41 protein-coding genes, 1 other RNA gene and 4 pseudogenes (1 of these 46 running past the window's edge) are annotated in these 57,671 nt (G+C 66.0%); 27 read left to right on the forward strand and 19 right to left on the reverse strand.

What is annotated here, in order from left to right:
- Nucleotides 1-197 precede the first annotated feature (197 nt).
- The 4 genes and pseudogenes from F7R02_RS04505 to F7R02_RS04520 all read right to left on the reverse strand — a co-directional run bounded on the left by F7R02_RS04505 (nucleotide 198) and on the right by F7R02_RS04520 (nucleotide 4,606).
- Nucleotides 198-1,820: an NAD(P)/FAD-dependent oxidoreductase gene (locus F7R02_RS04505; RefSeq protein WP_078590400.1), complete on the reverse strand. Its 1,623-nt coding sequence runs from the start codon at nucleotides 1,818-1,820 to the stop codon at nucleotides 198-200.
- Nucleotides 1,817-2,638 carry a glycosyltransferase family 2 protein gene (locus tag F7R02_RS04510; RefSeq protein ID WP_003487328.1) on the reverse strand — a complete coding sequence of 274 codons (822 nt, stop codon included), beginning with the start codon at nucleotides 2,636-2,638 and terminating at the stop codon, nucleotides 1,817-1,819. The genes F7R02_RS04505 and F7R02_RS04510 overlap by 4 nt, the downstream gene beginning before the upstream one ends.
- Nucleotides 2,635-3,407 (reverse strand): annotated as a pseudogene (locus F7R02_RS04515) (beta-ketoacyl synthase chain length factor). The gene F7R02_RS04510 and the pseudogene F7R02_RS04515 overlap by 4 nt, the downstream one beginning before the upstream one ends.
- Entirely contained in the window at nucleotides 3,407-4,606 is a 1,200-nt protein-coding gene (locus F7R02_RS04520) for a beta-ketoacyl-[acyl-carrier-protein] synthase family protein (RefSeq protein WP_078590401.1), read from the reverse strand. Before F7R02_RS04520 ends, F7R02_RS04515 begins: the two are co-directional and overlap by 1 nt.
- A gap of 218 nt (nucleotides 4,607-4,824) precedes the next feature.
- Between F7R02_RS04520 and F7R02_RS04525 the strand changes: the two genes are divergently transcribed.
- The 5 genes from F7R02_RS04525 to zwf all read left to right on the forward strand — a co-directional run bounded on the left by F7R02_RS04525 (nucleotide 4,825) and on the right by zwf (nucleotide 12,428).
- Entirely contained in the window at nucleotides 4,825-5,085 is a 261-nt protein-coding gene (locus F7R02_RS04525) for a YcgL domain-containing protein (protein WP_005914803.1), read from the forward strand.
- Entirely contained in the window at nucleotides 5,078-8,398 is a 3,321-nt protein-coding gene (locus tag F7R02_RS04530; RefSeq protein ID WP_078590402.1) for an ankyrin repeat domain-containing protein, read from the forward strand. Before F7R02_RS04525 ends, F7R02_RS04530 begins: the two co-directional genes overlap by 8 nt.
- 26 nt (nucleotides 8,399-8,424) lie before the next feature.
- A complete protein-coding gene (locus F7R02_RS04535; protein WP_078590403.1) occupies nucleotides 8,425-8,754 on the forward strand; it encodes a low molecular weight protein tyrosine phosphatase family protein in 330 nt (109 codons plus the stop codon).
- A gap of 63 nt (nucleotides 8,755-8,817) precedes the next feature.
- Entirely contained in the window at nucleotides 8,818-10,617 is a 1,800-nt protein-coding gene (locus F7R02_RS04540) for a glycoside hydrolase family 15 protein (RefSeq protein WP_078590404.1), read from the forward strand.
- The gene (gene zwf, locus F7R02_RS04545) at nucleotides 10,614-12,428 is read left to right on the forward strand and encodes a glucose-6-phosphate dehydrogenase (protein WP_167520966.1); all 1,815 of its coding nucleotides are present in this window, start codon (nucleotides 10,614-10,616) and stop codon (nucleotides 12,426-12,428) included. The genes F7R02_RS04540 and zwf overlap by 4 nt, the downstream gene beginning before the upstream one ends.
- A 324-nt stretch (nucleotides 12,429-12,752) precedes the next feature.
- Here the strand turns inward: zwf and F7R02_RS04550 are convergent, their stop codons facing one another.
- Nucleotides 12,753-14,564 carry a monovalent cation:proton antiporter-2 (CPA2) family protein gene (locus tag F7R02_RS04550; RefSeq protein WP_078590406.1) on the reverse strand — a complete coding sequence of 604 codons (1,812 nt, stop codon included), beginning with the start codon at nucleotides 14,562-14,564 and terminating at the stop codon, nucleotides 12,753-12,755.
- A 218-nt stretch (nucleotides 14,565-14,782) separates the two neighbouring features.
- Nucleotides 14,783-15,610 (reverse strand): carbonic anhydrase, encoded by an 828-nt coding sequence (locus F7R02_RS04555; protein WP_078590407.1) that lies wholly within the window; start codon nucleotides 15,608-15,610, stop codon nucleotides 14,783-14,785.
- A 611-nt stretch (nucleotides 15,611-16,221) separates the two neighbouring features.
- Here F7R02_RS04555 and mgtE point away from each other — a divergent pair.
- The 10 genes from mgtE (at nucleotide 16,222) to F7R02_RS04615 (ending at nucleotide 28,268) form a co-directional block, all read left to right on the forward strand.
- Entirely contained in the window at nucleotides 16,222-17,589 is a 1,368-nt protein-coding gene (mgtE, locus tag F7R02_RS04560) for a magnesium transporter (RefSeq protein ID WP_008575115.1), read from the forward strand.
- Nucleotides 17,590-17,704: 115 nt separating this feature from the next.
- Nucleotides 17,705-20,413 (forward strand): bifunctional acetate--CoA ligase family protein/GNAT family N-acetyltransferase, encoded by a 2,709-nt coding sequence (locus F7R02_RS04565; protein WP_078590409.1) that lies wholly within the window; start codon nucleotides 17,705-17,707, stop codon nucleotides 20,411-20,413.
- A 106-nt stretch (nucleotides 20,414-20,519) separates the two neighbouring features.
- Nucleotides 20,520-21,563 (forward strand): DUF475 domain-containing protein, encoded by a 1,044-nt coding sequence (locus F7R02_RS04570; protein ID WP_005929236.1) that lies wholly within the window; start codon nucleotides 20,520-20,522, stop codon nucleotides 21,561-21,563.
- A gap of 1,049 nt (nucleotides 21,564-22,612) precedes the next feature.
- On the forward strand, nucleotides 22,613-25,111 hold the full coding sequence (locus F7R02_RS04580; protein WP_078590410.1) for a ribonucleoside-diphosphate reductase subunit alpha: 2,499 nt from the start codon (nucleotides 22,613-22,615) through the stop codon (nucleotides 25,109-25,111).
- A gap of 177 nt (nucleotides 25,112-25,288) precedes the next feature.
- On the forward strand, nucleotides 25,289-26,332 hold the full coding sequence (locus F7R02_RS04590; protein ID WP_003487313.1) for a ribonucleotide-diphosphate reductase subunit beta: 1,044 nt from the start codon (nucleotides 25,289-25,291) through the stop codon (nucleotides 26,330-26,332).
- A 95-nt stretch (nucleotides 26,333-26,427) separates the two neighbouring features.
- Nucleotides 26,428-26,910, forward strand: coding sequence for a flavodoxin (locus tag F7R02_RS04595; RefSeq protein ID WP_003487312.1), 483 nt, complete (start codon nucleotides 26,428-26,430; stop codon nucleotides 26,908-26,910).
- Nucleotides 26,882-27,208 carry a thioredoxin family protein gene (locus tag F7R02_RS04600; protein WP_078590411.1) on the forward strand — a complete coding sequence of 109 codons (327 nt, stop codon included), beginning with the start codon at nucleotides 26,882-26,884 and terminating at the stop codon, nucleotides 27,206-27,208. The genes F7R02_RS04595 and F7R02_RS04600 overlap by 29 nt, the downstream gene beginning before the upstream one ends.
- Before the next feature lie 37 nt (nucleotides 27,209-27,245).
- The gene (locus F7R02_RS04605; protein ID WP_078590412.1) at nucleotides 27,246-27,695 is read left to right on the forward strand and encodes a hypothetical protein; all 450 of its coding nucleotides are present in this window, start codon (nucleotides 27,246-27,248) and stop codon (nucleotides 27,693-27,695) included.
- Between the two features lie 37 nt (nucleotides 27,696-27,732).
- A complete protein-coding gene (locus F7R02_RS04610) occupies nucleotides 27,733-28,134 on the forward strand; it encodes an acyl-CoA thioesterase (RefSeq protein WP_003487309.1) in 402 nt (133 codons plus the stop codon).
- A gap of 57 nt (nucleotides 28,135-28,191) precedes the next feature.
- Nucleotides 28,192-28,268: non-coding RNA, sX9 sRNA (locus F7R02_RS04615), on the forward strand.
- Between the two features lie 12 nt (nucleotides 28,269-28,280).
- Here F7R02_RS04615 and F7R02_RS04620 read toward each other — a convergent pair.
- The 5 genes and pseudogenes from F7R02_RS04620 to F7R02_RS04640 form a co-directional block, all read right to left on the reverse strand.
- A complete protein-coding gene (locus F7R02_RS04620; RefSeq protein WP_003487308.1) occupies nucleotides 28,281-28,796 on the reverse strand; it encodes a hypothetical protein in 516 nt (171 codons plus the stop codon).
- 299 nt (nucleotides 28,797-29,095) lie between these two features.
- Nucleotides 29,096-30,034, reverse strand: coding sequence for a 2-dehydropantoate 2-reductase (gene panE / locus F7R02_RS04625; protein WP_078563626.1), 939 nt, complete (start codon nucleotides 30,032-30,034; stop codon nucleotides 29,096-29,098).
- 115 nt (nucleotides 30,035-30,149) lie between these two features.
- Nucleotides 30,150-30,476, reverse strand: a pseudogene (locus tag F7R02_RS04630) (DUF3800 domain-containing protein); the annotation flags it as partial.
- A 36-nt stretch (nucleotides 30,477-30,512) separates the two neighbouring features.
- On the reverse strand, nucleotides 30,513-31,325 hold the full coding sequence (locus F7R02_RS04635) for an ABC transporter permease (protein ID WP_170912782.1): 813 nt from the start codon (nucleotides 31,323-31,325) through the stop codon (nucleotides 30,513-30,515).
- Complete coding sequence (locus tag F7R02_RS04640) at nucleotides 31,322-32,317, reverse strand: ABC transporter ATP-binding protein (protein ID WP_005914818.1); 996 nt, start codon at nucleotides 32,315-32,317, stop codon at nucleotides 31,322-31,324. Before F7R02_RS04640 ends, F7R02_RS04635 begins: the two co-directional genes overlap by 4 nt.
- Before the next feature lie 36 nt (nucleotides 32,318-32,353).
- Here F7R02_RS04640 and F7R02_RS04645 point away from each other — a divergent pair, with 36 nt between their 5' ends.
- Nucleotides 32,354-33,181, forward strand: coding sequence for a ferredoxin--NADP reductase (locus F7R02_RS04645; protein ID WP_167520967.1), 828 nt, complete (start codon nucleotides 32,354-32,356; stop codon nucleotides 33,179-33,181).
- Nucleotides 33,182-33,260: 79 nt separating this feature from the next.
- Here the strand turns inward: F7R02_RS04645 and ftrA are convergent, their stop codons facing one another.
- Nucleotides 33,261-34,223, reverse strand: coding sequence for a transcriptional regulator FtrA (ftrA, locus tag F7R02_RS04650; RefSeq protein ID WP_078590432.1), 963 nt, complete (start codon nucleotides 34,221-34,223; stop codon nucleotides 33,261-33,263).
- A 174-nt stretch (nucleotides 34,224-34,397) separates the two neighbouring features.
- On the opposite strand from ftrA, the gene F7R02_RS04655 reads away from it, so the two are divergent.
- The 3 genes from F7R02_RS04655 to F7R02_RS04665 all read left to right on the forward strand — a co-directional run bounded on the left by F7R02_RS04655 (nucleotide 34,398) and on the right by F7R02_RS04665 (nucleotide 38,445).
- Nucleotides 34,398-34,748, forward strand: a complete 351-nt coding sequence (locus F7R02_RS04655; RefSeq protein WP_078586363.1) for a DUF3088 family protein — start codon at nucleotides 34,398-34,400, stop codon at nucleotides 34,746-34,748.
- Nucleotides 34,749-34,793: 45 nt separating this feature from the next.
- Nucleotides 34,794-36,974, forward strand: coding sequence for a TonB-dependent receptor (locus tag F7R02_RS04660; RefSeq protein WP_078568131.1), 2,181 nt, complete (start codon nucleotides 34,794-34,796; stop codon nucleotides 36,972-36,974).
- Between the two features lie 61 nt (nucleotides 36,975-37,035).
- A complete protein-coding gene (locus F7R02_RS04665) occupies nucleotides 37,036-38,445 on the forward strand; it encodes a hypothetical protein (protein WP_338066736.1) in 1,410 nt (469 codons plus the stop codon).
- Between the two features lie 72 nt (nucleotides 38,446-38,517).
- Here the strand turns inward: F7R02_RS04665 and dmeF are convergent, their stop codons facing one another.
- Nucleotides 38,518-39,555, reverse strand: coding sequence for a CDF family Co(II)/Ni(II) efflux transporter DmeF (gene dmeF / locus F7R02_RS04670; RefSeq protein WP_078590414.1), 1,038 nt, complete (start codon nucleotides 39,553-39,555; stop codon nucleotides 38,518-38,520).
- Between the two features lie 65 nt (nucleotides 39,556-39,620).
- Between dmeF and F7R02_RS04675 the strand changes: the two genes are divergently transcribed.
- Nucleotides 39,621-39,893, forward strand: a complete 273-nt coding sequence (locus F7R02_RS04675) for a metal/formaldehyde-sensitive transcriptional repressor (protein WP_003487297.1) — start codon at nucleotides 39,621-39,623, stop codon at nucleotides 39,891-39,893.
- A 118-nt stretch (nucleotides 39,894-40,011) separates the two neighbouring features.
- Here the strand turns inward: F7R02_RS04675 and F7R02_RS04680 are convergent.
- Nucleotides 40,012-41,576: pseudogene (locus F7R02_RS04680) on the reverse strand (GH39 family glycosyl hydrolase).
- Between the two features lie 330 nt (nucleotides 41,577-41,906).
- Between F7R02_RS04680 and F7R02_RS04685 the strand changes: the two are divergent.
- Genes F7R02_RS04685 through F7R02_RS04705 form a run of 5 tightly spaced genes read left to right on the forward strand, consistent with a single transcriptional unit; the run spans nucleotide 41,907 to nucleotide 46,297 of the window.
- On the forward strand, nucleotides 41,907-42,494 hold the full coding sequence (locus F7R02_RS04685) for a hypothetical protein (RefSeq protein ID WP_139371032.1): 588 nt from the start codon (nucleotides 41,907-41,909) through the stop codon (nucleotides 42,492-42,494).
- Complete coding sequence (locus F7R02_RS04690; RefSeq protein ID WP_016903655.1) at nucleotides 42,491-42,691, forward strand: helix-turn-helix transcriptional regulator; 201 nt, start codon at nucleotides 42,491-42,493, stop codon at nucleotides 42,689-42,691. Before F7R02_RS04685 ends, F7R02_RS04690 begins: the two co-directional genes overlap by 4 nt.
- Before the next feature lie 60 nt (nucleotides 42,692-42,751).
- A complete protein-coding gene (locus tag F7R02_RS04695; RefSeq protein WP_167520968.1) occupies nucleotides 42,752-44,329 on the forward strand; it encodes an alpha/beta hydrolase in 1,578 nt (525 codons plus the stop codon).
- 31 nt (nucleotides 44,330-44,360) lie between these two features.
- Nucleotides 44,361-45,107, forward strand: coding sequence for an ABC transporter ATP-binding protein (locus tag F7R02_RS04700; RefSeq protein ID WP_033484883.1), 747 nt, complete (start codon nucleotides 44,361-44,363; stop codon nucleotides 45,105-45,107).
- Complete coding sequence (locus F7R02_RS04705; RefSeq protein WP_078536922.1) at nucleotides 45,104-46,297, forward strand: ABC transporter permease; 1,194 nt, start codon at nucleotides 45,104-45,106, stop codon at nucleotides 46,295-46,297. The genes F7R02_RS04700 and F7R02_RS04705 overlap by 4 nt, the downstream gene beginning before the upstream one ends.
- A 153-nt stretch (nucleotides 46,298-46,450) precedes the next feature.
- Here the strand turns inward: F7R02_RS04705 and F7R02_RS04710 are convergent, their stop codons facing one another.
- The 5 genes from F7R02_RS04710 to F7R02_RS04730 form a co-directional block, all read right to left on the reverse strand.
- Nucleotides 46,451-47,461 (reverse strand): energy transducer TonB, encoded by a 1,011-nt coding sequence (locus F7R02_RS04710; RefSeq protein ID WP_039574372.1) that lies wholly within the window; start codon nucleotides 47,459-47,461, stop codon nucleotides 46,451-46,453.
- A gap of 139 nt (nucleotides 47,462-47,600) precedes the next feature.
- The gene (locus F7R02_RS04715) at nucleotides 47,601-49,166 is read right to left on the reverse strand and encodes a tryptophan halogenase family protein (RefSeq protein ID WP_078590416.1); all 1,566 of its coding nucleotides are present in this window, start codon (nucleotides 49,164-49,166) and stop codon (nucleotides 47,601-47,603) included.
- A gap of 10 nt (nucleotides 49,167-49,176) precedes the next feature.
- Entirely contained in the window at nucleotides 49,177-50,190 is a 1,014-nt protein-coding gene (locus tag F7R02_RS04720) for a cupin-like domain-containing protein (protein ID WP_033484881.1), read from the reverse strand.
- Nucleotides 50,180-50,881 carry a SapC family protein gene (locus F7R02_RS04725; RefSeq protein WP_005916527.1) on the reverse strand — a complete coding sequence of 234 codons (702 nt, stop codon included), beginning with the start codon at nucleotides 50,879-50,881 and terminating at the stop codon, nucleotides 50,180-50,182. The genes F7R02_RS04720 and F7R02_RS04725 overlap by 11 nt, the downstream gene beginning before the upstream one ends.
- A 179-nt stretch (nucleotides 50,882-51,060) precedes the next feature.
- Nucleotides 51,061-54,075: a TonB-dependent receptor gene (locus tag F7R02_RS04730; protein ID WP_078568139.1), complete on the reverse strand. Its 3,015-nt coding sequence runs from the start codon at nucleotides 54,073-54,075 to the stop codon at nucleotides 51,061-51,063.
- A 388-nt stretch (nucleotides 54,076-54,463) separates the two neighbouring features.
- Here F7R02_RS04730 and F7R02_RS04740 point away from each other — a divergent pair.
- Together F7R02_RS04740 and F7R02_RS04745 are read left to right on the forward strand one after the other, a co-directional pair.
- Nucleotides 54,464-55,153: pseudogene (locus F7R02_RS04740) on the forward strand (glutathione binding-like protein).
- A gap of 328 nt (nucleotides 55,154-55,481) precedes the next feature.
- A protein-coding gene (locus tag F7R02_RS04745; RefSeq protein WP_167520969.1) for a S9 family peptidase crosses the window boundary here: on the forward strand, nucleotides 55,482-57,671 show its 5' portion. Its footprint extends 57 nt past the window's final position; 2,190 of the gene's 2,247 nt are visible here — the first part of the coding sequence; its start codon is at nucleotides 55,482-55,484; its stop codon lies off the right edge, out of view.

Below are 57,671 nucleotides of genomic sequence, written 5' to 3' on the forward strand. Positions count from 1 at the left end.
CGCGCCGGGTCTGCTTGCGCTTGCCCAGGCCCTCAGCGTCACCGAACGTCAGCTGCATAGATGATCCTCTACATGATGAGGCGGGTAGTGTCGCGTATCTGTGGTGCGTTGTTCAGAGCTTCCTTAGTTCGTAAGCGACGGAGTTTACAAGCGCGCATCGAGCAACATTCGTTGCACATCGACGAGTTCGCGACACCTCACGCCGCGTCGGCGTACCAGGTCGCGGTAAGAATCGCCTCGCCGTTGGCGCCGGCAGTCAATGACTCCAGGCCGTAGTCGGGCAGGTCCGGGTAGCGTTGACGTGCCTGTTGCAAGATCTCGCGCGCCAGTACCGCCATCTGCGCGACATTGCCGTGGATGCGTGTGACAAACGCATCATCGTCGAGCGTGTCGTTCAAGGCGCCATTGAGTTCGTTGAACCAGCCGATCAGGTATTGGTCCAGCAGCCGTCCGCTGCCGGCCGCGATGCCCTGGGCGGCATTGCGCACGCCCCATGCATGCAGTACCTGCTGCATTGCCAGGTTCATGTCGCGCGCGTGCAGGAAGTCGTTCTTCATGCGCGAGAGCAGACTGAGATGGGCGATGCGCCCGCTGCAGAACAGCGGCGCCAGCAACGACCAATAATAGGTGTAATCCCAGATCACCTTGACCGGCATGACCTGCTCGTCGCCGAACAGCGCGTACTGATCCTGATACAGCGTCAGCGTGTTTTCGTAGAACGAGAAATACAGCTGCTGGTACAGCTCCACGTACGGGCTGAGCGACTTGCCGGCGCGGTCGCGGCCGATCAATTCGCAGATGTAGGTATTGGAGATGGCGATGAAGTCGCTGCCGGGCGAATAGAACGGGTCCAGGAATACGCCTGCCTCGCCGGTCAGTGCCCAGCGCTGCGACGAGAACACCTGCTTGCAGCCATAGGAGAAGTTGCGCAGGAACAGAAAGTCCTGCAGCCGGTAATCGGCTTGGTCGAGCGTGGCGGCCACCTGCGGCTGATGCGTGCGCAGCCAGGTCATCGCCTTCTCGTGGGTGTTCATGCTCTCCAGCGGATGCAGGTCCGCATCGCAGACGATGCCCAGCGAATGCGCACCAGAGGACAGCGGAATCAGCCAGAACCAGTAGCCCGGCCCGCACATGTGATTGGTCGAACGCCAGCGGTCCGGCGGCGTGCAGCGTTGCAGCCAGCTGCTGTCCTGCGACCAGCCGTTGGGGTCGATCAGGCCTTCCACACGCCACCACACGGCATTGGCGTTGTGCTCGTTGTCCTGCGCCAGGCCGAGCTTGCGCTTGAGCAGGCCGGCGCGTCCGCTGGCATCCACCACCCAGCGCGCACCCAGCGTGCCCGGCGTGCCATCGCGTTCGAAGCGCACGGCGTGGTCGGTGTCGTCTTCGGACAGGTCCACGCCCTTGACGCTGCAGCTGTCGAAGAAGGCGATGCCCTGTGCACGCGCACGCTCGCCCAGAAAGTTTTCGAAGCGGCCGCGGTCGATCTGCCAGGACGGCGTGGGCAGGATCTTGCTCACGCCCAGTTCGGTGCAGCGGTCGATGTCGTGGCGTTGGTCGGAGAAGAAGAAGCGAAACCCGAACTTGCGGATCTGCTCGGACTCCAGATGCTCGCGCAGGCCCAGTACGTCGGCAAAATAATGTGCGCCGATTTCCACCGTGGATTCGCCGACCTTGAACGCGGCTTCGCGGACCGGATGCGCGCGCCGTTCCAGCACGGTGATGGCAAGCTCCGGATCGCGCTGCTTCAGTTGCAAGGCCAGGCTCAGGCCGGCCGGGCCACCCCCGGTGATCACGACATCGGCGCGCTGTGCATTCATGAGGAGTGATTGCTCTTGGTGACCGCAGGGACAGTAGCAAATTCGCCATCGGGATCGTCAACGATCACCGGGTTGGCGCGCACGCGGCGATATTCGCGCCACACATGGCCGTATGCCCACACCTGTTTGACCACGTGCGAGGTGATATTCCACAGGTCGCGAACCAGCCGGAAATGGCTCTTGCGGAAGGTGCCAGGCGAGGTACCGGCGTAGCGGGTTTCGATCGGCACGGCGACTACGCGCGCGCCGGCCTGGCGCGCGGCCGAAATCAGCAGCTGCGCTTCGAACACGAAGCCCTCGCCGGGCACGTTGGGCAGGGTGAACACCGAGGCCGGATACAACCGTTGGCCGCTTTGGCTGTCGATCAAGCGGAAGCCGCACCCCCAGGCAATGCCCCAGTCGCCGAAATCGTTGCCGATGCGGCGGATGGTGGGCTGGGTGGCGCGCTTGCGCATGCGCGCACCGATGATCACGCAGCCCGGGTGGCGGTTGGCGGCGGCCAGCAGGCGCGGGAAATCGGCCGCCTTGTGCTGGCCGTCGCCGTCCATGGTCATCACCGCGCGCATGCCAAGACGCTGTGCTTGCGCAAAGCCACTGCGCAGTGCCGCGCCCTTGCCCATGCGCTGCGGGTGACGGATCAGCGTCACCGGCATGCCGGCGATGCACTCGGCGGTGCCGTCGTCGGAGCCGTCGTCGATCACGATGACGTGAGAGCAATAGGTCAGCGCGTCGGTGACCACTTCGCGGATGCGCAGCGCCTCGTTCAAGGCCGGCACCAGGATGGCGGTGTCCTCGCGGCTCAGCGGTTGCCGGCTCATAGCCGGACCTCCACGCGCAGCACCCGGCCCGGTGCGGCATACAGCGCCACGCTGCCGCCATTGCCGGCCAACAGGTCCAGCAGCGGCAGCATCGGCGCCATTGCATTGCCGGCGATGTGGCGCGACAGCGCGCCATCGCCGGGCGAGGGAGCGCCGTCGTCCAGATGTGCGTGCAGCTGCGGCTTGCCGGCCTGGCCGGGCGTGCCCAGCACCAATGCGCTACCCAGCAGCCCCAGGCTGGGGGCGACACGCCCTAGCGGCCCGACCGAACGGGCGTCGTAGCTGGCCAGCAGCACGGCCTGCGCGCCGGCAGCGCGCTGCACCAGCGCTTCCAGCAGGCCCTGCGCGAAGCTACCCAGGCTGGCGCTCATCGCCGTGGCCGGGGTCATCGCGCCGGCGCCGATGGTCCAGTAGCCGGCTGCGGCGTTGTGTACCGAGTTGTGGAACTTCGTTGGCGAAATCGCCAACGGGTCGCTGGCCAGCGTGGTGCACATATAGTCGGAGATGGCCAGATCGCCGTAAGTAGAGGTAAAGATCGACGGCAGGCTGGCCGGATCGCGGCCGGCGGCGCCACAGGCGGCCAGCGCAGCTTCCAGCGACACGGCCACCGTGTCCGGCGCGCGGCGGACACGGTGGCGGCCAGCAGCTGCGGCGCCGGGCGGGCGGGGGTTTCCTGCAGCGCGCCGCCGCGTGCGAAGGCGCTGGCAGCGTCCCAGTTGGGCAGCCCTTGGGTCCAGAAGCCGATCCCTTCGATGGTCGCGGCCAGCATCAGCGGGCCCGCCCGAACAGCAGCGAACAGTTGTTGCCGCCAAAACCGAAAGAGTTGTTCATGGCGTAGTCGATGCGGGCATGGGCGTTGTCGAAGCGGATTTGCGGGCCACAGGCCGGGTCGGGGATATCGCTGTTGAGCGTGCCGGGCAGCACGTCGTCGCGCAGCGCGAGCAGTGCGATCACCGATTCGACGATGCCCGCCGCACCCAGGGTGTGGCCGGTCCAGGCCTTGGTCGAACTGGCGTGCAAGGTGCCGGGGAAGATCGCTGCCACGGCGGCGGCTTCCACGCTGTCGTTGGCCGGCGTGGCGGTGCCGTGCAGATTCAGATAGCCCACTGCGGCCGGCTCCAGACCGGCGCGGTCGAGCGCACCGCGCATCGCCAGCTGCGCGCCCAGCCCTTGCGGATGCGGCGCCGACATATGGTGCGCGTCGCTGGATTCGCCGTAGCCGTACAGCCACAGCGCGGCATCCGGTGCGGCGGCCGGGCGTTCGAGCAGCGCAAAGCCGCCGGCCTCGCCCAGGCTCAGGCCGACCCGGCGTGCGTCGAACGGCTGGCACATCTCCGGCGCCACCACCTGCAGCGAGTTGAAGCCGAACAGCACGCTGCCGCACAGGGTGTCCACGCCGCCGACCAGCGCCGCGTCGATCACATCGGCCTCCATCAGCCGCGCCGCCTGGGCGAACACCTTGGCGCTGGACGAACAGGCCGTGGCCACGGTCACGCACGGGCCACGCAGGCCGGTGGCGTGCTGCACGAAGTCGCCCAGCGAATGCGGGGTGTGCACGATCGGGCGATTCAGATCCTCGGGGAAGCGCGCGCCGTCGGCGTCGTCGACCAGCCGCGTATACGCTTCTTCGCTGGCGCCGATGCTGGAGGTGGAGGTGCCGATGATCACCGCCACCCGCTCGGCGCCGTAGCGCTGCGCGGCGGCCTGCACGGCCTGCGCCATCCCGTCCTGCTGCAGGGCCAGCCAGGCCAGGCGGTTGTTGCGGCAATCCCACGCGTGCAGAGAATCGGGCAGCACAACCTCTTCAACGCCATCGACGCGCCCGACCCAGCAGGGCAGCAGCGGTTGCGGGCCGAAATCGTTGCGACGCAGGCCGCTGCGTCGGGCGGTCAACGCGGCGGCCTGGGCGGCAAGCCCGGCACCGAGTGCGGTGGTGGAAGTGAACGCGGTGACGGCAACCGGGGCCATCTGGGACGAATGCTGCGCTTGGCTCACGATGGTCTGGCTGGCAAAAAGTGCGGTCAGTATATCGATGGCGCGCGTGGGTCCCGTGGACGGCGCAACTGAACGTCACCGTCATGTCGCTGACGCGGCTGGGATTTTTCGCACAGGCCGCGCTTTCGCCGTCGCCGCAATTGCGACACAATCGACGCGACACATCTCTCTTCGAGCGCGACCACGCGCGCATGCACGCCTACGTCTATAAAAGCCAACGCAAGCAGGACACCTTCGTCTATCTCGCCACACGTGACGATTTCTCCGGTCTTCCTGCCGCCGTGCAGGCGCAGCTGGCGCCGTTGACGTTCGTGCTGGATGTGGCGTTGACGCCGGAGCGCCGGCTGGCGCAGGCCGATGCGGCCACGGTGCGCGAGGCGCTGGGCAAGCACGGCTTCTATCTGCAATTGCCCAAGACCATCGTGCTCGCAGGCGAGTGCGACCATGACTGAGCCTGTGCGTGGCGCACGGATGCGCGCCGCAACGCTGGCCGGTGCGGCTGGCGTGGTGCTCTGCCTGCTCGGTGGCATTGGCGGCGTGGTTGCTGCGCTGAGCTTGTGGCTGGCGCAGCCGGCGTTCGCGCTGGCGGTGTCGTGGGCACGTGGGACGCGCGCAGTGCCGGGCCAGCCGCGCGCGGTCGCGCAGGCGCTGCCGCCGTTGCTGGCCATCTGGGGCGTGGGCCTGCTGGCACTGGCTGCGCTGATCAGCTGGCCGCTGACCGCCCTGCGCGACAGCGGCAGCCTGGCTGCCGCGCTGGCGCTGAGCGTCGCAATCAGCGCTGCCTTGCTAGGGCTGTGGCGGACTTGGCCGTTGTGGGGCGAGGTGGAACGCGACGGTGGTGCGCTGGCGCCACGCTGGCAGGCATTGGCCGCGCAGGAACTGCATGCCTGGCGCGGCCTGCTGGCGGCTGCACTGGTGCTGGCGGTGTGCACCCTGGCCGTGGTGCTGGCCTGGCCGGGCTGGTTGTCCGGCGGCCTGCGCTGGGGCTTGGCGGTGGCTGCCGGTGTGCTGCTGCCGGTGGCCCATCTGCTGCTGCAACGCACCGCCGCACCCATGCGCAGCGATGCGCCGCATACGCGCCAGGCCGCCGATTTCTTCTCCGAAGCCGCCGCCGAACCGCGCCCGCTGGAACCGGTGGCCCGGCATCAGCTGGTGCCCGAACTCTTCGAGGCCGCGCGCAGTGGCCGGGTGGACCGCGCGCTGCAATTGCTCGAGGCCGGTGCCGACCCGCAGGCGTTGCCGCTGCCGGAATGGCGCGATCAACGCAGCCTGCCGGCGCTGGCGGCCGTACTGCCGGATCTGCGCCTGCTGCGTGAGTTGATCGTGCGCCGCGTCGACGTCAATCAACCGCATCGCGGCATGACCCCCTTGCTGGCCGCCACCCGCGACAGCTGGCACGGCCGCCCGGATGCGGTGATGACCTTGCTGGCCAATGGCGCCGACCCGCGCGCCAGCGACAACGACGGCAACACCCCCTTGCATCACGCCGTGCGCAGTTCCGACCCGGGCGTGGCCGCGCTGTTGCGCGATGCCGCCGCCGAGCTCGACGCGCTCAACAACGAAGGCCATTCGCCGTTGGCGATGGCCTGCCAAGTCGGCAACTGGCGGCTGGCCAAATTCTTGCTGGAGCGCGGCGCGCAGTCCGAACCGGAGGGCGGCGCCCCGGTGCTGCTGGCGGCAGCCGGTACCGAAGAAGACGACCCGGCCGGCGTGCAGTTGCTGCTCAAGCACAAGGCGCGTGTGGATGCGCGCGATCGCCAGCGTCGCCGCGCGCTGCACGAAGCCGCGCTGGCCGGCCACGGCGACATCGTCGAGGCGCTGTTGTCGGCCGGAGCGAATCTGGAAGCGCGTGATCTGCTGGGCCGCACGCCGTGGCTGGATGCCGCGCGCCAGGCACGCAGCGCCGTGCTCGAACGCCTGGTCGCGCGCAAGGCCGATGTGCTGGCCATCGATGGCGACGGCCGCAACGCGTTGATGCTGGCCTGCGCCGCCGACAATGTGTCGCCGGCGCTGATCCGCCGCCTGCTGGACCTGCAGGTACCTGCCGACAGCGTGGATGCGCACGGTCGCCGCGCGGTGGATGTGGCCGCCGAGGCCGGACGTTGGGCGATCGTGCAACTGCTCGATCCCGCTTACCCGTTGCCGGCCGCGGTCAGCGACGCGCAGGGCGACACGCCTGGCGTTGCCGTGCTGCCCGATCGCCCGCCGCTGGTGCTGCTGCGCGAAGGCCTGCAGCTCGGGCAGCGCGACGGTCTGGTCGCGCTGGCGCGGCTATGCGCCCCGGACGAACTGGGCGGCCTGCTGCACGACGCGCATCTGGCCTTGAACGCCGAGGCGGTCGACTGGCTGCTGCGCCATGGCGCCGACGCCGAAGTGCGCGACGCCTGCGGCGATGTCCCGATGTTTGCGCTGCTCTCGCGCGGCGTGGAGGCGGTACCGGCGCTGCAGGCGTTGCTGCGGCATGGCGTCTCGCCGGCAGGCGCCGGTGGCCTGACCCGGCTGCTGAGTGCCTGCGTGCAGCACGATGCGGCATCGCGCGGGCTGGAACAGTTCGCGCTGGAACTGCTCGAACGCGGCGCCGACCCCTTCGCTCCGTCGGCCGCCGGCGATCCGCCGTTGTCGCTGGCGGTGCGGCTGGGCTGGCTGCGTCTGCAGCACTGGTTGCTGGAACATGGCGTGGACCGCGAGGCGCGCGACAGCCACGGCATGACCGCCCTGCATCTGGCCACCGCACTGGGCCGCGACGCCTCGCTGAAACTGCTGGTCAAGCAGGGCGCCTCGCCGGAAGCGCGCGCTGCCGACGGGCAGACCCCACTGGGCGTGGCGCTGTCGATCGGCCGCCGCGATCTGGCCGACTGGCTGGATTGGCGCATCTGGTCGCTGCCGCGCCGCACGCTGCGCGAAGCGGATGTGCCGGCCGCTGCGATGACCGGCGATACCGATGCGGTGCGTCGCCTGATCGATCTCGGCCTCGCCGTCGACGCCATCGACGCCCAAGGCTGCACCGCGCTGCTGCGTGCGGCCGGTGGTGGCCATCTTGGCGTGGTGACGCACCTGCTCGGCCGCGGCGCCGATCCGCAGCGCGCGGCCAATAGCGGCGCCACGCCGTTGTCGGCGGCGGTGAGCATGCGGCAGACCGAGATCGTGGCCGCACTGCTGCACGCCGGTGCGCAGATCGAGCACCGCCTGCCGGGCGGGGTCACCGTGCTGATGCTGGCCTGCGCGCTGGGCCTGCCGGACATCGTGGCGCGCCTGCTCACTGCCGCGGCCGACGTGCACGCCACCGACAATCAGGGGCTGGCGCCGCTGCATTGCGCGGCGTTGTACGGCTTTACCGCGCGCGACAAGAACCGCCTGCTGGCTCTGCTGGACACCTTGCTGCTGGCCGGCGCCGACCCGGACTACCTGGCCGGTGGCCGGGTCAGCCCGTTGCTGCTGTTGCTGGGCGCGCGTGCCGAACCGGGTACCTCCTGCGACGAGCAGGTGGTGCTGGCCGGCGTCGAACGCCTGCTCGACGAAGATGTCTCGCTGGACGTGGCCGACCAGCGCGGCTTCGGCCCGCTGCATCTGGCTGCACTGCACGGCCTGCCGCTGCTGGTGCAGCGCCTGTTGCGGGCCGGCGCCGATGCCGACCGCCGCGATGCGCTCAACCGCACCCCACGCGAGATCGCCATCATGCGCGGCTTCATCGATGTGGCCGGCCAATTCGAACCGGCGTTGCCGGGCGTCTCTTCGATGGCGCGCTTCCTGCGCGAAGGCCGCTGAGCCAGCGCGGCGGGTAACCGCTGCGGGTGCTGTTCGTGTGCAGCCGTAACCGCCTTCGCAGCCCCACCGCCGAGCGCGTGCTCGCCGACTGGCCCGGCGTGCAGGCGCAATCGGCCGGGCTGGCTGCAGATGCCGGCGTGCAGGTCACCCCGGAGTTGTTGCAGGAAGCGCAGGTGGTGCTGGTGACGGAACGCCCCCATCTGCAGTTGCTGCGTCAACGCTTCGCCGCGCACCTGCGCCATTGCCGGGTGATCTGTCTGCACATTCCCGACGACGATGCATACATGGATCCGGCCCTGGTACGCCGCCTGGAACACACGGTGCCACCGCTGCTGGGTCTACCGGCGCAGTCGTAACCTGATCCCGACACGGCCCATGCAAGACTGCGCGTTCTTTCGCCGGAAGGAAGCGCCCACCCAATGAGCGTGCGTATCGAGGATCACGCCATGCTGGGCAACTGCCACAGCGCGGCCCTGGTCGACCACCGCGGCACCATCGGCTGGCTGTGCCTGCCACGCTTCGATTCCGATGCGGTGTTCGCTGCGTTGCTGGGCGATCAACAACACGGGCAATGGGCGTTGTCGCCGGCCGCCGACTTCCGTACCGAGCGCGCCTACCAGGACGATAGTCTGGTGCTGTGCACGCGCATGATCACCGACAGCGGCACGGTGGAACTGATCGACTTCATGGTCGCCAGCGAAAACGGCGAAGTCCATCAGCATCTGGTGCGTATCGTGGGCTGCGTGCAGGGCAGCGTGCCCATGCACATGCGCCTGACCTTCCGCTTCAACTACGGCCGCACCGTGCCATGGGTGACGCGTATCGTCGACGGTATCCGCGCCATCGCCGGCCCCGATCAACTGGCCTTGCGTTCGCCGCAGACGCTGCGCGGCCAGGACATGGGCACCGAAACCGACTTCACCCTGCGCGAAGGGCAAAGCACCTGGTTCCTGCTCAGCCACGGCGCATCCCATCAAGCCACACCGCCTTTGATCGACGCCGAACAGGCACTGCAACGCACCACCGCGTTCTGGCACGGCTGGGCGCGCCGCTGTACCGATGTCGGGCCATGGACCGAGCAGGTGCGCCGCTCGCTGGTGGTGCTGAAGGGGCTGAGTTATCTGCCCACCGGCGGCATCGTCGCCGCGCCCACTGCCTCGTTGCCGGAGCATCTGGGCGGCACCCGTAACTGGGACTATCGCTACTGCTGGCTGCGCGATTCGGTGTTCACGCTGATCGCGTTGTTGCAAGCCGGGTACCGCGACGAAGCGGCGGCATTTCGCGATTGGGTCCAACGCACCATTGCCGGTTCGCCGGATCAATTGCAGGCACTGTACGGCATTGCCGGCGAACGCCGCTTGCAGGAATGGGAAGCGCACTGGTTGCCCGGCTATGAACATTCCGGCCCGGTGCGCATCGGCAACGGCGCGGTGGATCAGTTCCAGCTCGATGTGTATGGCGAGTTGATCGGTGCGTTTCATTACGCACGCGAAAAGGGCGTGGGCCTGCCGTCGGACGATGACGGTTCGTCTGCATCGCTGCTGGAAAAGATTCTGGAAACGCTGGAAACCCTCTGGCGCGAACCTGACGAAGGCATCTGGGAAATCCGCGACGAGCGCCGCCACTTCGTGCATTCCAAGGTGATGGCCTGGCTGGCCTTCGACTGCGGCGCGCGCGACGGCATCACCAACGCAGATGCTGAAAAACGCGCGCACTGGGGCCGCATTGCCGAAGAAATCCGCGCGCAAGTGCTGGAAAAAGGCGTGCACCCGGACGGCCACTTCGTGCAGAGCTATGGCTCGGATCGGCTGGATGCCTCGCTGCTGCTGATTCCCATCGTGGGCTTTCTGCCGCCGGACGATCCGCGCATCGCCGCAACTGTCGATGCGATCGCGCGCGATCTGACCATCGACGGGTTGGTCGAGCGCTATCGCGCCGACGACAGCGCCGACGGCCTGCCGGCCGGCGAAGGCACCTTCCTGGCCTGCAGTTTCTGGCTGGTGGAAAATTATGCCTTGATCGGCCGCACCGACCAGGCGCGTGCGCTGCTCGAACGCCTGCTCGGGCTGTGCAACGACGTGGGCCTGCTCGCCGAAGAATACGATCCGCGCAGCAAACGCATGCTCGGCAACTTCCCGCAAGGGTATTCCCACGTGGCCCTGGTCAATGCGGCACTGCGCCTGCATGGACGCATGGGCGAAAAGGAAACGCATCCATGAGTGAGCAAGCAACCACACCGCCGTGCATCATCGTGGTGTTCGGCGCACGCGGCGATCTGACCAAGCGCCTGGTCATGCCGGCGCTGTACAACCTGCGCCGTTCCGGTGCGCTGGGCGATGATTTCGCCATTGTCGGCATGGACCATGGCGACATCAGCGAGCGTGCGTGGCGGACCAACATGGGGCAGTCGATGACGCAGCTGCTCAGCAGCCGCGATGCCGAATTCCAGACCGACGAATTCGACACCGCCACCTGGGACTGGCTGCGCGAACGCATGCATTACCTGCGCGGGGACTTCACCGATCAGGGAGCCTATCGATCGCTGGGTGGCGTGCTGGACAAGCTGCACAAGCGCTACGGCACGCAGGGCAATGTGCTGTTCTATCTGGCCACCGCCGCGCGCTTCTTCGAGCCGGTATTGCTCAACCTGGGCGAGGCTGGCCTGGTCAAGCAGCGCGAAGGCGAAGGCTGGCGCCGGGTCATCGTGGAAAAACCCTTCGGCCACGATCTGCCCAGCGCCCAGCACCTCAATGCCACGGTCGCCAAGGTGCTGCACGAGGATCAGGTGTTCCGCATCGATCATTTCCTGGGCAAGGAAACCGTGCAGAACATTCTCGCGTTCCGCTTCGCCAATGGCTTGTTCGAACCGGTGTGGAACCGCGACCGCATCGACCATGTGCAGATCACCGCGGCCGAAACCATCGGAGTGGAAGGGCGCGGACGGTTCTACGACCCCACCGGCTGCCTGCGCGACATGGTGCCGAACCATCTGTTCCAGCTGCTGGCGATGATTGCGATGGAGCCGCCAGCGGCCTTCACCACCGAGGCGATGCATCGCCGTCGCGCCGAAGTGATCGAAGCGGTGCGCCCGATCAAACCCGAAGACGTGGTGCGCGGGCAATACGCCTCCGGTGCGGTCAATCGCAATGCGGTGCCGGGTTATCGCGAAGAAGACACCGTGCCCGACGATTCGGACACCGAAACCTATGTGGCGATGAAGCTACAGGTGGACACCTGGCGCTGGGCCGGCGTGCCGTTCTACCTGCGCACCGGTAAGCGCCTGCGCGAACGCACGACCGAGATCGCCATTCGCTTCAAGCCGGCACCGCTGGCGCCGTTCCGCAGCACCGAGGTGGGCGGCTACGGCCCCGACTGGCTGGTGCTGCATATCCAGCCGGACGAGGGCATCTCGCTGCAGTTCGACGTCAAGCGCCCGGGCGCGCAGGTGGCACTGGCACCGGTGCGCATGGACTTCCGTTACCGCGACTGGTTCCCCAAGGAATACACGGTGGGCTACGAGCGCCTGCTGCAGGACTGCATGAACGGCGAAGCCGGCTTGTTCCAGGATGCGGCCATGGTGGAAGGCGCATGGCGCATCGTGCAACCGATCCTGGATGCATGGAAGCAACCCCCAAGCGACTTCCCCAATTACGCCGCCGGCAGCGCCGGCCCTTCGGCTGCCGATGCACTACTGGCAATGAATGGCGGACACGCCTGGCGCGCACTCACCCCAGGGCGCAAGCCGCCACCGCGCCGGCCGCCGGAAGCGCGTGCTGGCGCTGCCGCGCCGATTAAGAAAACCACCGGCAAATCTGCCAAGAAGGCCGTCAAGGCGCCAGCCAAACGCGCATCTGCGGCTTCAGCAAGACCATCGCAGGATGCGGCTACGTCGCCTAGCAGCGCGGCCAGGAAGGCCGTGAGCAAACGCGTAACCGGCAAGGTCGCAAAGGCCGCCGGCAAAACCGCGGCAGGCAAGGGCGCAGCGAAGAAGTCGGCCAGCAAGACCGTGGCGCGCACGCCACGCCGCTGACCGAGGCGAGCGGCCTACAGCCGCCGCAGCGCCACGTAGGAGCGTGCCTGCGCGCGACGTGCTTTGCCGGTAACGCCCGAGGCGCGCGCAGGCACGCTCCTACGAACAGCGCGCCGATTATGTGTGGTTGGTGGGGGCTCGCCATCCGCATCGGATTATGATTTTGAGCAATCGAACGATCGCGTGCAGGTCGTCGCCGAGGCAACGACTGCGTCGTTACCGCTGACGACCGGTGCACCACATCCGCGTAGGAGCGTGCCCGCGCGCGACGGGACTCTGCCGGTAAACACCTGGTCGCGCGCAGGCGCGCTCCTACGGAAGAGCTCAACGTTCCCGCAGGGTGGGTGCAGGTTCCCCATCCACATCCGCCCTGACGTCGGCTTCGAACAGGTTCATCAGGTCGGCACGTGCATCGCGCGAGGTCTGGATGACCTTGGCTTCGTCGTCGTAGACCAGGTGCTGGCGGCGCAGCAGGTCTTCGTCGTGCTGGCGGAAGCGTTTGACGTGATCGTGTGCGAGGGCTTCGCCCAGGCCGAGCGAGGTGAGTACGCGCTCGCTCAGCTCCAGGCTGGAGGCGAATACCTCGCGGAACGGTTCTGCGCCCAGGTCCATCAATTTCCAGGTGTGTTGGCGGTTGCGTGCACGCGCCAGCACGGTGGCTTGCGGGTACAGGCGACGGATCAGTCGCACCGTCTTGATGTTGGTTTCCGGGTCGTCCACCGCGATCACGAACACCTTGATGCGCTCGGCACCGGCAGCGCGCAGCAGCTCGGGGCGGGTGGGATCGCCGTAATAGAGTTGGCTGCCGAACCGACGCAGGTCTTCCACCGTGTCGGGGTTGTGTTCCAGCGCCACGAACGGCACATGCCGTGCGGTGAGCAGGCGCGCGACCACCTGGCCGAAGCGGCCCATGCCGGCGACCAGCACCTTGGGGGTCTGCGCATCGATGGTGTCGAACGGGCGATCGGTCTTGGGTGCGCGCGCACGCAGCGGTCCGTTGAGGATGCGTTGCATGCCGAGCAGTAACAGCGGGGTCAATGCCATCGACACGCCGACGATGGCCACCAGCCGATCGTGATTGGCCGGTTCCAGCAGGCCCACGCGGTCGGCTTCGTTGAACACCACGAAGGCGAATTCGCCGCCCAGCCACAGCACGCTGCCCAGCATCAGGCTGCTGCGCAGCGGCAGCTTGGCCACGCTGCCGATGCCGACCAGCAGCGAGAACTTCACCACCAGCAATATCGCCACGCCGGCTGCGATCAACCACGGCTCGGCCACCACGCGGTGGAGATCGATCCCCATGCCCACCGAGATGAAGAACAGGCCCAGCAGCAAGCCTTCGAACGGTTCGATCTGCGATTCCAGTTCGTGGCGGAACTCCGAATCGGCCAGCAACACGCCGGCGATGAAGGCGCCCAGGCTGGCGCTCAGTCCGGCCTCCTGCATGATCCAGGCGGTGCCCAGCACCACCAGCAAGGCGCTGGCGGTGAACACTTCCGGCATGCGCGTACGCGCCACCACGTTGAACAGGTGACGCAACACAAAGCGCCCGCACACGATCACCAGCGCCAGGGCCGCCATCGCCTTGGCCACGTCCTGCCATTGGAGCATTGCGTTCTTGCTGCCGCCGAGCAACGGGATGGCCGCCAGCAACGGGATCGCAATCAAATCCTGGAACAGCAAAATGGCAAACGCCAGCCGTCCGTAGTCGCTGCTCAGCGCCTTGCGTTCGGCCAGCAATTGCAGCCCCACCGCGGTGGATGAAAGCGCCAGCGCCACGCCGACGATCAACGCGCTCTTCCAGCCCAGCTGGGCTGCCATCAACAAGCCGCCCAGGATCACCGCCGTCACCAGCACCTGGGTGGCGCCAGCGCCGAACACCGAATGGCGCATCACCTTCAGACGCGCCGGCGACAGTTCAAGCCCGATCACGAACAGCAGCATCACCACGCCGATCTCGGCCGCGCCGCTGATGCGTTCGGCATCCTGCACGACACCCGCGCCATCGGGCCCGAGCACCACGCCGGCGACCAGGTAGGCCAACACCGCGCCCAGGCCGAAGCGCTTGAACACCGGCACTGCCACGATGGCGGCCAGCATCAGCACCAAGGCCAGTTCCAGACCACCGCTATGCATGCGTACTCTCCATTGAGGCATGCATTATGCCGCGCAGGTCCGTTGGCCTGCGCGCACGCGTGTGCCATCTGCACGGCGGCGATGCGCGGCTGCGCGATGCGGCCCGGCACCTATCTGCGGCTGTGCGCGCGGATCAGTCCGGCACCGCCCGCGCCCGCACGGTCGGTGCGCAGGCGGTGCGTGACACGCCGCGCACGGTCGACACACCGCGCGAGCAATCAGTGGCTTTTAAGCAGAGAACGCCGGTCCAGCGGCTGCAGTGGGCGTGCATTGAACGGGTACACGCGTTCGAATGCGTTGATCTGCGCCTCCGAGACCTGCACCGGCTGGCTGAGCACCACCCAGTCCACCGTTTCGCTGCACGGCGGCGTGGTCAGCGAGCCTTCGTAGCGATAGAAGCTGCGTTGATTGCTCGGCGGAAGAAACGCCTCGGCGCTCACCGTCGCGTTGGCGACCTGCCGGGTCTGATCCTTGTCCTTGGGCATGGCGTCGAGCACCCGCTGGAAGGCCGTGTTGGCCTTGCCGGTTTCGAAGAAGATCGCCAGCACACCCAGCGTTCCGTCCGGGCCCTGATGCACCAGGTGCGCTTCCATCGGGAAACGACGGCCGTTCAACAGATGCTCGCTGGGGTGATGGAAGTGCAGTTGCAAGGCTTGATACTGCTTGCCGCCGGTCGCCATGCTGCCGCCATCGTGCAGATCCAGCTGGATGGAATGGCCGGTGTTGCGCACGACCAGCGGCACGGCGCTGTAGCTCAGCAGCAGCGTGCCCAGGTTGGCGTCGATGGCGCCTTTCAGATCGATGGGGCTGTTTTGCTGGCCATTGCCGCACAGCGCATTTTCCTTGGCCAGCTCGGCCCAATGCTCGGCACCTTCCGGGCCGGTATAGCCCCATTCGTGTCCGGTATGCGGCGCGGTCTCGTGCGCCTCCACCGGCTTACTTTCGGGCAGTGCGGTTTGCGCCATGCCCACCGCGCCCCAGCCGGCGGCGATGCACAGGCACAGCGGGCTGATGCGACGTAACAGAAGCAACCTGGAAGCGGGCATGCACAAACTCCGGAAGAAAAAACGCACTGCGTGGATGCGATGGCCGATGCCATGGCGGAAAAGCAACGCGCCAGGCGTTGCGGGAAGCGGACTGTAGCAATGAAGTGTGACTCTCAGCACGGCGCGGCGACAGGCGGTTGCGCGGCGCTGTCGCGGCGGCCAGCGGCGCCACGGCAACGGTGCATCGGCATCCGCCAAAACGCTGGCCCGGCAGGCGCTGGGCTTCGCCACGCATGTATCCCGGGCCTGGCCGCAACGTTGCGCACCCCCGAGCGCCGGCACGCCCCACATCGCGCCGCGCGGCTTGCGTTGGCGTCAGCCAAGCCGGCGCCACGCGGCACCCGCTGCGCACCGCTGGCCACCAACGCATCTCATCTCAATGTGCATAACACGCTCTAAGCGGCCTGCGCGCAGGGCATTGACCAAGCCGACTCAGGCGCGCAGACTGCGCCGCGCCATCGCCCGGATCACCGGTCGGTACGCACCTTTGGAGCCCTTACCCATGTCCAGCGACAGTCACCCTAGACCCGGGTCGATGACCCAGCTGGCGCGCGCCTGAGGCCCAGGTTCGCCGGCTGTCATCGACGACGGTCGTCACCAGGCGAACCACCATGTACGATCAAACCCTGCGCCTTGCCGAAGGCGTCGATGCACTGACCGCACCCCTGGCCGAACTCAACACGGCCGACGCGGTGGAATATCTCAACACCCTCGACCGCGACGACGCGGCGCAGGTGCTGGCCGCATTGCCTTTGCTGCGCGCGGTGAAATTGCTCGAACAGCCGGAGTTGCGCGATGCCAGCATGCTGGTGGCGTCGCTGCCGGCCGAGCAGGCCGCCACGCTGCTTGGCCAGATGGCTGACGACCGCGCCACCGATATCTTCCATGGCCTGGATGCCGAGCAGCGCCAGCCGCTGCTGTGGCTGCTCAGTGCCGAGGCGCGGTTGTCGATTCAGGCGCTGATGCGCTACCCGCCCAACACCGCCGGCGCGCTGATGACCACCGAGTTCGTGGCCGTGCCGTCGGACTGGACGGTGGGCCGCACCCTGCAGCACATCCGCGAAGTGGAGCGCAGCCGCGAGACCGTCTACGCGATTTATCTGCTCGACCCGCACACCCGCGTGCTGCAGCAGGTGGTGACCATGCGCCGCCTGATCACCGGCGCGTCGGAGGCGCCGATCCTGGACGTGGCGCAGGTCAATCCCCCGGTCACCGTGGACCCCGCACTGGACCAGGAAGAAGTGGCACGGCTGATCCGTCGCCACGACCTGCTGGCGATCCCGGTGGTGGATGCGCGCGGCCACGTGCTCGGCATCGTCACCGTGGACGATGTGCTCGATGCGCTCATCGCCGAATCCACCGAAGACGTGCACAAGTTCGGCGGCATGGAAGCGCTGGACAAGCCGTACATGCAGATTGGCTTCGGCCAGATGATCAAGAAGCGCGCCGGCTGGCTGAGCGTGCTGTTTCTGGGCGAAATGCTCACCGCCAGCGCGATGCAGCACTTCGAGGACGAGCTGTCCAAGGCGGTGGTGCTGACCTTGTTCATCCCGCTGATCATGAGCTCGGGCGGCAATTCCGGCTCGCAGGCCACCTCGCTGCTGATCCGCTCGCTGGCGCTGCGCGAAATCCGCCTGCGCGACTGGTGGAAAGTGGCGCTGCGCGAACTGCCCACCGGCCTGACCCTGGGCGCGATCCTGGGCGTGCTGGCGATCGTGCGCATCACCATCTGGCAGACCGCCGGCCTGTACGACTACGGCCCGCACTGGCAGATGGTGGCGCTGACCATCGGCGCGGCGCTGATCGGCATCGTCACCTTCGGTTCGCTGTCCGGCTCGATGCTGCCGTTCGTGCTGCAACGCTTCGGCTTCGACCCGGCCAGCGCCTCGGCGCCCTTCGTCGCCACGCTGGTGGATGTCACAGGCCTGGTGATCTATTTCAGCATCGCCGCGCTGATCTTGAGCGGCACGCTGTTGTAGAGGCCTCGCGCTCGGGTAATCACGGATGCATGCACGTGCGCATGCATCCGTCACCCCATGCCCTGAAACGCCAGTGCGTGTACCGTAGCGCGATGGCATTCGCGTCCCCCGTCCGATGAGTACGTACCACCTGCAGCAGGTCTTTCGTCCCAGCACCGTCGCGGTGGTGGGCGGCAGCCCGCGCGAGCGCTCGGCCGGGCGAGCGGTGGTGCGCAACCTGCGCGCGGCCGGGTTTCCCGGCCGGATCGGTTGGGTGAGCCCGCGCTATAGCGAGATCGATGGCGTGCGCACGGTGGCGCGGTTGACCGATCTGCCGTGGGTACCGGACCTGGTGGTGATCACTGCGCCGGCGCGCATCGTGCCGCGCATCGTCTCCATCGCCGCGCGGCGTGGTGTGGCGGCCGCCATCATCCTCACCGCCGGCCTGGGCAGCGGCCCCGGCTCGCCGGCCGCGCGCATGGAGTCGGCCGCGCGCGCCAAGGGCATGCGCATCCTCGGCCCACACTGCCTGGGCGTGATCGCCCCGCATGCGCGGCTCAATGCCAGCATCGCCGCGCATTGCCCGCAGGCCGGCGACCTGGCGTTGATTTCCGAATCCAGCGCCATTGCCGCCGCGCTGGTGGAGTGGGGTGTGGCGCGTTCGGTCGGGTTTTCGGCGGTGGTGTCGCTGGGCGATACGCTGGATGTGGATTTCGGCGATCTGCTCGACTACTTCGCCACCGACTACCGTACTCGCGCGATCCTGCTGTACGTCGAACGCATCGGCGATGCGCGCAAGTTCATGTCGGCCGCACGTGCCGCCGCGCGCGCCAAGCCCGTCGTGGTGGTCAAATCCGGCCGCCAGTACCGCATCAATCCCAATGCCGACACCCACGCGCAGGCGCTGGCCGGTTCGGACGCGGTGTACGGCGCGGCGTTCGCACGCGCCGGGTTGTTGCGGGTGGGCGCGCTGGACGAGCTGTTCGCCGCCGCCGAAACGCTGGGCCGGCTCGGCAGTTTCCCGGGCCGGCGCCTGGCCATTTTGAGCAACGGCGGCGGGGTGGGGCAGCTGGCGGTGGACCAGCTGGTGCTGCGCGGCGGCACCCTGGCCGAGTTGTCGCCCAAGACGCTGGAAAAACTCGATCAATCGCTGCCGGAAGGCTGGTCGCGCAGCAACCCGGTCGACATCATTGTCGACGCCGACGGCGCGCGCTATGCCGCAGCGATCGAAGCGCTGCTGGACGATCCGGAAAACGACGCGCTGCTGGTGGTCAATGTGCCCACCGCGTTCACCTCCTCGGCCGATGCGGCCAAGGCGTTGACCCGCGCGCTGGACCAGCGCAACCGCTACCAGCGCGACAAACCGGTGTTTGCGGTGTGGCTGGGCCAGGACGATGCGGCGATCGCCGCGCTCAACGCCGCACGCGTGCCCACCTATGCCACCGAATCGGACGCAGTGCGTGGCTTCACCCACCTGGTGCGCTACCGCGAGGCGCAGGCGGCGCTGATGGAAACCCCGCCCAGCCTGCCGGAAGACTTCGTCGTGGATGCCGGCATCGCGCGCACGCTGGTGGAAGAGGCGCTGGCGGCCGGCCGGCGCTGGCTGGATCCGGTCGCCACCAACCGCCTGCTGGCCGCCTACGGCATCCCGGTCGTACCGCTGCAGGTGGCCGCCAGCGCCAACGAGGCCGCATTGCTGGCCGACCCGTTGCTGGCCGTCGGCCGCACCGTGACATTGAAAGTGTTGTCCAGCGAGATCGCGCATAAGTCCGACGTGGATGGCGTGCGCCTGAACCTGTCCAGTGTGGCGGCGGTGCGCGAAGCGGCCACCGGCATCCTGGCGCGTGCGCGCGCCGCGCATCCCCATGCAGTGATCGAAGGGGTGATCGTGCAGCCCACGGTGCTGCGGCCCAAGGCGCGCGAACTGATCGCCGGCATCGCCGACGACCCGGTGTTCGGCCCGGCGATCGTGTTCGGGCGCGGCGGCACCGCAGTGGAAGTCATCAACGACCGCGAGCTGGCCCTGCCGCCGCTGGATCTGCGCCTGGCCCACGAACTGATCGGCCGCACCCGCGTCTCGCGCATCCTCAAGGCCTACCGCGACGTGCCGGCCGCCGACGAGCGTGCGGTGGCGCTGGTGCTGGTCAAGCTGGCGCAGCTGGCCGCCGACATCCCCGAAATCACCGAGCTGGACATCAACCCGCTGCTGGCCGACCGCGATGGGGTGATTGCGCTGGACGCCCGCGTGGCGGTGGCGCCGGCGCGCAAGCTGCACAAGGGCCGCGGCCATCCGCGCTTTGCGATCTTCCCGTACCCCAAGGAATGGGAGCGCCAGATCGGCCTGGGCGATGGCACCCATGCGCTGGTGCGCCCGGTGCGCCCGGAAGACGACGCGCTGTTCCGCGCCTTCTTCGCCCGCGTCACCGACGAAGACCTGCGCCTGCGCTTCTTCCAGTCGGTCAAGCATTTCAGCCATGAATTCATTGCCCGGCTGACCCAGCTTGATTACGCCCGCTCCATCGCGCTGGTGGCCATCGACCCCAAGACCGGCGACATGCTCGGCGCGGTGCGCCTGCACGCCGATGCCGATTACCAGCGCGGCGAGTACGGCATCCTGATCCGCTCGGACCTCAAGGGCCACGGCATCGGCTGGCAGCTGATGCGCATCATGATCGAGTACGCGCGCTGGCTGGGCCTCAAACAGATCGAAGGCCAGGTGCTGCGCGAGAACCGCACCATGCTGGCGATGTGCCAGAGCCTGGGCTTTGGCGTGCGCCCGGATCCGGACGATGCGACCCTGATGGCGGTGACACTCCCTATAATGGGCGAGCCGCGCCCGGCCTGACGTTGCGTCACGCCGCGGTCCCCCATCCTCCACCGCACGCCGGATCTGCCGGGCCTCGCCCTGGCCTATTGCTCCGGCTGTCGTCTCGGCCCGCCTGGGAGTGTCAATGTTTCGCGATTTCAGAATGTCGTTGTTGGTCGCCGCCATCTGCCTGGGCCTGGCTGCGTGGTGGGGCCACACCTCATCGATGGGGATCTGGCAGGCGCTGTGGCTGTGCCTGGTGCTGAGCGTGCTGGAAGTGTCGTTGTCGTTCGACAACGCGGTGGTCAACGCCGGCGTGCTCAAGCACATGAACGCGTTCTGGCAAAAGTTGTTCCTGACCGTGGGCATCCTGATCGCCGTGTTCGGCATGCGCCTGGTGTTCCCGATCGTGATCGTGTCGGTGGCCACCGGCATGGGCCTGGTGCCGGTGATGCAGATGGCACTGAAGGAGCCGGACCGCTACAGCCAGGTGCTGACCGATAACTACCCCTCCATCGCCGCCTTCGGTGGCATGTTCCTGCTGCTGGTGTTCCTGAATTTCCTGTTCGACCAGGAGCGCAAGCTGCACTGGCTGGGCCCGGTGGAGCGGCTGGTCGGCAAGCTGGGCAAGGCCGATGCGATGTCGGTGATCGTGGCGGTGTCGGTGCTGCTGTGCACCAAGCTGTTCCTGCCGGACGGCATCTTCCAGAGCGTGCTGTTCGCAGGCCTGGGCGGCATCCTGCTGTATCTGCTGGTCGGCAGCGTGGATGCGTTGTTCGAGGCCGAAGAGAGCGAAGACGGCAGCATGGGCCCGGCCAAGCGTTCGGGCATCGCCGCCTTCCTGTACCTGGAAGTGCTGGACGCCTCGTTCTCGTTCGATGGTGTGATCGGCGCCTTCGCCATCACCCGCGACGTGGTGATCATCATGCTGGGCCTGGCGATCGGCGCGATGTTCGTGCGCTCGATGACGGTCTACCTGGTGCACAAGGGCACCCTGGACGAGTTCGTGTTCCTGGAGCACGGCGCGCATTACGCCATCGGCGTGCTGGCGATCATCATGCTGGTGGGCACGGTCTACCACGTGCCGGAGGTGCTGACCGGCCTGATCGGCGTGGCCTTCATCGCCGCCTCGGTGTGGTCGTCGATCCGCTACCGCAAGCGTCACCACATCGGGCCGACCGAGATCTGATCTTGCGCACGGGCAGCGCGCAGGGCGTCACGCCGTTCACTCGAGAGCGGCTGACAGCGCCTTGCTGGCCATCGGGCGGGCGTCGCTAGTTCTGTCGCTTGGCTGCAGGGCCCTTGCCCGCCCGCCATCGCAGGACACGCCGCAAGTACGTCCGGGTAGACTCTTACGCGGCATCCATGCCGCGTGATGTCCCGCGACGGTGGGCGGGCAAGGACCCGTCGAGCTGGTCGGTCTGTATGGTTTTCAACAAAGCGGCCAGCCATCTTTCTGGTGCGGTGTCCTCGCCGATTGCGGGACCGTGTGGCGGCATGGATGCCGCCACCGAGCCCCCAGGGACGGGTTCACGGCGTGTCCCGCGAGCGGTGAAGGCGCCGCGCACTCGACCTGGATTCGGCAGTGGCGAGTCCTCCCACTGCCGGGGTCGGAGCAGCGCCCCAGGCGTGCGGTGCCGCCTGAGGCAGTCAGGGTCAACCGTGACCAGCTTCCGCCTCGATGGGTGTCTCGGCACACCCAACCAGACCCAACTGTATCGACAGAATTGCCGGTTTGGGTCTTGACTGCGCAACCAATTTGGCGGGTTCCAGGGAGCCGCATCGACCGTTCGTCAGACAGTGCTTTGTGCTGTAAGGGTTTTCCGGATTTTCCTACATTTGGTGTTGACCCCTCACCGGCACCCCACTATCTTGGGGGAGTCGGTGGTTGGTCGCACAAGGCGGCCGGACCAGTGGGAGCACGTATCGCGGCAGGGCCGCGGTCGAACTGGTCTCCCTGCCGCGGTCGCATCTATGACTACAGCCATCCGGGCGTTGCCTGGAGTTGGCGGCGTGGTCTTGTTGCGCCACGGTTGCTTCGCCACCGACCACCACGCGACAGCACACCGCGCGGTGGCGGCCGTGGAATCTCCGGGAAGGAGATGGCTGGTGATGGCGATGCGCCGCAGACTGCTGTCTTGCGTGCCGCTCGTCCCGCACCGCCATCGCTGTCCAGGGAATCCGGATCCGGTCGCAGCCCGTCCCGAGCGGGTTCGTGTGCCTACGCATGGAGGACGCATGACCACCAACGACACCCTTTCCGCGATCGCCGCCGGTACCGCAATACCCACCAGCGTTCCCGCCAGCGTTGCCGCGCCCGCCTGCGGCGCGCCGGAATTGACCGACCCGTCGGACATCGTGCCGCCTCCCCGCCAAGCCATTGCAATGCACGCACAGACCATCGAAGAACAAAACGTCTCCACCTGGATCACGAAAGAAGCGGGCAATCGCAAGATTCCGTTCGAGCCGGAGCGCCTGGATCGCGCCATCGACCAGATCCATGCCGAGTTCCCGCAGCTGGACGTGGCCGACTACAAGCGCTCGGTGTTCGGGTTCGTCGAGCGCAAGGACAGCGTCAACGCCGACGACCTGGTCGACCACCTGATCCGCGAGGCCGAAGCCCGTGTCGATCTGACCACCCCGGAATGGGAGCACTTCGCTGCGCGTCTGTACCTGCGCCGCCTGTACAAGCGCGCCAGCCGCAACCGTTTCTACGACGCCAGCCAGAAGTACGGCTCGTTCGTCGGCCTGCAGGAAAGCCTGGCCGACCGCAATGTCTATTCCAACGACATCCTGCGTCGCTATTCCAAGGACGAGCTGATCGAAGCCGGCAAGATGATCGAGCCCGAGCGCGACAAGCTGTTCGCCTATAACGGCCTGTACCTGCTGGCCACGCGTTACCTGGCCACCGACAGCTCGCGCGGCGTGTTCGAACTGCCGCAGGAACGCTGGCTGACCATCGCGCTGTACCTGATGCAGGACGAGATCGGCACCGGCAAAGGCAGCCGCGAGCGCCGCATGCAGCTGGTCGGCGAGGCCTACTGGGCGCTGTCCAACCTGTACATGACCGTGGCCACCCCGACCCTGGCCAATGCCGGCAAGGTCGGCGGCCAGCTGTCGAGCTGCTTCATCGACACCGTCGACGACAGCCTGCAGGGCATCTACGACTCCAATACCGACGTGGCGCGCGTGTCCAAGCACGGCGGCGGCGTCGGCGCGTACCTGGGCTATGTGCGTTCGTCGGGTTCGGCGATCCGCGGCGTGTCCAACTCGTCCGGCGGCGTGGTGCCGTGGATCAAGCAGCTCAACAACACCGCGGTATCGGTGGATCAGCTGGGCCAGCGCAAGGGCGCCATCGCGGTCTATCTGGACATCTTCCACCGCGACATCGAGGCGTTCCTGGACCTGCGCCTGAACAACGGCGACCAGCGCCTGCGCGCGCACGACGTGTTCACCTCGGTGTGCATCCCCGACCTGTTCATGGAAGCGGTCGAGCGCCGCGGCGACTGGTACCTGTTCGACCCGCACGAGGTGAAGCGGATCAAGGGTTGGTACCTGCAGGATTTCTTCGATGAGAAGAAGGGCGACGCCAACGGCAGCTTCCGTCGCAAGTACGAAGAAGTCGTCGCCGACGAGCGCATCACGCGCAAGACCGTCAAGGCGATCGAGATCTTCAAGCGCATCATGGTCAGCCAGCTGGAAACCGGCAATCCGTTCATGTTCTATCGCGATGAAGTCAATCGCAAGAACCCGAACAAGCACGAGGGCATGGTCTATTCGTCCAACCTGTGCACCGAGATCCTGCAGAACATGAGCCCGACGCGGATGATGCAGGAGATCATCAGCGGCAATCAGATCGTCACGACCAAGAAGGCGGGCGACTTCGTCGTGTGCAACCTGTCCTCGATCAACCTGGGCCGCGCGATCACCGTGCAGGCCGACCAGGCCGATCTGCTGGGCGCCGACGTGCTGGAGCGCTTGATCCCGATCCAGGTGCGCATGCTCGACAACGTGATCGATCTGAACCAGTTGCCGGTGCCGCAGGCCACCATCACCAACCAGAAGTACCGCGCGATCGGTCTTGGCACCTTCGGCTGGCATCATCTGCTGGCGCAGAAGAGCATCCATTGGAATGCCAAGGAAGCCGAGGACTACAGCGACGAGCTGTACGAGCGCATCAACTACCTGACCATCCAGGCGAGCATGGAGCTGGCCAAGGAAAAGGGCACCTACAGCGTGTTCCGCGGCAGCGACTGGCACAACGGCGAGTACTTCCGTGCACGCGACTACAACAGCCCGCAATGGCTGGAGCTGTCGGCGCAGGTGGCGGTCAATGGCGTGCGCAATGCCTGGATGCTGGCGGTTGCACCGAACATGAGCACCGCGCAGATCGCCGGTTCCACCGCCTCCATCGACCCGATCTACAGCGCGTTCTACTACGAAGAAAAGAAGGACTTCCGTCGCCCGGTTGCCGCGCCCGGCCTGTCGCTGGAGACCTGGCCGTACTACGAAAAGGGCGCCTACAAGGTCGACCAGTTCGCCAGCGTGCGCCAGAACGCGCGTCGCCAGCGGCACGTCGACCAATCGATCAGCTTCAACTTCTACGTGCCCAGCACCATCCGTGCGAGCACCTTGCTGGACCTGCACATGACCGCCTGGCGCGAAGGCCTGAAGACCACGTACTACGTGCGTTCCAACGACATCGACATCAGTGAGTGCGAGTGGTGCAGTAGCTAAGCGCATTCGCGCTTCGCTTCCACGGTTCGCGTTGCGAACCGTGGACCCTGCTTCATCAGCTTCCACACCCCGCGCCTTTGGCGCGCCCCCTGACTCAGGGGGCTTTCCTCCAGATTGATTTGTTGCGCCGCCGTTGCTGTCTTGTACGCGCGACGCCTGAAACACGAGTAGAAACCCATGTCCGCAACACCGCTCGACCGCATCAAGATCCTTGAGCCGCGCAACCCGAACCGTTCGACCGGCATCATCAACGGCCAGACCTCGGGCATCCTGAATTGGAACGACATCCCGTACCCGTCGTTCTATCGGGCCTACAAGGAACTGTCGACCAACTTCTGGATCCCCGACGAGGTGGACATGAAGGGCGACGCGCGCCAGTACAACGAGCTGTCGGCGCGCGAAAAGAACGCCTACGATTCGATCATCGGCTTGCTGGCCACGCTGGATTCGCCGCAGACGCGTTTCATCTACAACGTGGCCGAATACATCACCGACCCGGCCGCGCATGCCAATGCCGCCATCATCGGCCAGCAGGAAGTGATCCATAACGAGAGCTACAGCTACGTGCTGGCCTCGATCACCGGCCTGGCCGACCAGAACCGCGTGTTCGAAATCGCGCGCACGCACCCGACCATCATCAAGCGCAATGCGCCGATCATGGGCGCCTACGAAGACTTCATGCGCGAGAAGACGGCCGAAACGCTGATCCGTTCGCTGATCCAGTCCTCGATCCTGGAAGGCATCAACTTCTATTCCGGCTTTGCGTATTTCTACAATCTGGTGCGCCAGAACCGCATGACCGGCACCGGCAAGATCATCAGCTTCATCAACCGCGACGAACTGGCGCATTCGAAGTTCATCAGCGAGCTCATTCGCGCCATCATCGGCGAGAACCAGGCGCTGCAGGGCGATCAGCTCACCGACTACGTGCACAAGGCCTTCGAACACGCAATCGATCTGGAAACCCAGTGGACCGCCGAAGTGCTGGACGGCATCGACGGCATCGACGTGGACGAGATGATCCGTTACGTGAAGTACCGCGCCAACAAGATGGCCGGCATGCTCGGCATCGAGAAGCTGTACGAAGGCGCCAACGACAACGTGATGCCGTGGATCAAGGCCTACGCCGACAACTTCACCGAGACCAAGACCGACTTCTTCGAGATGCGGAATGCCTCGTACAAGAAGACGAACTCGGATAACGGCTTCGACGATCTGTGAGTAATAGAGAATAAGGGATCGGGAATGGTAAGAGCGAAAGCAGACGCGTCCCGCTGTTCCGATTCCCTATTCCCGACTCCCCGTTCCCAGACTCCATGAACATCCTGCTTGCCCTGGCATCGTTGAGTGGCAACACACGCGATCTGGCGCGTGCGGTGGCGCTGCGCTGCGAAGCGGCCGGGCATGCGGTGACCTGGTTGGAAACCGACATGCAGACCCTGGCCCAGGTGCCGCATGCGCCAGGACAGTACGCCTTGTTTCTGCTTGGCAGTTGGACCGACAACGGCGGGCGTACGCCGGCAGAGATGAAGCGTTTCATCGTCGAGCTGGTCGACACGCTGGGCAAGCCACCGCGCGTTGCCGTGTTCGGCACCGGCGAAACGCAGTGGGGGGAGGAGTATTTCTGCGGTGCGGTGCACCGTATCGCGCGCTTCTTCGACAGCCCGTTTCCCCGTTTGACCATCGAACAGATGCCCCACGGCCAGCGCGACGCGCAGGCCATCGCCGCCTGGACCGACACGGTTCTGGCCCAATGCAAGAACGATCCCAATGCAGACCATTACCGTCACGTCGCCTGAGCACTACACCCAGACCCTGGCTGCGCATCCGCGCGCGCTGGTGGATTTCTACAAGGACAACTGCCCCGGCTGCCGCATGCTCGACATGTCGCTGGACAAGTTCGCCAACAGCGATGCCGCCAATGGCGTGGCCTTGTTGAAGGTCAAGCTGGAAGTGGTGGGCGAGGACTTCTTCCGCGACCTGGGCCTGCGCCAGACGCCGACCCTGGCGCTATATCGCGACGGCAGCGAAGTGGCGCGCTTGCCAGGCTTCCAGTCGCCGGCGCAGGTGGAAGCGGCGGTTCGCAGCGGCCTGTGATGGCGACGGGCGCCCGGTCGATGCGAGGCGCCTCGCGATGAACACCACCGTCACCATCGTCGCCTGGAGCTTTCTGCTGGCGGGGCTGGGCTTGTTGACCGGTGCGGCGCTGCTGCCGGATCAGGCGCGCTGGATCTTGTTGCTGCTGGGCGTGGCGTTCGGCGGCGTGGGTGGCGGCATCCTCGGCTATCGCGTCTGGCATGCGCGCCGCGTCGCCTGGTTGCGCCGGCATGGCACGGTGGAAACGCGCTTCGTCTGCGTTGAACGCAATACATCTTTGCAGGTCAACGGCATGCACCCGTTCCGTATTCTGGCAAGTCGCCATGACCGCACGCACGACACCGTGACCAAGTATCGCAGCGACAACCTGTGGACCGATCCGCAGCCGTTCCTGCGCGAGCGGCAATCGCTGCGGGTGTTCGTCGATCCGCAGCGGCCACTGCGTTACCACCTGGACCTGAGTTTCCTGCCGACGCTACGCAGCTGAGCGGGCTGGCTTTCCTTCCTTCTGACGGCACTTCTTCATGACCAGTTCCACGCCTGTTGCACCGACCGAAGCCCGCATGGCCGAGATCGTGTTTCCCAATCACACCAATCACCTGGGCACGCTGTTCGGTGGGCAGGCGCTGGCGTGGATGGACAAGGCCGCGTTCCTGGCCGCCTCGCGCTATGCGCGCCGCACCGTGGTGACAGCGCGTTCGGATCAGGTGGATTTCAAGCTGCCGATCCGCCAGGGCCAGATGGTGGAAACCATCGCCCGCGTGGTGTTGGTGGGGCGTAGCTCGATCACGGTGGAAGTGGAATTGATCGCCGAAGACCTGCTCAGCGGCGCGCGCGAGCTGTGCACGCGCGGGCAGTTCGTGATGATTGCGCTCGATGCCGATGGCAAGCCGACGGCGGTGCCGCCGTTGCCAGCGGCGGACTGAGAGCAGCCGATAGCGACTGCACCGCCGCATGCGGGCGTGGCCGGTGCTCGGTGCGGCATGTGCCACGTGGACAGTGCGGTGCTGAGCGCGCCGCCCACGCCTGCCTGACGACTGCTCGCTAGGTGTCGCCAGCGGCGTTGACCACGCTACTCCTGCACTTCGCGGTCTTCGCGCTTGGTTTCTTCCATCGCCTCCGGTTCCAGCTCTTCGGCGCTGCGATTGAGTTTGACGAACACGCCCCAGGCGATCAGCAGCAGTGCCGCGCATGAGCCGACGGCAGCGGCGTAGGGCAGCTTGGCCGGGTCGGCATGCATCAGCTCGAAGATCGACACCAGCGTTTCGATCGCCAGGGCGATCACGATCACCACGAAAAAGCGCGACAGATACCGCCGCACGCGCGTGGGGCCACTGACCTTGACGTCGCGCAGGATCTCTTCTTCGAAGATGGTCTGGCCCAGTTCGAGCGTGACCAGCGCCACCGTCAGCAGGCCGACAGCTTCGAGCACGACGTTGAAACGGTCGCGTACCACCATGTCGCCGCCGGGTGTGAAGCCGTGCCACAACTCCAGCCCGGCCATCGTCACCAGGCCCGCCGCGCACAGCACGAAGAACGCCAGGATCACGAAATGACCGGCACGAAACAGGTGGCTGAGCGCTTTCATCAGGGGCGAGGCGGGCGATGGGAAGCAGAGCATCGTGTGCACCGCGTCGTTGCAGCGCGAAGGCTGCGCCAACCCGGCGCGCCCTCATCCGGCGCGTCGCGCCATCTTCTCCCGCGAGCGGGAGAAGGGACGTCCCAGAGCAACGCTGCGGAGTGGATACGGAGGCCATTGGTCCATAGCCGTGTAGCGACCCGCATCCTTGGTCCCGCTCCCTTCTCCCGCCTGCGGGGGAAGGTGCCCGCAGGGCGGATGGGGGAGACGGCTCACACGCGCAGGCGGCGCACAGTTGCCCGCCATCATCAGCGATGCCGCAGCACCTGATACGCCTGCAGGTGCACATTGGCGGCCATCAGCAGCGGGGCATTGCGGCCGGTCTCGCGCACGCGCGCCAGCATGTCGCCGACGATCTGCGCCGCTTCCACGTCCTGGCCGGCTTCCAGGTCGCGCAGCATCGAGGCCTTCAACGGCGAATCCACCTGCAACAGCGTCTGCAATGCTTTCGCGCGTGCGGGCTCGGGAATCGATTGCCCGGCTGCATCGGCGGCCCACAGGCATTCGTTGTACAGGCCGTTGATCAACGCGCGGCCGTCGTCGGTGGCCACGATCGCACCCACCGGCGCACGCATCAAGCAGGTGGCCGCGGCCAGCGCGGTGAGGAAGCTGTACTTGATCCACTGTTCCTGCGCGATCTGCTCGCTGGCCACATGGGTGATGTCGGCCTGCGCACAGGCGGCGGCAAACGCCTGCACCCGCGCCGAATGCGCGTCGCCGCTACGCTCGCCGAAGGTCATCGCCGCCGGCTTGCCCAGGTGCAGAATCTCGCCGTGCTCGCCCTTGGTGGCGCTGATGAAGCACAGCCCGCCCAGTACACGCGCCGCGCCGAAGCGTTCGTCCAGTGCCGCGTAATGGCGCAGCCCGTTGAGGATGGGCAGCACCGTGGTGTGCTCGCCCACCGCCGGCGCAATCGCCTCGATGGCGCTGTCCAGGTCGTAGGCCTTGCAGCTGAGGATCACCAGATCGAACGGCTGCTGCGCTACCAATGCCGGCAAGTCCTGGGCGGTGACATGCGCCACCTGCAGATCGGCATCGCCCAGCGGGCTGCGGATGCGCAAGCCGTCTGCCTGCAACTGCGCCGCACGCGCTTCGCGCAACAGGAAGGTGACGTCGACGCCGGCCCGCGCCAGGCGTCCGCCGAAATAGCCACCGGTGCCGCCGGCGCCGAGGATCAGGATGCGCATAGGTTCTCCGTTCAATGTGATGTTGGGTACATGCCGGATGTAGTGATAGACTTTGTGCCGGATCGGGGATTCTCGGTCGGCATTAGGCTCTGGCGGATTCGCCGGGGCCTTTTGTTTATGGAAAACACTTCAAGCCGTAGCCCAGATAGCGTCCAGCCCGATCCTTATCGAGTTTTTGCTCAATCACCTGCCAGGCCCGGTTGGGCTGCAGTGGATGAAGCTGGCGTGTTCCGATGGGGCGCGCGATTAGATCCGCCAATTGAAGGCCAATTGCGTTGCTCTTCTTATCGCAGATGACCGGATCGAATGGCAGTTCAAGTCCGGAGAAATTATCTCCCCCGCAGATGCGGCGGAACGCCAGTTCCAGATCTTGATCTTCACTGCGTCCCCGCGCTTCGCAGAGCACGTGCGTAGTCAACGGCCATCCCATGGTCGCCACTCTCATCGACAAAGACGATGTAGTCGCTGAACTGTGCCATCAGCTCCGCAGCCCCACGCCCCGGCGCAGCAGCCACAACGCCAGCGCGCTGAGCACGGCGACAAAGCCCAGCATCAGTGCGTAGGCCACCCAGATCGGCACATCCGAGCTACCGAGCAGGCCGTAGCGGAACGCGTTGACCATGTAGAAGATCGGGTTGGCATGCGTCGCGGCTTCGGCCCAGCCGGGCAGCAGTTTCACCGAATAGAACACGCCGCCCAGGTAGGTCAGCGGGGTCAGGATGAAGGTGGGCACGATCGCCACGTCGTCGAACTTCTTGGCGTAGACCGCGTTGACGAAGCCAGCCAGCGAGAAGATGGTCGCGCCCAGCAGCACCGTGGTCAGGGTGACGAATGGATGCGGGATCCGCACCGGAGTGAAGAACATCGCGATGATCAGCACGATCGCCCCGACCATCACCCCGCGCAGCACCGCGCCGGACACGTAGCCCCACAGGATCACCCAGTTGGGCATCGGGCTGACCAGCAGCTCTTCGACATGGCGGCCGAACTTGGCGCCGAAGAAACTCGAAGAGATGTTGCCGTAGCTGTTCTGGATCACGCTCATCATCACCAGGCCCGGCACGATGAATTGCATGTAGCTGTAACCGCCCATTTCGCCCACGCGCGAGCCGATCAGCCCGCCGAAGATCAAAAAGTACAGCGTCATGGTGATGGCCGGCGGCACCAGGGTCTGGCCCCAGATGCGCAGGATGCGCTGCACTTCGCGGCGCACGATGGTGCCCAGCGCAATCCAGTTGCGTTGGCGGGGTGTGGCGGGCGTGGCGGACATCGACGGCTCCGAAGGACTCATGGGTGGCCTGCCGGGCGCACGGGCGCCGCTGCGGCAGGAGCCGGGGCGGCGACGGTCTCGCCGGGCCCGGTCAGGCGAACGAACAATTCTTCCAGCCGGTTGCTCTTGGTGCGCATCGAGCGCACGCGGATGCCGGCATCGCCCAGCGCGGCGAACACGCGGTTGAGGTCCATCGCGCGCGGCATGTCCAGATCCAGCGTGTGGCCGTCGATGGCGGTGAGCGTGGTGCCTTCGATCACCGGCAACTGCGCCGGCAGCTCACCGTCGATATCGAACAGGAAGCCTTCCACGTCGAGCTTGGCCAGCAGTTCGCGCATCGGCCCCTGGGTGACGATCTGGCCGTGATTGATGATGGCCAGGTTGCGGCACAGGTGCTCGGCTTCTTCCAGGTAATGCGTGGTCAGGATGATCGTGGTGCCGGCGGCGTTGATGTCCTTGAGCACGCGCCACATGTCGCGGCGGATCTCGATATCCACACCGGCGGTGGGTTCGTCCAGGATCAGCAGGCGCGGCTGGGTCATCATGGCGCGGGCGATCATCAGCCGGCGCTTCATGCCGCCGGAGAGCGTGCGGCTCATCACCTGGGCCTTCTCCCACAGGTGGGCGCGGCGTAGTTCCACTTCGGCCAGTGCTTGCGCCTGGCTGCGCGGCATGCCGTAGAAACCGGCGTAATTGACCAGGATGTCGAACGGTTTTTCGAACAGGTTGAAGTTGATTTCCTGCGGCACCAGGCCGATCAGGCGCATCGCATCGCTGCGGTGGGCGACCAGGTCGGTGCCGAACACGTCCACCTGCCCGCCGGACAGGTTCACCAGCGAGCTGATGATGCCGATCAGGGTGGACTTGCCCGCCCCGTTGGGGCCGAGCAGGGCGAAGAAATCGCCTGGCGCCACGTCCAGCGAGACGCCCTTGAGCGCCTGGGTGCCGTTGTCGTAAGTCTTGCGCAGATCGCACACGCGCAGGGCGGGCGCAGTGGGAGATGGGGAATTCAAGCCGGGTCCTTTGCGCCAGGGCGACGGCGCAGCGAGTTGCAGCCCGTTATTATAGAAGCCCGCTGGGGTTTGCCCCGATCACAGACTGTCCCAAATACGTTCGTGCCCGTTCAATTCCCCCTCAAGCTTGTCGACCGGCGCATGATTGCGCCCACCGTGGCCCACTGCCAGTTCGTCCGTGACGACGGGCAGCCGCTGGATTTCCAGCCCGGCCAGTTCATCCAGATCCATTTCGACTATGCCGATGGCACGCCGACCAAACGCAGCTATTCGCTGGCGACCATCCACGATCATGCGCTGGGGCCGGGCGAGGCAGTGGAGATCGCGGTGAGCTTCGTGCCCGGCGGCTCGGCCACGGCCTTGTTCGAGGGCCTGGAGATTGGCGACCAGTTGCAGGCAAGCGGGCCCTACGGGCGCTTTTGCCTGCAGGCGGGCGATCACAACCGGCGTTACGTGCTGATCGCCACCGGCACCGGCGTCACCCCCTACCGCTCGATGCTGCCGCTGCTCGCCGAGGCAATCGCCGCCCGCGGTGTGCAGTTGGTGTTGCTGCAAGGCGCACGCACCCCGGCCGAGTTGCTGTATGGCGACGACTTCCGCGCGTTTGCCGATGCGCATCCGCAGTTCCGCTACGTACCGTGCTTCTCGCGCGAAGTGCCCGCCCAGCCGCACGCCGATGTGCGGCACGGCTACGTGCAGCAGCACCTGGCCGAGTTCGCGCCCGATGCCGCGCACGACATCGCCTACCTGTGCGGCAACCCGGACATGGTGGACACCTGCCTGGACGCGCTCAAAGCCGCCGGCCTGCCGAGTGCGCAGATCCGCCGCGAGAAATACGTCAGCTCCACGCCGCCGAAGGTCTGAAGAGCCGCACAGGCGTCATCATGCGGGCGGCGTCTGTGCGCCGCCGCCGGGCTATGGCGCGCGATATGCATCCACGCGCTCAAATCCCCTCGCCAGCGTCGCGATGCCCGCCGAACACGCGCCGGTATTGCGTTGGCGACAACGCCAGCGCGCGGCGGAAGTGGTGCCGTAGCGTTTCGGTCGAGCCGAAGCCGCAGCGCGTTGCGATCTGTTCGATGTCGGCGCCGGAGGTTTCCAGCATCTCGCGCGCACGGTTGAGCCGTTCGTTGACGATCCATTTGCCCGGCGACATGCCGGTGGTGGCCTGAAACCTGCGCAAGAACGTGCGCCGGCTCATACCTGCCGCGCTGGCCAGTGCGTCCACGCAGTGGTTGGCGGTGAGGTCCTGGGTGATGCGCTCGAGCAGGGGGCCGAGCCGGGTGCTTTCGTGGATCGGCGGCACCGGGCGGTCGATGAACTTGGCTTGCCCACCATCGCGGTGTACCGGCATCACCAGCCGTTTGGCGACCTGGTTGGCCACTGCCGGGCCAAAATCCGCGCGCACGATATGCAGGCAGAGATCGATGCCGGCAGCGCTGCCGGCCGAGGTCAGGATGTCGCCCTCATCGACGTAGAGCACGCCCGGCTCCACGGTGATTTGCGGGTAATGGCTGGCCAGCACCTCGGCATTGCGCCAATGCGTGGTGGCCCTGCGCCCCTGCAGTAGACCCGCCTGGGCCAGCACGAACGCGCCGGCGCAGATCGAGACGATGCGCGTCCTTCGCTTGTGCGCACGTTGCAACGCCTTGATCAGCGCAGCCGGTGCCGACGCGCTGGTATCTCTCCAGCTGGGAACGATGATGGTGTGCGCAGCATCGAGAAGATCCAGCCCGCCATCCACTTCCAGGCGAAGCCCGCCAAGTGCGCGCAGCGGGCCGGGTTCGGCCGCTGCAATCGCAAACCGATACCAGCCCGGGCCCACTTCCGGGCGCGGCAATCCGAAGATTTCGGTGGTGATGCCGAATTCGAACAAGCCCAGCTGGTCGTACGCCACCACCACCACCAGGGGTGGCAAGCCATGGCGGCGCGCGCGGGGTGGAGGTTGGCATGAAATGACCGCTAGATGGCGTTTACGCCACTTTCACCCATCGCCTGCTGCTGCGCAACATGGCGCCTGGTCCTTGTCATGCGGGCTGAGCCATTGGCCAGGCCGCACCTTCCCCCCGGAGAGCGATCGGTGAGCAACCCGCCAGTGCGCGACACCTTATTCCTGGCCGAGACCGCATTCGCGGTTCACGGCGCTGGCCCGTTCTACTGCGGCGACTGCATCGCCATCGAAGGCCTGCTCAGCATTGCCCCGGCCATTGCGCAGGGGCTGGAGATCCGGCGGCTGGCGTTTCCGCGGCCCAGGCAGGTGCTGGTCGATCTGCTGGGCGAGCAGCAGCAGTCGCTGCCGGTACTGGTGCTGGCCGGCACCGATGTCGAGGTGGCGGGCAGCAAACCCGCTGGGCATTACCGCGTGATCGACGACGAGGCCGCCATTCGCGCCTACCTCTCGCACCGTTTCGCCGTTGCACGGCAGCGCTGAGGTACGCGCGCTCCGGCCTTCCACCTGCCTTTCTGGAGAACGCACATGACGTGCACGCAAGCCACGCTGCTGTCCTTGTCGATTGCCGCCGCATTGGGCTGCATCGGCGCCGCACGCGCGCAGCAGACAGCCACGGTGCAAGCCACCGAGGCGACCACGCTGGACCAGGTCGTCGTGAGCGGCCGCCTGCGTTCGCTGGAGCAATTCACCCCGACCGGCAGCCGGCTCAATCTGTCCGCGCGCGAGACGCCCGGTACGCTGGATGCGATCAACGCCGCCGCCATCGAAGCACGCGGGCTGCGCAGCGTGGAGAAGGCAGCCGAGAGTTTGCCAGGCATCAACACTGGCGGCTCGCCGGGAAATCCGGCGACCTTCTCGATGCGCGGTTTCACCGACGGGCAGATCACCATCCTGCACAACGGCCTGTATCTGGGACCGTCGAACATGACCAACCGGCCGCAGAATACCTTCAACCTGCAATCGGTCGAAGTGTTGAAAGGCCCGGCGTCGGTGATCTATGGCCAGGGCGCGGTGGGCGGCGCGGTCAATGTGACCAACAAGGCGCCGACCTTCGGCCCTGCGCAATACGAACTGCTGCTGGGCGCGTCCAGCTACGGCGGCCGGGTATTCGGCGTCGGTGCCGGCGGCGGCATCAATGATGATTGGGCGTATCGCGCCGACATCAGCCAGGTGTCGTCCGATGGCTATGTGCACGGCGCCGATTCCAGCGCGCTCAACGCCACCGTGTCGCTGCTGTGGCACCCGCGCGAAGACATCAGCGCGCAATTTTCGCTGGATTACGCAAAAGACCAGCCCTCGACCTACTTCGGTACCCCGCTGTTGCCGGCCGCTGCGGCACGCACGCCCATCAACGGCATCCTGCGCGCTCCCAATGGCGAAGTGGTGGATGCCGCCACGCGCCGCACCAACTACAACGTGGCCGATGCCAGCATCGACTCGCGTCAGCTGTGGCCGCAGGCCTATCTCAAGTGGAAGGTCACCGATGCCATCACCGTGCAGAACATGGCCTATTACTTCCATGCCGATCGGCGCTGGATCAATGCGGAGAACTACACCTACAACCCGCAGAGCGGGCGCATCGAGCGTGATCGCTTCTTCGTGTATCACGAGCAGGCGCTGTGGGGGAATCAGACCAGCGCGACCTTCGACCAGCGCATCGCAGGGCTGAAGAACCGGCTTGTGGTGGGGCTGGATTACAGTCGCCTGGACTTCGTCAGGAACCGCGGCTTCCCCGATGGCGACAGCGTGGCGGTGGACGCACGCGGACCAAGCGGTGAATTCGGCGAACGCGTGCGCCGACGCAGCCCCACCACCTGGACCAATGCCGCGCTGTTTTTCGAAGATGCGCTGGATGTCACCGACAAGGCAAAACTGGTACTCGGCGGGCGCTACGAATATCTCGATCTGGATCGCAAGAACTTCGGTCCGGATGGTGGGTTTCAGGCGGCATCGAGTTTCTCACGCACCTATCGCCCGGCCAATGGCCGTCTCGGTCTGGTCTACGCGCTCACCCCGAACATCACCCCGTACGCCTCTTACACCACCGCCACCGACCCGGTCGGTTCCAATATCTTCATCGTCAATGCGGGGCAGGATTTTGCGTTGAGCAAATCGCGGCAGGCGGAAGTCGGCGTCAAGGCCGCCACGGCCGATCAACGCCTGAGCGGCACGCTGGCGGTCTATGACATCAAACGCAACAACATCCTGGCGCTGACGGCCCAGGACGCGCTCAGCAACATCGGGCGGCAAACCTCGCGCGGGTTCGAACTCAGCGTCGATGCGCAGCTGACCTCGCAGTGGAGCGCAAATGCCAACTACGCCTACGTCGATGCCGAGTACGCGCAATTCATCGACAGCAATAGCGGCCTGGACGCCTCCGGCAACCGCCCCACCAATGTACCCAAGTCGCTGTTCAATGCCTGGACCAGCGTGAGAAACGTCGCCGGCCTGCCGCTGGAGCTGGGCGCCTCGGTGCGCCATGTCGGAACGCGCTACGGCAACCTCGCCAACACGCTGCGTCTGGAGTCGTACACCTTGACCGGTGCGTACGCCACCTACGATGTGAATTCCGAGGTGTCGCTATCGCTGCACGCGGACAATCTGTTCAACACGCACTACGTGCAATGGGCGGACGTGTTCTATCCCGGGCAGGTCATCCTGGGCTTGCCACGGACGGTGGAGCTGAGCCTGCATGCACGTTTCTGACCGGCTGGCACGGCCCAGGCCGAAGATATTCTGGGTCGCCTGGTTGCATCGCTGGACGGGCGTGGCGTTCTGCCTGATGTTCGCGGTGTGGTTCGCCAGCGGGCTGGTGCTGGCGTTCGTGCCGTTCCCGGCGTTAAGCCCGCAACAGCGCTGGAGCGAGGCCGAACGCATCGATCTGCGCAAGCTGGCGGTTGCACCTGCGCAGGCGCTGCGCCACGTCCACGACGCCACCACGCTGCGCTTGGTGTCGATCGGCGGTCGCCCCGGGTACGTGGTTGGCAGCGCGACCACCACGGCCACGGTGGATGGCATCGATGGTCGCGTACGTGAGCGGCTAAGCGCCGGAGCGGCCAGCAGGATCGCCGCCGGTTTCGGCCATGCTGGCGTGCGGCGGCTGGATGGCCCGCTGGATGACGACCAATGGGTGGTGCATCAGAAGTTCGATCCGTGGCGGCCGTTCTATCGCGCTGCGCTGGACGACACCTTTGGCACGGTGTTGTACGTGTCGGCGCGCACCGGCGAAGTGGTGCAACGGACCCGCGCCAACGAACGCGCCTGGAATTGGGTCGGCTCGATTCCGCATTGGCTGTATTTCACCCAGCTCCGGCGCAGTTTCACTGCCTGGGACCGCACCGTGTGGTGGCTGGCGCTGGCGGCGTTGTGCAGCGCGAGCGCCGGCACCGTGCTAGGTGTGTACCGCACCTGGCAACGCGCGCGTAGCCCCAAGCCGGCGTGGTCCGGTTTCCGCGGTTGGCTGCGCTGGCATCACGGGCTGGGCCTGGTCGCCGCCGTGTTCGTACTGGGCTGGATCTTCAGCGGCTGGCTGTCGATGGATCACGGCAGATTGTTCTCCAGAGGCATTCCGGACCCGGGGCAGGTGGCGCGTTATTCCGGAGCGCCGTTGCCGGTCGTGTTTGCAGGCATCGATGTCGGCGCACTGCGCTGCCTGTCGGGCGCGACGCAGATCGACTTCACTGCGGTCGGCAGCGGTCCCGTCGCCGTTGCACGCAGCCCCGAAGGCACGGTGGTCAGCGAAGGTTTGGTCGGCCGCATCACCGGCACTCGGCTATCGCCTGAGGTGATCCGGCAAGCGGCCGCGCGCGCGTGGACACTCGATCCGCTGCCGGGCGTGCCTGACAGTGGCGAAGCGCTGTATCGCCAGGCCGACGCAATCGCAGCCGATGCCGTGCGGCTGACAACAGCAGCGCCCGCGCGCACCGCGCTGTATTTCGACCCTGCCAGCGGTACGGTGTTGTTGGCGCTGGATGCCAGCCGCCGCACTTACGCTTGGCTGTATCTGGCCATCCACACCACTGACTTCCCATTGCTGCAGTCGCATCCTGTGATCAGGCGCGTCGTGCAGATCGTGCCGCTGCTGCTCGGGCTGGCGTTTTCGCTCACCGGTGTGGTGCTTGGCGCGCGGCGACTGCTGCTGAGCTTGCGCAAGATCAGGCCGGCGGTGACTTCATGATGTCTGCTGTGTCAGCGATCAACTGAAAATCGCCCGCCAACCAGCGCGCGATGGCACTGCGCTGCCGAGTTGCTAGGCCGCAGCAGGGAGCGCCGGCGGGCGCTGCAGCTCGACCGTGACATGCACCAGTTCTTCGTGGATCTGCAGTGCTTCACGCACCAGGTCCGCATCGATGTCGGCTGCAGTGACCAGGCTGACGACGCAGGCATAACGCTCGCTGCCGACGCGCCAGACATGCAGGTCGGCGATGTCGATCGCATGCCCAAGCGCGGCGATGACCTGCTTCACTTCCGCCACCACCGGTGCGTCCATTTCCGCATCCAGCAACACGCTGCCGGTGCTGCGCAGCAATCCCCAGGCCCAGACGGTGACCAGCATTGCGCCGACGATGCCCATGATGGGATCCAGCCAGGTCACGCCCCAGTGCATGCCGGCAACCAGCGCCACGATGGCGAGCACCGAGGTCGCGGCATCGGCCACCACGTGCAGATATGCCGCGCGCAGATTGAGATCGCTGTGCGCATCGTGGTGATGACCATGACCATGACCATGACCATGACCATGACCATGACTGTCGTGTGTGTGCGCATGGCCGTGACCGGCATGCGCGTGCGTGTGACCATGGTGATGCCCGTGCGCGTGGCCATGTCCATGCGAATCGCGCAGCCAGCACGCGCAAATCAGGTTCACCAGCAGGCCGATCACTGCGATGAAGGTGGCTTCCTGATACTGGATGGGCTTGGGCGTGAACAAGCGTTCCACAGACTGGAATGCCATCAGCCCGGCCACGCCCAGCAACAGGATCGCGCTGGTGTAACCGCCCAGCACCTCGACCTTCCAGGTGCCGAAGGTGAAGCGCACATCGCCGGCATGCTGCCGCGCGAAGCGATAGGCGAACAGCGCCAGTCCCAGCGCCAGCGCATGCGAACTCATATGCCAGCCGTCGGCGAGCAGGGCCATGGAGTTGAGCGTCCAACCGCCCACGATCTCCACCATCATCATGAGCACGGTCAGGATCACCGCCTTGCGGGTGCTGCGCTCGGCGAGCGGGTTGGCGCTGGCAAAGGTGTGCGACTGGGTGCAATGCGGCGCGGCGTGCGTGATCGACATCGGCGGTGGCTCTGGCTAAGGTACCCCCACAGGGTATCCTAAATACCCCTGGGGGGTATACGGCGATGGCGCATCTCAATCAGGACAAATCCAGACTGCTCGCGCGCGTGCGCAGGATCCGCGGGCAGGTGGAAGGGCTGGAAAAAGCCCTGGCGCAGGACGTGGACTGCACCGCGTTGCTGACCCAGGTGGCCGCGTTTCGCGGCGCGGCGCAAGGCTTGATGGTCGAGTTGCTCAGCGAGCATCTGAAGCATCACGTCGCCGCACCCGAGGCACCGGGCGAGCGTGAGCTGGCGGTGGATGACATCACCGCCATCCTCAAGACCTATCTGAAGTAAGCGCGGCCGACAGACAATTGCGCTCACCCTGGGCCGGCTGTGGTCCATGCGCGTGGCACGGTCTGCATGGGCGGGTCGCGCCCCGTCGTTCTAACGCGTGGCACCCCGACTTCTGCGGTCAGCGCGCCGCCGGCTCCAGCGTCAGCAGCACCACATCGTTGCTGCGCATCGGCACGTTGATCTCGACCACGCCATCGGCGCCCACACGCACACGCCGATCCTGTTCGGGGGCATCGTGCGTGGCCTGTCGCAGCTGCGTCAACTGGCGCGGCGCCAGGTCCTTGGGCATGCCCATGTCGATGTACAGCGACAACGGGTCGTTACGCCGATAGCCGGTCTTGCGCACCTGCAGCTGGTACGTGCCGGCAGGCACATGGGTCATGCGCATGCGCAGCGGCGCGCTGTCGGTGGCGGGCACCTGTTTGGTGTAGAACGGCGTATTGCTCACCGCCTGCATGGGCTGCTGCCAATTCCACACCAGTGCGGCGACGCGCGTGCCGTCCACTGCGGCGAGGGAATGTGCGTCGCTCAGCGGCACATCGCGGCCCTTGAGCGCATGCAAGTACTTGTAAGCGAACCAGGCCGGTTTGCGAATGCCTTCGCGATTCATCAGCCCAAACCCGCCGTGGAAGGGCGTGGGCGGTGGGCCGGGTTCTTCGAACAGATCGGTATAGGTCCAGTAACTCATGCCCTGCACCAGGCCCTGCACCTGCTTGAGCTTGGTCAGGATGTACGGCGCGCTGATGTAACTGTCGTGGACGAAATCGCGCGGCGTATAGCTGCTGCTCCACTGGGTGAAGTACAGCGGCAGGTTGGGAAATGGCGAGGCCTGGATCTGCGCGCGCACGCGTCGCACATCGCCGACGATGGCATCCAGAGATGCGGACAGCTTGGTGTCCTGCTTGCCGTTCTCATCGAGAAACCCGCCATCCACGCCATAGGTATGCGTGGTGACGAAGTCGATCGGCAGTTTGTGCTTGGCAACGAAGGCCAGCAGTTCCGGCACCCAGTCCGCAGCGGCGGTGGAGGGGCCACCGCGCGCAGCTGCGGATCGATCGCCTTGATCGTGCGCGCGGTGTTCGCATACAGGTCGAAGTAGGCCTGCTGGTCGGCGTTCTCCCAGAAGTCCTTGAGGTTGGGCTCGTTCCACACCTCGAAGTACCACTGCCGCACCTCGTCGGCACCGTAGCGCGCACGGATGTGGCGCACGTACGCATCGATCAGCTGCGTCCACTTGGCCGGGTCCGGATGCGAGGTATTGCCCTTCCAGTAGAAGAGCGTCTGCTCGGAGGTCTTCATCGCGCCGGGCGTAAAGCCCAACTCCACGAACGGACGGATGCGTTTGGCCAGCAGCGCATCGTAGAGCTGATCCAGTTTGGTCCAGTCGTAGACGAGCGTGCCGTCGACGTCTTTCACCGTGCCGAGCACGTCATGGAACACGTCGTGGAAGCGGATATAGCGAAACCCCAGCTCCTGCACCGCCGGAACCAGCTGTGCCTGGCTGTCGCTGCGGATCAAGGTGCCGGGAAAGTCCGAGCCGATCGACAGGTCGTAGAACCGGTCGACCGGCCCAGCGGCGCTGGCCAGATCCAGCTCGATCGTGCGAGGTGCGGCGGCCTGCGCCATGGCAGAGCTCGCCATGCAGCCGCTCAGTGCAATTGCCCACCAGATCTTCAGACGCATCACCGCTCCCGCCAATGTTCGATCGCGGAGCGTAACCCAGCTCCGGCCCGGTGCTGCGGACCCGGGATGCTTGCGTCTTCCTGTTACCAGCGTTGCGTGGTGATGAGCAGGGATTGCACGCGGCCGAGTGTGTAAAGGGTGCTTGACAGCCGGCCGCGCCAGGCGCATCGTGCCTGTCAAGTTGACTTGACAGGCGAAGGGAATGCGTCAGCAGCATCGGCAACGGGAATGCACACCGGCATGGTCGGCGCAGCGGCCGCTGCGCAGTGATACCGGGATGGGGGGCGCTGGCCTGCCAGTGCGCCCATCGGCGCGCGCGAGGTCACGCGCATGAGCCGCTGCAAACGCAATGCGCTGCTGGCGCTCGGTCTGGGAGCCGGCCTGCTCGCCGTCAGCGCGCTCGGTCGCTGGCAGCTGCTGCCGATGAGTGCCCACCTTGCCGGGCTCTGTGCCGGCATGGGCGTGTCCTGCCTGGTGCTGGCGCTGCTGCTCTTGCTGTCGCGCGGTAGCCTGCGCGACAGCACACGGCCGGCACTGGCGCGGCGCTATCACCGCGAATTCGGCGTGCCGATGGGTTTGTATGTAGTGGTGATGCTGTTCTGGAGATACTTGCTTGCGCATGTGGATCCGAGCTGGGCGCGCGTGCTGATTGCCTTGTTGCCGGCCGTGCTGGTCGCCCTGGTGATCCGCGCGGTGGCGCGCTACGTGCGCGACTCGGACGAAATGCAGCGGCGCATCGAACTGGAGTCGATCGCCATTGCCGCCGGCCTGGTCAGCGGCGCGTACATGACCGGCGGATTCCTGCAGGCCGCCGAGCTGATCGACGTCCCCGCGACGGTGGCGATGTTGTGGGTATTTCCGATGTTGTGCGCCACCTACGGCGTCACCAAAAGCATCAATGCCCGACGGTTCGAATGAATAGCCGGGTGCGCGAATTGCGCGAGGCCAGCGGCTGGTCACAAGGCGAGTTGGGCGAACGCCTGGGCGTATCGCGGCAGACCATCAATGCGCTAGAGACCGGCAAGTACGATCCCAGTCTGCCGTTGGCGTTTCGCATCGCGCGTCTGTTTGGGGAATCGATCGAGCACGTCTTTCTTTATGAAGACGGGCAGTAGCCGCGCCGGTCACGCCCGACCGGATGCGGCATCAGGGGACAGGAACTACCAGGAGAGATGGTGAACATGGTGAAGCAACCCACACTGGTGGCGGCGCTGCTGATCGCATTGCTGGCAACCGGATGTCAGCGTGCGGACCAGCCGGCTGAAAACACGGCTGCCGCGACCAAGGCGCGCGCAGCCACGCCCGGCACCGCGCAGCCGCAGGCGGCCAAGCCGCAGACCGGCACCGCCGCAGGCACTTGCTACGGCACGCTGCAATTTGCACCGTGCACGCTGAGTTCCGGCAGCGCGGCCGGCAATATCGAGGCGCAGTGCGCCAGCCTGCGCGTGCCGGAAAACCCGGCCGCGCCGACCGGGCGCAGCATCGATCTGAAGATCGCCTGGCTGGAAAGCGATGCCGGCGCCGGCAGCACGCCGGATCCGGTGTTCTTCATCGCCGGCGGGCCGGGGCAATCGGCGACCGAGGCTGCCGCCATCGCAGCGGCTGCATTGCGCGAAGTGCGTAAAAAGCGCGACATCTTTCTGGTCGATCAACGCGGCACCGGGGGATCGCACCCACTGCGGTGCGAGACTGCCGATGGCAAGCCGTTGCAGACCGGCATGGCGTCCAGTCCGGAAGAATTGATGGCCCATGCCCGGCAGTGTGCCGAAGGCCTGCGAGGCCGTGCCGACCCGCGGTACTACACCACCGCCGAAGCCATCGGCGATCTGGATGCAGTCAGAGCCGCCCTGGGCGTGCCACGTATCGACCTGGTCGGTGTGTCTTACGGCACGCGCGTGGCGCAGCACTATGCCAAACGCTATCCCGCACAGACGCGGGCCATCGTGCTTGATGGCGTTGCACCCAGCGATCTGGTGATCAGTGGTGAGTTTGCACGCACCTTCGAGGATGCACTGATCCTGCAGTCCGAGCAGTGCCATGCCATCGCCGCGTGTCGCGCGCGCTTTCCCACCGATGTGCGCACGCAACTGCGCACCGTCATGGAGCGGTTGAAGACCGAATCACCGGAGGTGGAGTATCGCGATCTGCGCACCAACGCCATCAAGCACGATCGGGTGACCGCCGATGCGGTGATAGGCCTGGCGTTTACGTTCTCCTACGCACCGCAGAGCGCTGCCCTGCTGCCGCTGGTGCTGGATGAAGCCGCCGCGGGCCGCTACGCGTCGCTGATGGCGTTGTCGCACATGGACATGCAGATCAACCAGCCCATGCAATGGTCGGTGGTATGCGCTGAAGATGCGGATCGTTATCGCCCGGCGCCCGAACACCAGGCGCTGCTGCTGGGCGAGGATGTCCCACGCAGCGTCTTTGCCGCATGCCCTGTGTGGCCCACCGGCAAACGTGCCGCCGACTTCACCGCGCCACTGCGCTCGCAGGTTCCGGCCTTGCTGTTGTCCGGTCAGCTGGACCCGGTCACGCCGCCACGCTATGCCGACACTGTACTCAAGGGACTGCCCAATGGGCGGCATCTGGTTGCGCCCGGCCAGGGACACAGCGTCATGGCGCTGGGCTGCATCCCCAAACTGATGGCGCAGTTCATGGAAACCACCAATGCCGGTGGGCTGGACGCGCAGTGCGTTGCCGATCTCAACAACGTGCCTGCGTTTACCTCGTTCAACGGATGGGAACCATGAGCCGCACCGACCACGCCACGGAGGCGCACGCATGATTGTCGTCGACAACCTGCACAAATCGTTCAAGACCAAGACCGGGCTGGTGAAGGCAGTCGATGGGGTCAGCTTCAGTGCCGCCGACGGCCAGATCACCGGCCTGCTCGGCCCCAACGGCGCCGGCAAGACCACCACCTTGCGCATGCTCTACACGTTGATGGGGCCCGACCAGGGCAGCGTCGCGGTCGATGGCGTGGATGCCGCCCGCGATCCGGTGACGGTGCGCCGCGCACTCGGGGTGTTGCCGGACGCACGCGGCGTCTACAAGCGTTTGACCGCACGCGAGAACATTGCCTACTTCGGCCAGTTGCATGGCATGTCGCGCAGCCAGATCGCCCAGCGCACGCAGCTGCTGGCCAGCGCGTTGGACATGGACGACATTCTCGACCGCCAGACCGAAGGCTTCAGCCAGGGCCAGCGCACCAAGACCGCGATTGCGCGCGCATTGGTGCACGACCCGCGCAACGTGATCCTGGACGAGCCCACCAACGGCCTGGATGTGATGACCACCCGCGCCATGCGCGGCTTCTTGCAGCAGCTGCGTGCGGAGGGGCGCTGCGTGATTTTTTCCAGCCACATCATGCAGGAGGTCGCCGCGCTGTGCGACCGCATCGTCATCATCGCCAAGGGCAAAGTGGTGGCCTCCGGCAGCGCCGAGGAATTGCGCGCTGCCACCGGTGAACACAATCTGGAAGACGCCTTCGTCAAGGCGATCGGCTCGGACGAGGGGCTACACGCATGAGCACCACATCGTTGTTGTCCACGCTGTGGACCGTGCTGCGCAAGGAATTGCGCGACATCTCGCGCGACCGGCGCACCCTGGCATTGGCGTTGCTGTTGTCGCCGCTGCTGTACCCGATTCTGATCCTGGGCATGGGCGCCCTGAGCGAAAGCCGGGTACGCACGCAGATCGACAAGCCGCTGGACATCCCCACGCTCGGTCGCAGCAATGCACCGAATCTGGTGCGATTTCTGGCCGCGCAGGGGCTCAATGCCGTGGATGCGCCAGCCGATCTGACCGCGGCGATCCGCAACCAGGATGTGGATGTGGCACTGCGCATCAGCGACAGCTACGCCGAGGATTGGCGCGAAGGCCGGCCGGCGCTGGTGGAGATCATCAAGGACAGCACCCGACGCGAGGCCGATGTGCCGAGCATGCGCTTGCAGGCCGCGCTCACCGCCTACAGCCACCAGGTCGGCGCCTTGCGGCTGCTGGCGCGCGGTATCGACGCGCAGGTGTCCAGGCCCCTGGAAGTCGCCGCGCAAGATCTGGCCACTGCCGAAGCCAAGCGCGGCCAGATGATGGCGATGCTGTTGCCGGTGTTGCTGGTGATCACCTCGTTTCTGGGCGGCGCGTCGTTGATTCTGGACGCTACCGCCGGCGAGCGCGAACGCCAGTCGCTGGAGCCGTTGCTGGCCACGCCTGCGCCGCGCAGCGCCATCGTCAGCGGCAAGATCGCTGCGGCCTGCGTGATCGGCATGGTGTCGCTGTTGCTCACCTTGCTGGCATTCAAGCTGAGCGCGCAGCTCTCCACCTCGAACCTGGGCCGCCAGCTCAATGTCGGTTTCGTGCCGATGCTGCAGATGCTCTTCATCCTGGTACCGATGCTGTTTGTCGGCACTTCGCTGCTGACCTATCTGGCCGCCGCGGCCAAGAGCATGAAGGAAGCGCAGGCGCACATGACCTGGTTGCTGCTGCTGCCGATGCTGCCAGGCTACGCCTTGATGGCCTATCCGCTGAAGACGCAGCTGTGGCATTTTGCGGTGCCGTTTCTGGCGCAGAACCAGATGCTGTTGAAGGTGATCCGCCACGAGACCATCAACCTACAGACGTGGGCGGTGTATCTGCTGGCTGGCTTCGGTGTGGCGGCATTGCTGTGGTATGCGGCAGTGCGCCGGTATCACCAGGAGCGTCTGGCGATTTCGGGCTGAAGTTGTTGCGTGTGGCTGTTTGCTGCAAGTCCCTGCGGCACCTCCGACGCGCAATACCGACGCTGCACCATCGCCACAACGCACCATCGCCACAACGCAAAAGCCCGCATCGCTGCGGGCTTTTGCGTTTCCATGTCATCGACGACGCAGGCATCAATCGCCCGGATTGAAGGACAGCGTACGCCGCGTGGTCACCGGTGCGGCCACCGGTTCGAAGCGCCAGCGCTTGACCGCGTTGAGGGCTTCGCGGTCGAACACGCGCGGCGGGTTGGCGCGCAGCACGCGCGAGGCGGTGATCGAGCCGTCGGTACCGACCGTGAGTTCCACCAGCACTTCGCCCGAGGTACCCGAGCGCAGCGCTTCGGCCGGGTAGCGCGGTGCCGGGGTGCTGATCGGCCGCAGCGACTGCGCGGCCGGTGCGGCTGCAGCGGCGGCTGCCGGCGCCGGACGCGGGGCCGCCGGTGTGGGTGCCGGCGCTTCGGCCTGACGCCGCGCAGCCGCCTGGCGCTCGGCCTCGGCAGTTTGCTGGCGGGCCGCTTCCTGCTGGGCGGCAATCTGCTGGGCAGCGGCGGCCTCGCGGCTCTGTTGCTCGGCCAGGCGCTTCTGCTCGGCCGCCTGCTTGGCCTTGTCCTCGACCTGCTTCTTGGCCTGCTCGGCATCCTGCTCGGAGCGGTTGGCAGCGGTCTTCATGCCGGTTTCCAGGCCGCTCTTCAGGCGTGGCAGTGCCGGTGCCTGCGGGTCGACCTTCTCGATCAACGCGATCAAACGCTGCGCTTCGGGAAACTCTTCGCGGCTGATGCCTTGTTCGGCGGCGATCAGCGTATAGGGAAGCAGATCGGTCAGCGCGCTATTGACGGTGGCGTCCTGCGGCTGCTTCTCGCGCAAGGCCAGGTAGTACTCCACCGCGTTGTCGCCGGCCGGGGCGTACATGCGGTTGTCCTGCAGCGCTTTGGTGGCCGATTCGCGCAACTGTTCGGCAGCCATCGACTGCACCTGCGGCGAGACCGCCGTGGCCGGCGTGGGTGCCGTTGCCGCCGGCGTGGCGCCGGTTGCCGGCGTGGTGGTGGCGGCCTTGTCTTCCTGCTTGGAGCAGGCGGCCAGGCCCACCAGCAAAATGACCGGCGCGATCCGGCGTGCCATACGGCCCTGTGTCAGATCCAACATGCGTCCCCCTTACCCCGAGTGCGAAAGATAACGTTGCTGCGGCGAGCGCCGGCCATTGTTCCCGCAATGGACGGCAATGCCGCAATCTAGCATTGCTGGGGCGGTCTAAGCCAAGGGTTGCGCCGCAGATCGCCGAAATTTATCCCGCCGGGGTCGCCATGACCGGCGGGGCCGGCACGCGTGCGGCCGCTTCGGGCAGCGGCGGGGCAGGGCAGTAGCGCTGCAGGAAGTCCGCGTGCGCAGGCAACCGCACCAGCGCCGCCTCCACCCGGGTGCGGATGGTTTCCAGAAAGCGGCTCAGCTCCGCATCGCCCATCAGGTCGGCCACCGGGTGGTGCTGTTGCGGCACCACCCCCTGGCCCAGCATCACCTGCACCCAGGAGTTCTCGGCGAACAGCTCGTTGGCCTGATGGAAGACCCGCCCGCTCTGGCGGAACAACTCCACCCGGTGGCGCAGCGAATCGGGGATGTCCATCGCCGCGCAGTCGCGCCAGAACGGCGTGTCGCGGCGATCGGTGGCGTGGTAATGCAGGATCACGAAATCCCGGATGTGGGTGATCTCCTGGGCCGCCTGATGGTTGTACTCGGCGATGTCGACAGCGTTGATCACCTGCGGAAAGGTCTGCAGCAGGCGGATGATGCCGCGCTGGATCAGATGGATATTGGTCGATTCCAGCGGCTCCAGGAACCCGCTTGCCAGGCCCAGCGCCACGCAGTTCTTTTCCCACACGCGGTGGCGCTGGTTGGGCGTGAAGCGCAGCGGCCGCGGTTCGGTCAGCGCGCGCCCGGTGAGGTTGCGTTCCAGTACCGCGCGGGCGCCATCCTGGTCCATGTAGCGGCTGGAATACACGATGCCGTTCCCCACCCGGTGCTGCAGCGGAATGCGCCACATCCAGCCGGCCTGATCGGCGCGCGAACGGGTGTAGGTCACCGGCGGGCCCACCGATTCGGTCTGCACCGCCAACGCGCTGTCGGCGAACAACCAGCGCGACCAATCTTCGCTGCCCACGCCCAGCGTCTTGCCGATCAGCAGGCCCGCAAAGCCGGTGCAATCCAGGAACAGGTCGCCTTCCACCCGCGTGCCGTCCTGCAGGGTCAGTGCGGTAAGAAAGCCGCTTTGCGCATCGGTCTCCACCTGGCCGATGCGGCCTTCGACGCGGGAGACGCCGAAGCCTTCGCTGAAGCGGCGTAATAAGCGCGCGTACAGCCCGGCGTCCAGGTGGTAGGCGTAATTCATGCCGCCATTGGGCAGATGCGCGAAGCGGCCTTCCTGCGCCGCACGCAGTTCCAGGCAGTAGTCGCCGAAGTCGCGCGCCACCCCGCGCTGGCGCCCCTTCAACCAGAAATGCTGGAACCCGGCGCTCCAGTGGTCGGTCCCGGCATGCCCGAAGGAATGGATGTAATGCTGGTCCACATCGCGCCAGTGTTCGAAGGCGATGCCGAGCTTGATGGTGGCCTGGGTGGCGGCCATGAAGGCGGCTTCGTCGATTTCCAGCAAGCGGTGGAAGGTGACCAGGCTGGGGATGGTGGCTTCGCCCACCCCCACCGTGCCGATCTCGTCGGACTCCACCAGGGTGATCTGCAGGTGCCGGCCCAGCAGTTTCGACAGCGCTGCAGCCGCCATCCAGCCGGCCGTGCCGCCACCGGCGATGACGACGCGGCGTACCGGGCGCTGCTGCGGGTCCGAAGGCGTGGTGTCGGGCATGGTCAAATCCTCAGCGATTCAAGCGTTGCAGCAGCCGCGCACGCAGGCTGCGCGCGCTGGACTCGTCCATCGGCGCCAGCACACCGCGCGCGGCATCGGGCAGATGCGCGGCGGTCCTGTCGTCGGACTCGAAGACATAGTGACGGAACACTTCCTGCCAGGTGGCGCGTTGTTCGGCCGGCAGGTCGCGAATGGTCAGCAGCGCCAGCATCAGCGCGTTCATCGGCGAATCCATATAGGCCGGGCCCTGCCGCCACCAGAAATTGACCAAGACGTTGAAGCTCTCCAGTGCCTCGACGTGATGCCACCACATGCTGGGAATGAACAGCGCATCGCCCGGCGCCAACTCGGCGACCAGGGCGTGGTCCAGCGCCTGCGCATAGCGTGGAAAACGCTGCAGGTCCGGTGCGGCGATATCCACCAGGCTGACCGGCTGCCCGGCCGGGGTGAGATCCAGCGGACCGATGTAGAGATTGGCCAGCTGATCGGGCGGGAACAGGGTAAAACGGCGTCGCCCGGCGACCACACAGGCCAGGTTGTCGGGCAGGTCCTGATGGGCGGCGATGCGGGTGCGGTTGCCGATCCAGATGCTGGCCAGCGGCTCGCCCTGCGGCAGCGCGATCGGGTTATGCGCACGCAACCCGGGCAGGTAGGTGTCCAGCGTGGTGGAGCCGACATAGATCGCCGGCGGCTGGGAGGCGTGCAGGTCGCGCAGCAAGGTGTCCAGCACCACGCCCAACGGCACGCGTTCGGGGCGGAAGTTGAAGCCGCTCATGTCCGCGTTGTAGAAAAAGCGCCCACCGATCTCCGGTGGTCCAACCTGCGCCACCACCGCCTCGCCGCGGTCGAAGCCACGCAGGTAGGCGGCAGCGGCCTGCGCAGAACTGGCACCGGCGCGGGCCAGCGGCCAGTCGCGCACCAGCCCCCGCAGCACCAGCGGCGTGGTGGAGCGAAGGATGGCCGGGTCCAGCTGTTGCGGGTCCAGGCCGTGACGCTCTTGGATGGCGCGTGGCTCAGCCGGCATGACGGCGGTTCATGCGTTCGAGCAGATGGCGCAATTGCGCAATCGAGGCCACCGCCATGTACAGCGGTTCCAGATCGCCATGCCGGTGCAGTTCGAGCAGCGCCGCGTCGTCGAGTGCGCGCAGGCGTTCTTCGTGCACGACATAGAGCCCGGCCAGGCGGCATTCCAGGCCGTTGTTCAAGGTGGCTTCGAACACGAATGGTTCGAGCAGGTCGTAACGCAGCGCACGTTCGACGAATGCCGTGCTGGCCACCAGGCCATCGTGCAGCGTGCGCAGCACCTGGCTGATGTGGTCGAGAAATTCGGTGGTGCCGCCGTGTTCGCGAAACAGCAACTGGCCCTCGGTGGTGCTGACGCGTGGGCTGTCCAGGTCCACATGCACCATCGGCCCATCGGGCTGTTCGCCGATCAGGAACGGTTGGCGCTGGATCGCCAGCGGGACATAGGGCGCATCCCAACGCGCCCCATCCAGGAACAGGTTTTCGCCCAGGCGTAATCCCAGCAATGCCAGCGGCTGGAAACTGCGCTCGCCGCTGCGATGGAACACGATGGGGTATTGCGCCTGCAACTGGCGGAATTCCTGCGGAAAGGTCGCAGCCGACATCACGTCATCGCCATAGGCGGCGCCGTGCGCGGTGATCACGCGCAGATCGCGGTGATCGAGATTGTTCAACAACACAGCATTGGTCATGGGGGATAGGCACGGCACGCGGGGCGCGTGGCCCATGCTTCAACGAATCGCCACTGCACGGCAAGCCCCGGATGCGTTCATGTCCTTGGGCGGGTGCAACGGCCGTGTACGTTCCCCCGGCAGGGGGAACGTGCGGCTTGCTGTAGCGATGCAGTCAGTCCTGCATCGCTACAGCGGTATCACCAGAACTTGTAGCGCAGACCCAGCATGTAGCGCGGGCCGGTCTGGGTGGCATAGATGATCTCGTTCTTCTGCCGGCCATGCTGGCGCTGTATTTCGTTGGTGAGGTTGATCGCTTCCAGGCTCAGCGACAGGTTGTCGGTCCACTTGTAGCCGATGTTCAGATCCAGCTGGCCATAGGCTTCGGTATAGACCGGGTTGGGCAGGCCGCTGCCGTCGAAGCGCGCAGCCAGGAACTCGTCGCGCCAGTTGTAGGCCGCACGGACCTGCCATTGTCCCTTGTCGTAGAAGCCGACCAGGTTGGCCGAATCGCTCAAGCCTTCCAGCGCGAACTGCTCGCCGATCACATAGTTGTTGTAGGTCAGCCCGGAGTCGACCTTGGTGTAGTTGGCCGACACGCCGAAGCCGCTCTGGCCGAACATGTGCTGCACGTTGAATTCCCAACCGTCCAGCGAGGCCGACCGCTGGTTGGCCGGCGCGGTGATGGAGAAGTTGGCGACCGGGTCGCCCGGCTGCCCGCTGATCGTACCGGTGGCATTGCCATTGGTGTCGTCGGTTCCGCGGACCACGCCCGGCTGGCCGGCGAAGTTGCGGAAGATGTAGTTGCGGATGCAGGTCAGGTCGGCGGTGGCGCAGCCATTGGCCAGCGCCTGGTTCCAGTAGGCGCCGCCCACCGGCGTGTGCAGGCCGAGCGAGGTGTCGTTGCGGGTGGTCACGCCGACGTAGTTGTCGATGTTCTTGCGGAAGAACCCCACCGAGGCGTAGCTCGCCTCGCCGTAATACCACTCCAGCGACAGGTCGATGTTGTGCGACAGCAATGGCTTGAGGCCGGGATTGCCTTCCTGGCCGGAGCCGCCTTCGATGCGGCCGATCTGGTTGAGCGTCTGCCCGCCCTGGATGTCGCCCCAGCCGGGCCGGCCGATGGTTTCGCCGTAGCTGCCGCGCAGCACCAGGTCCTCGCGCAGCTTGAAGCTCAGGTCCAGGCTGGGCAGCCAGTATTCGTACTTGCCGCTGCCACCGGAGAACGCCGAGTCGGCGAGCCGGATCGGCAGCTCGTTGTTGGCAACCCAGTCGATGCCCACGGCCACCGGCACCAGCGCCTGTGCCTGGACCTTGGTTTCTTCGTAACGCACGCCGGCTGCCAAGCTGATCGGCACGCGCAGATCGTCCCAGCTATTGCCCCACTGCAGGTAGGCGTTCTTGGATTTTTCGGTCACGCGGCGGTCGGTGGTGAACACCGGCGAGATGCGGTACAGCGACTCATCGCCAGCGGCTTGCGCAGCGGCCTGGCGCACGCGCTCGAAGTCGAACAGGAACAGCTGGTTGAACTGCGCCGGATTGCCGCTGCCGTCGATCGCATCGAAGTACTGCGCGAACGTGCTGGGAATCCACAGGTCGTCCGCATAATCGGCCGCGGTGCCGTTGCCGCCCCAGGTGTCGCGCTGCACGTTGGAAAACGCCGAGCGGTTCTTGACCTCGGTGCTGCCGATGCCGAACTTCAACTGCGAATAGTTTTCGAAGGTGAAGTCGCCGTTGACCTGCGCCTGATCGATTTCCGACTTCATGTAGCTATTGCGAAACGCCGAGCCGGTGACCAGGGTGCGCGACGGGTCCAGGCCATTCAGCCCGAAGCCCAGCTGCTGCTGCAACACCGGGAAATCCTTGCTGAAATCCACCACCGAGGTGCCGCGGTAGAAGCCGGATACGCCCAGCGAGTTGCTCGACCCGTACGGGCTGTCCGCGCCGGCTTCGGCGGTGGAGCGGTGGATGTCGAAGTTGAGCTTGAACTGATCGTTCACCGCCCAATCCACATTGAAACCCAGCGACTTGTTCTGGTTGCGCGTGGCCGCCTGGGAGCCGGCGGTAGCCAGATCGCTGGTGGGCGGATTGACGATTTCCGAATAGGTAATCGGACCTGCGACCGGTCCCTTGGTCCAGGCGCTGGCGGACGGTCCGTAGTTGAACCACACCGACATCTCGTTGCGCTGCTGCTGGATCTTGTTTTCCGAGTAGGTGTAATCCAGCGTGGTGGTGATGTTGTCCAGCGGCTTGTACTGCAGGGTCAACTGGCCGTTGGTGCGCTGGCGTTCGACGCCGACCACGCGGTAGTTGAGGTTCTGCGGCACCGAATAGATATCGTTCGGACCGGGGCGGTTGACGATGTTTTCCGAACCCGGTGCGCCCGGCTGCGGAATGGTGCCGTAGGCGGTGGAATCGCCACGGAATGCGCGCCAGCCATTGGGGACGCCGACCTGGCTGTAGCCGAAGTCGCGTTCCTGGTAGCTGCCGCTCAGCGACACGCCGAAGCGTCCATCGGCCGAGGTGTTGCTGAAGATGCCGGAGATTTCCGGCGTCAGCGAATCGCCCTGCAGGCGGCCGGGCAGGTTCTCGTTGGACGCGTCGTGCACACCCTTGAGGCCCACATTGGCATGCATGCCGGGGTTATCCAGCGGCCGCGCGGTCTTGATGTTGATGGTCGCGCCGATCCCGCCGGTGGGCGTGCTGGCACGGCTGGTCTTGAACACCTCGATGCCGGAGATCGATTCGGACGCCAGGTTGGCGAAGTCGAACGCACGCGAGTTGGAGGCGTTGGATTCTTCGATGCTGGCGCCCGGCATCTGCCGTCCGTTCAACAGCACCAGGTTGAAGTCCGGGCCGACGCCACGCACGGTGACGCGCGAGCCCTCGCCCAGCGAACGGTCGATCGACACACCGCTGATGCGCTGCAACGATTCGGCCAGATTGGTATCGGGGAACTTGCCGATGTCTTCGGCCACGATGCCGTCGACAATGCCTTGCGCGTCGCGTTTGACGTTCATCGACGAGGTAAGGCTGCCGCGAATGCCGCTGACCTGGACGGTATCGAGGGTGGCGGGGTCGGCCTGACTGGAACCCGGGACAGTGGATGCCGATTGCGGCGCCGGCGCGGTCTGCGCGGCCAGCGGAGTCGACAAGGCGAACAGCAGGGCAGACGTCAAGCGCCGCGTGCGCGGCAGGGTGCGAGTCTCTCTCACGGTCGTTGCTTCCCCAAACAGAAGATAAGGCCGGCCCCAGGCGGGGCAGGCAAAGGTCGATGGAACAATCCAGCATTTGTTAGTGCGGCCTTAACAAAGTCAATTTGCACTGCAGCATCGGCCGCGACCCTATCGCGCGTCACACATCGTTCCACCGAGCGAGGCGTGTCATGCATCCGTGTGCAAACGCTTGGCCTTACCATCGAGCTCCGATGGCAACGTCTCTCGAGATGCGATGGCACCGACGTAGCGGACGCAAGCCTTGAATGCGCGACCGGCAAGCGGATTCGTCAGGCGCTACTGCGCTTCCGGTCCGACGCCTGCATGCTAGGCATGCCGCCGTGCGTCATGTCTGCCGCAACGACCCCACCTTTGACTGGAGCGCACGATGATCGATCTGTACTAGTGGCCCACGCCTAACGGGCACAAAGTCACGCTGTTTCTGGAAGAGGCCGGGCTGCAGTACACGCTCAAGCCGGTCAACATCGGCAAGGGCGAACAATTCGAACCGGCATTCCTGCAGATTTCGCCCAACAACAAGATGCCGGCCATCGTCGACCATGCACCGGCCGATGGCGGTGGTGCGCAGAGCGTGTTCGAGTCCGGCGCGATCCTGCTGTATCTGGCCGAGAAGACCGGCCGCTTCCTGCCGCGCGATGCCCGCGGCCGGATCGCTGCACTGGAGTGGCTGTTCTGGCAGATGGGCGGGCTGGGCCCGATGAGCGGCCAGATGGGTCACTTCAACGTCTATGCACCGGAAAAGATTGCGTACGCGATCGAGCGCTACAACGCCGAGGTGCGCCGCTTGCATGGCGTGCTCGACAAGCGCCTGGCCGACCACGCCTTCCTGGCCGGCGACGACTACGGCATTGCCGACATGGCCAGCTATCCGTGGATCGAAGTCTATGGCGACCTCAAACCCGACTACGCCGCCTTCCCCCATCTGAAGCGCTGGCACGACGCCATCGCCGCGCGCCCGGCGACCCAGCGCGCCTACGCGCTCAAGGAGCAGGTCAATCCCAATGCGGGCCAGCCGCTCAGCGATGAAGAGCGCAAGCACCTGTTCGGCAAGCGTTGAAGCAACGTCGTAGGAGCGGTTGCGTAACAGGACACGCGCATCAAACGCGCGCGACACACCAACGGGGCCGCACGAGCCCCTCTCCCCCGGGAGAGGGGTGAGGGTACGGCATCGCCGGAGACTGACAGCGCCCCCCCAAGTGCGCTCCCTCGCCATGCGTAGCGACGTGTCAGTCCCCACCGCCCACAGACATCTCGCGATGCGTGCGCATCCCGGGCACCATCAATCCCAACGCGCGCACGCCTGAGCGGCCAACGCCAGGATCGCTGCGCTTCTCAAATCCCTAGTGCCCCCGCATCCTGTGCGCAGCCGTCAGACAGGACCATCGATGCGCGCCCTGCTGGTCACCCTCGCCCTCATGCTCAGCACCATTCCCATGGCCCACGCCGAAAAACTCACCCTGGAGGCCATCACCGGCCCGTTGCCGCTTTCCGGTCCCACGTTGATGAAGCCCAAGGTGGCGCCGGATGGCTCGCGCGTGACCTTCCTGCGCGGCAAGGACAGCGATCGCAACCAGCTGGATCTGTGGGAATACGACATCGCCAGCGGCCAGACGCGCCTGCTGGTCGATTCCAAGGTCGTGCTGCCCGGCACCGAGGTCCTGAGCGATGTCGAAAAAGCCCGCCGTGAACGTCAGCGCATCGCCGCGTTCACCGGCATCGTCGATTACCAATGGGCGCCGGATGCGCAAGCGCTGCTGTTCCCGCTCGGTGGCGAGTTGTATCTGTACGACCTGCGCAAGACCGGCGCGGCCTTTGTACGCAAACTCACCCACGGCGAAGGCTTCGCCACCGACGCCAAGCTCTCGCCCAAGGGCGGCTTCGTCAGCTTCGTGCGTGAGCGCAATCTGTGGGTGATCGAGTTGGCCAGTGGCAACGCGCTGCAGCTTACCCAGGATGGTAGCGAGACCATCGGCAATGGCGTGGCCGAATTCGTCGCCGACGAAGAAATGGAGCGTCACACTGGCTATTGGTGGGCGCCGGACGATTCGGCGATCGCCTTCGCGCGCATCGACGAAGCGCAGGTGCCAGTGCAAAAGCGCCCGGAAGTGTATGCCGACCATACCGAGGTGATCAGCCAGCGCTATCCGCAGGCCGGCCAGCCGAATGTAGCGGTGCAGCTAGGTGTGATCGCACCGCGCGCCAAGGCCACCCCGCGCTGGATCGACCTGGGCAAGAACCCGGACATCTATCTGGCGCGCGTGGATTGGCGCGATGCACAGCGCCTGACCTTCCAGCGCCAGTCGCGAGACCAGAAAACCCTCGAGCTGATCGAAACCACGCTGGCCAGCGGTGCGCAGCGCACGCTCATTACCGAAACCTCGCCCACCTGGGTGCCGCTCAGCAACGACCTGCGGTTTCTCAAGGATGGCCGCTTTCTCTGGAACTCCGAACGCAGCGGCTACGCGCATTTGTATCTTGCATCCAACGACGGCCGCACGCTGACGCCGCTGACCTCGGGCAACTGGGTGGTCGATGCCCTGCTCGCCGTCGACGAGCAGGCCGGCACGGTGTATTTCGCCGCAAGCAAGGACGGGCCTACGCAAACGCATCTTTACGCCGTGCCGCTGGCCGGTGGCGCGATCGAAAAGCGTTCGGCCACCAACGGCACGCACGCGGCCAGTTTTGCCAACAACGCCAGCGTGTACGTCGATACCTGGTCCAACACCACCACGCCTCCGCAGATCGAGTTGTTCCGCGCCAGTGGCGAAAAGATCGCCACACTGCTGAAGAACGACCTGAGCGATCCGCAGCATCCGTACGCCACCTACCGCGATGCACAGCGCCCGATCGCATTCGGCACGCTCACCGCCGCCGACGGCAAGACACCGCTGCACTACCGGCTGACCAAGCCGGAGCACTTCGATCCGGCCAAGCGCTACCCGGTGATCGTTTACGTGTACGGTGGCCCGGCAGCGCAGACCGTGCTCGATGCCTGGCCCAGCCGCGGCGATGCCTTGTTCGACCAGTACCTGGCCCAGCGCGGGTACGTGGTGTTTTCGCTGGACAACCGCGGCACTCCGCGGCGCGGGCGCGAGTTCGGTGGCGCGCTGTACGGCAGGCAGGGCACGGTGGAAGTGGACGACCAGCTGCAAGGCGTGGCCTGGCTCAGGCAACAGTCCTGGGTGGATGCCAAGCGCATCGGCGTGCAGGGCTGGTCCAATGGCGGCTACATGACCCTGATGCTGCTGGCCAAGCGCAGCGATGCCTATGCCTGCGGCGTGGCCGGCGCGCCGGTCACCGATTGGGGCCTGTACGACACCCATTACACCGAGCGCTATATGGATCTGCCGGCTCGCAACGCTGCAGGCTACCGCGACGCACGCATCGCCACGCATCTGGATGGCCTGCGCGCCAAGCTCCTGCTAATCCACGGCATGGCCGACGACAATGTGCTGTTCACCAATTCCACCGCGCTGATGAGCGCGCTGCAGCAAAGCGGCACCCCATTCGAATTGATGACGTATCCCGGTGCGAAGCATGGGTTGTCGGGCGCCACGGCGCTGCATCGTTACAAG

This window comes from Xanthomonas cissicola, assembly GCF_008801575.1.
GTDB lineage: Bacteria > Pseudomonadota > Gammaproteobacteria > Xanthomonadales > Xanthomonadaceae > Xanthomonas > Xanthomonas cissicola.

Excerpts from the sequence above, each read along its gene's own strand:
- dmeF (WP_078590414.1), bottom strand. The coding sequence starts at position 39,555 with ATGTCGATCACGCACGCCGCGCCGCATTGCACCCAGTCGCACACCTTT.
- F7R02_RS04690 (WP_016903655.1), top strand. The coding sequence starts at position 42,491 with ATGAATAGCCGGGTGCGCGAATTGCGCGAGGCCAGCGGCTGGTCACAA.
- F7R02_RS04505 (WP_078590400.1), bottom strand. The coding sequence starts at position 1,820 with ATGAATGCACAGCGCGCCGATGTCGTGATCACCGGGGGTGGCCCGGCC.
- mgtE (WP_008575115.1), top strand. The coding sequence starts at position 16,222 with ATGTACGATCAAACCCTGCGCCTTGCCGAAGGCGTCGATGCACTGACC.
- F7R02_RS04530 (WP_078590402.1), top strand. The coding sequence starts at position 5,078 with ATGACTGAGCCTGTGCGTGGCGCACGGATGCGCGCCGCAACGCTGGCC.
- F7R02_RS04510 (WP_003487328.1), bottom strand. The coding sequence starts at position 2,638 with ATGAGCCGGCAACCGCTGAGCCGCGAGGACACCGCCATCCTGGTGCCG.
- F7R02_RS04580 (WP_078590410.1), top strand. The coding sequence starts at position 22,613 with ATGACCACCAACGACACCCTTTCCGCGATCGCCGCCGGTACCGCAATA.
- F7R02_RS04555 (WP_078590407.1), bottom strand. The coding sequence starts at position 15,610 with ATGCCCGCTTCCAGGTTGCTTCTGTTACGTCGCATCAGCCCGCTGTGC.
- F7R02_RS04635 (WP_170912782.1), bottom strand. The coding sequence starts at position 31,325 with ATGAGTCCTTCGGAGCCGTCGATGTCCGCCACGCCCGCCACACCCCGC.
- F7R02_RS04570 (WP_005929236.1), top strand. The coding sequence starts at position 20,520 with ATGTTTCGCGATTTCAGAATGTCGTTGTTGGTCGCCGCCATCTGCCTG.
- zwf (WP_167520966.1), top strand. The coding sequence starts at position 10,614 with ATGAGTGAGCAAGCAACCACACCGCCGTGCATCATCGTGGTGTTCGGC.
- F7R02_RS04700 (WP_033484883.1), top strand. The coding sequence starts at position 44,361 with ATGATTGTCGTCGACAACCTGCACAAATCGTTCAAGACCAAGACCGGG.
- F7R02_RS04685 (WP_139371032.1), top strand. The coding sequence starts at position 41,907 with ATGAGCCGCTGCAAACGCAATGCGCTGCTGGCGCTCGGTCTGGGAGCC.
- F7R02_RS04595 (WP_003487312.1), top strand. The coding sequence starts at position 26,428 with ATGAACATCCTGCTTGCCCTGGCATCGTTGAGTGGCAACACACGCGAT.
- F7R02_RS04550 (WP_078590406.1), bottom strand. The coding sequence starts at position 14,564 with ATGCATAGCGGTGGTCTGGAACTGGCCTTGGTGCTGATGCTGGCCGCC.
- F7R02_RS04610 (WP_003487309.1), top strand. The coding sequence starts at position 27,733 with ATGACCAGTTCCACGCCTGTTGCACCGACCGAAGCCCGCATGGCCGAG.
- F7R02_RS04660 (WP_078568131.1), top strand. The coding sequence starts at position 34,794 with ATGACGTGCACGCAAGCCACGCTGCTGTCCTTGTCGATTGCCGCCGCA.
- F7R02_RS04715 (WP_078590416.1), bottom strand. The coding sequence starts at position 49,166 with ATGCCCGACACCACGCCTTCGGACCCGCAGCAGCGCCCGGTACGCCGC.
- F7R02_RS04525 (WP_005914803.1), top strand. The coding sequence starts at position 4,825 with ATGCACGCCTACGTCTATAAAAGCCAACGCAAGCAGGACACCTTCGTC.
- panE (WP_078563626.1), bottom strand. The coding sequence starts at position 30,034 with ATGCGCATCCTGATCCTCGGCGCCGGCGGCACCGGTGGCTATTTCGGC.
- F7R02_RS04620 (WP_003487308.1), bottom strand. The coding sequence starts at position 28,796 with ATGAAAGCGCTCAGCCACCTGTTTCGTGCCGGTCATTTCGTGATCCTG.
- F7R02_RS04725 (WP_005916527.1), bottom strand. The coding sequence starts at position 50,881 with ATGACCAATGCTGTGTTGTTGAACAATCTCGATCACCGCGATCTGCGC.
- F7R02_RS04565 (WP_078590409.1), top strand. The coding sequence starts at position 17,705 with ATGAGTACGTACCACCTGCAGCAGGTCTTTCGTCCCAGCACCGTCGCG.
- F7R02_RS04605 (WP_078590412.1), top strand. The coding sequence starts at position 27,246 with ATGAACACCACCGTCACCATCGTCGCCTGGAGCTTTCTGCTGGCGGGG.
- F7R02_RS04710 (WP_039574372.1), bottom strand. The coding sequence starts at position 47,461 with ATGTTGGATCTGACACAGGGCCGTATGGCACGCCGGATCGCGCCGGTC.
- F7R02_RS04720 (WP_033484881.1), bottom strand. The coding sequence starts at position 50,190 with ATGCCGGCTGAGCCACGCGCCATCCAAGAGCGTCACGGCCTGGACCCG.
- F7R02_RS04540 (WP_078590404.1), top strand. The coding sequence starts at position 8,818 with ATGAGCGTGCGTATCGAGGATCACGCCATGCTGGGCAACTGCCACAGC.
- F7R02_RS04590 (WP_003487313.1), top strand. The coding sequence starts at position 25,289 with ATGTCCGCAACACCGCTCGACCGCATCAAGATCCTTGAGCCGCGCAAC.
- F7R02_RS04520 (WP_078590401.1), bottom strand. The coding sequence starts at position 4,606 with ATGGCCCCGGTTGCCGTCACCGCGTTCACTTCCACCACCGCACTCGGT.
- F7R02_RS04705 (WP_078536922.1), top strand. The coding sequence starts at position 45,104 with ATGAGCACCACATCGTTGTTGTCCACGCTGTGGACCGTGCTGCGCAAG.
- F7R02_RS04675 (WP_003487297.1), top strand. The coding sequence starts at position 39,621 with ATGGCGCATCTCAATCAGGACAAATCCAGACTGCTCGCGCGCGTGCGC.
- F7R02_RS04600 (WP_078590411.1), top strand. The coding sequence starts at position 26,882 with ATGCAGACCATTACCGTCACGTCGCCTGAGCACTACACCCAGACCCTG.